Origin of the sequence: Ruegeria sp. ANG-S4 (assembly GCF_000814005.1) — a bacterium.
Taxonomy (GTDB): Bacteria; Pseudomonadota; Alphaproteobacteria; order Rhodobacterales; family Rhodobacteraceae; genus Ruegeria.
In genome coordinates this window covers 172617-230287 of the sequence record NZ_JWLK01000006.1, presented here as the reverse complement: position 1 = coordinate 230287, position 57671 = coordinate 172617, and the positions used below count along the sequence as shown (strand labels likewise).

Below are 57671 nucleotides of genomic sequence, written 5' to 3'. Positions count from 1 at the left end.
TGGGCGCCTTGACCAAAAGACGGATACGGTGTCGCCCCCTGATCCGGGCGATCGGAGCAGGGGCAGGCCCAAACACCTGCGCGCCCACATCGCGCAGGGGTGCATCGTTGCGAGCCATCGCATTGCCGATGTCAAAAACCGGACCAACGTCCGGCCCGGACAGCACGATACCCGCCATGCGCCCATAGGGCGGCACGCCGGCGGCCTGCCGACCGGCTGCTTCAGTCTTCCAGAATTCTTCTTCATCGCCGGACAAAATCGCCCGGATCACCGGGTGTTCCGGCTGAAATGTCTGTAACAGGGCTTGGCCGGGTTTGTCCGCGCGACCTGCCCGCCCTGCAACTTGCCGCATCAGTTGAAACGTTCGTTCCGCCGCGCGCAAATCAGCGCCGTGCAATGACAGGTCCGCATCAATAACACCAACTAATGTAAGCTTGGGAAAATTGTGCCCCTTTGCAACCAGCTGCGTTCCGATGACGATATCCGCATCGCCTTCTGCGATCTCTTCGATCTTGGCCTTCAGCGCCCGTGCCGAACCGAACAGATCGGAACTGAGCATGGCGATCTTGGCTTCGGGAAAGGTCGCTTCGGCCTCTTCGGCCAAGCGTTCGATGCCTGGCCCGACCGGGGCCAGCTTGCCTTCGACACCGCAGGATGGGCAGGCGTCTGGCATCGGTTTGGTTTCGCCGCATTGGTGGCACATCAAGCGTTTCAGGAACCTGTGTTCGACCATTCTGGCATCGCAATGGTCGCATGCGATCTGGTGGCCACAGGCCCGGCACAGAGTCACCGGCGCGTAGCCCCGGCGGTTGATGAACAGCAGCGACTGTTCTCCCTTCTCGATCCGCTGCCGCACCGCTTGCCGCAAAGACGGAGAAATCCAGGTGCCCGGCTGCATCTGTTCGGCCCGCATGTCGATGGACCTCATCTCGGGCAGAATGGCCGCGCCGAAGCGGGCGGTCAGGTCCAGCCGCTCGTATTTCCCGGCCTCGGCATTGGCCCAGCTTTCCAGTGACGGTGTTGCACTTGCCAAAATCACCCGCGCGCCACAGATGGCCGAGCGTAGAACGGCCATATCCCGTGCGCTGTAGTGCACGCCGTCCTCCTGCTTGTACGACGTGTCGTGTTCCTCATCGACCACAACCAATCCCAGATCGCGGAAGGGCAGGAACAACGCCGACCGTGCACCCACCACCAATTGTGCATCTCCCTGCCCGACCATCCGCCAGACCCGGCGGCGTTCGGTCATGGTCGCGCCCGAATGCCACTCTGCCGGACGTGCGCCAAAACGTTCCTCAACCCGGGTCAGAAACTCAGCGGTCAGTGCGATCTCGGGCAACAAGACCAGCGCCTGCCGCCCCATGCGCAAGGTTTCGGCGACGGCTTCCAAATAGACCTCGGTTTTGCCCGAACCGGTGACGCCCTTCAGCAGCGTGGTGCCGTAATCTCCGGTCCGCTGTCCAGCCTGCAACCGCTTGACAGCGGTCGCCTGATCTTCCGTCAGGGTCTTTCCAGGCAAATCGGGGTCAAGATGCGGGTATGGCAGATCCCGTGGGCTGTCCTCTTCCCGCACGGCACCCAACTTGACCAAGCCCTTGACGACCGATGAGGTCACTCCCGCTTGCTCTGCCAGCTCTTTTAAGGTGAAGGCCAGACCGCCATAGTCCCGCAACACCTCCAGTACGCGTGTCCGAGCGTCCGTCATCCGATCGGGTTGCGTGCCCCCCAGCCGATAGATCTTGCGCATCGATGGCGGATCGCCCAAACCCGGCGCGCGCGTTGCCAATCGCAACATCGCCGGCATGGGCGTCAGGGTATAGTCGGCAACTTTGCTCAGAAACAAGGACATCTCTTCGCGCATTGGCGCGACCTCGAGCACCCGTATCACCGAGCGTGCCTTGCTCAGATCAAAGCCGCCTTGCCCCGCCCCCCAAACCACGCCCAATACCTTACGCGGCCCCAATGGTACCTCGACAAAAGCCCCCTGAAAGCATCCGCCTTCGGGCGCTTTGTAGTCCAACGTCCGGTCCAGCGGCTGGGTTGTGAGCACCGCAACCAGCTCTCCTTGGTCGAAAAAAACGTTAGCGCTCACAGCATATCCTTGGCAGGGGGTTTCAGCATGGGTCTCTTTGAGGTAAAGCCATCAGCGACCAAGGCCAACCCATCAAAGGACTGCCCCCATGAAATTCTTCGTAGACACTGCCGAGATCGACGCCATCGCCGAACTGAATGATCTGGGCATGGTGGACGGCGTGACCACCAACCCTTCGCTGATCCTGAAATCAGGCCGCGACATTCTGGAAGTCACCAAAGAGATCTGCGATCTGGTTGATGGCCCCGTCTCTGCCGAAGTTGTCGCCACCGAAGCCGATGACATGATCGCCGAAGGCCGCAAGCTTGCCAAGATCGCCCCTAACATCGCAGTCAAAGTGCCACTGACCTGGGCGGGTTTGAAGACCTGCAAAACGCTTTCTGACGAAGGCCAGATGGTTAATGTGACGCTTTGCTTCTCGACCAATCAGGCGATTTTGGCAGCCAAAGCCGGCGCAACCTTTATCTCACCCTTCATCGGACGTCTGGACGACATCAATATGGATGGCATGGACCTGATCGCTGACATTCGACAGGTCTATGACAATTATGGGTTCGAGACTGAGATCCTTGCGGCCTCTATCCGCACCGTGAACCACGTGACCGACAGCGCCCGCATCGGTGCCGACGTGATCACTGCGCCTCCGGGCGTGATCAAGAAACTGGCAGATCATCCGTTGACCGACAAAGGCCTCGACGCCTTCCTGTCCGATTGGGCAAAAACGGGTCAGAAAATCCTCTGATCCCGGCGCCTTCGCGCGGTGCCGCAAGGTACCGCGCCCTGCCCAACTGCCACGCTTGATCTGTGATCGGGCTGTTGCAGGCGGGCGCCTCTTGGCCACAACGCAAATCAAATCCACCTTTGCGTGCATTTTTCCCAAGGCAATTTCGGCGAGGCATGCTATACAGCGCCAAAATAAAAATGACCGGACGGGATATGAGCAGTAATCCGAAACTCAAGGACAATCTCCGCGCCGCGATTCTGGCTGAACCAGACGCCGTGCTGGACGACAAGGATCTGATGCAGGCGCTTGTCGCCGCTAATGAACAGGCACGCGGCGACAACGTTATCGACCTGCGCGGCATCGCCATGCAGCGGCTCGAAGCCCGGCTGGACCGGTTGGAAGATACACACCGCTCGGTCATCGCGGCTGCGTACGAAAACCTGGCGGGCACCAATCAGGTTCACCGCGCCATCCTGCGCCTGTTGGAACCAGTCGAGTTCGAGGATTTTCTGCGCGCTCTGGGAAACGACGTCGCCGAGATTCTGCGTGTCGATCACATAACGCTGGTTCTCGAGTCGACCGTTACCCAAGACGATCCCTCGGTTAACGACCTTGGCGGGGTGCTGACGATTGCCGTGCCCGGATTTGTCGACGACTATTTCACACGTGACCGAAACGCCTCTTCCCGCGAGGTTATTCTGCGCGAGATCAAACAACCCTGCCCTAAGATCTATGGCAGGAAAGCCGCTCAACTCCGGTCCGAGGCGTGTTTGAAACTGGATCTGGGCGAAGGCCGTTTGCCCGGAATGATCGTAATGGCCGCAAGCGATCCGCGGCACTTCACGCCACAATTGGGGACGGATCTTCTGACGTTCTTTGCAGGGGTGTTCGAACGCTCGATGCGCCACTGGCTGTCGTGAGCCTGATATCCCCGGCCTGCCGCGATGCCTTACAGCATTGGCTGGACGGTCTGGGGGCTTTGGCCGGGCGGTCCGAGAACACCCAATCTGCCTATCGCGGCGATGTGACCGAATTTCTTTCGTTCATGACCCTGCATCACAGCGCCTGTCAGGGTCTGGCCGCGCTGGAACGTATATCGGTATCTGACATGCGGGCCTGGATGGCGGATCAGCGTGGCAGCGGTGTTGGCGCCAGATCGCTGGCGCGCAAACTGTCAGCGGTCAAAAGCTTCTATCGGTGGCTGGCGGAACGCGAGGGATTCGAACCTACCGCTGTCCTGTCCACGCGCGCGCCCAAGTTCACAAAGAAATTGCCGCGCCCTTTGGCCGAAGACGCTGCACGCGCAATGATTGAAACGGTCGAAATTCAATCGACCTCAGACTGGGTTTCTGCGCGTGACGTGGCAGTTGTGACATTACTTTATGGGTGCGGGCTTCGCATTTCCGAGGCGTTATCGCTGACCGGCGCGGATGCGCCGTTGCCGGATACGCTGCGTATTCTTGGCAAAGGCGGGAAGGAGCGCGTCGTTCCGGTGATCCCAGCCGCCCGCAGCGCAGTTAACCGCTATGTCAGCCTGTGTCCGCACCCGCAGTCCCCGGCCGCGCCGCTGTTTCGTGGGGTGCGTGGCGGCGCATTGAACCCCAGCGCCATTCAGGGCGTCATGGCCAAAGCGCGCATGCAACTCGGCCTGCCATCAACGGCAACGCCGCATGCAATGCGGCACAGCTTTGCCACGCATCTGCTGTCTGCAGGCGGCGACCTGAGGGCGATTCAGGAGTTGCTTGGCCACGCGTCGCTTTCCACGACACAGACATACACCGCAGTCGATACTGCCCGTCTGATGGAGGTCTACAACCGCGCCCATCCCAAAGCCTGAGCACGCAACAGATGCTGAATTTTTGTCAGCAGCTTTTTGCTTTGCATCTTCGGTCGCGTTCGTACATGACACCCGTATGACACTCAGATTCAAAGCTCTTCTCGTTCATCTCTTTACCGCAACCGGTGCCGTTTTTGCCATGTTGGCCATGCTGGCCGCCGTCGAAGAGAAGTGGAGCCTGATGTATCTGTGGCTGGTGGTTTCCTTTATCGTTGACGGGATAGACGGCCCTCTGGCCCGGCATTATCACGTCAAGAAGAACGCACCCGAGTTTGACGGTGTTTTGCTGGACCTGATCATCGACTATTTGACCTATGTGTTCATTCCGGCCTTTGCGCTGTTCAAGTCCGGCCTGATGGATGGATGGACCGGCTGGTTCGCGATCATCGTGATCACCTTCGCCAGTGCCATGTATTTCGCCGATACCCGAATGAAGACCAAGGACAACTCGTTTTCCGGGTTTCCCGGGTGTTGGAATATGTTTGTGATCGTGATCTTCGCGCTGGAACCGAATTTCTGGGTGATCCTGCTGCTTGTCACCTTGCTGTCCATCGCCATGTTCCTGCCCCTGAAATTCATCCATCCGGTCAGGACCGAACGCTGGCGCTCGGTGTCTTTGCCGATGGCGTTTGCCTGGACGTTTTTTGCAGGATGGGCAGCCTGGGTCGATTTTCATCCCGAAAGCTGGGCACATTGGGGCTTGGTCGTGACAAGCCTTTACCTGACCTTTGCCGGCATTGCGCAACAGGCCATACCGGCGCGCGCGGCCCGCGCCCGGCTTTGAGGCTCAAAGAACCTCCTGAACCTCGAATTCGGTCCCGTTATGGGTGAACACATCACCTTCTTGCAGCCCTGCCATAGCCAAGTAAATCGGGCTTTGCGTTGAAATACCCATATAGGTTTTACCTTCAACCTCGAACCTTGTGGTCGAAACGCAGACCACAAAGCGCCGGTTGTTGAACTTGATTACGGCCCCCGGGCGAACGGTGTCGGTCAAGCTGAAATCAGTGTTCTCGATGACGTCGATCTTGGCGTGGTGCGCGTGAACCGGCGCGTCAAAGGCTGCCGCAAGATCAGCATTCTCGCGTGATGCTGCTATGTCATCCTTGTCATGACCTTCACGGTCATCCAACTGAGAATCCTTCAGAAACGCGTCGTAATGGGCCTGTGCGGTCGCCAGTTCCTGTTCTTCAAGCGACATCAGGCGGTCGACGATGTCCTTCTTCCGAGCAGCGAGATCGGTCATGCGTTGCGTCCTTCAAATTCGATGTTCCATATAGGTTGGGGTCGGATTCATGGGATTGCAACCGGTAAGTTCGCATCAGATCAAAAGGCTGGCGGCACCTTCATGCCGCAACAGTGCGACCTTTGTCTCGATTCCCCCATCCCCCGAAAATCCACCCAAGCCCGTGGCGGACAGAACGCGGTGGCAGGGGATGATCACTGGAATAGGATTGGCACCGCACGCTTGCCCAACAGGTTGGGCCGGCTGTCCCAGTTCCTTGGCGATGTCCCCATAAGTGCGGGTATCGCCAAATGGGATCGCGAACATCAGATCACAGACACGTTGCTGAAATTCTGAACCGGAAACGCGATAGGGCAGATCAAACCGCTCTAACCGCCCCTGATCATAAGCTTCCAACTGAGCGGCAGCTTCTTTCAGCAACGGCGTTTCGTGACCAGAATCCGGCCCGTTCCAAACAAGTCGGGTTATGGCGCCGTCGGTTTCTTCGACCCCAAGGCGGCCAAATTGAGTATCAACGCTGATCATAGGCATGCGCGCACCGTTTCAGATCGCTTGGGACGGGGCAAGCATAGAAAGAAACACCCCGGCGTTTGACCGAGGTGTTCAAAACGATTAGCCCAGCGCCTCGTTACAGCGGCCGCAAACGCCCGGATGTGCATGAAGGCCGACATCGGGCAGGATCTTCCAGCAGCGCTGGCATTTCGCACCCTGGGCCTTTTCGAACACGACGCCCACGCCGTCGATTTCAGGCACGCGGAAGGCTTCGGCCGGGGCCGGGTCGCCAGTTACATTCAGGCCCGATGTGATGCACATGTCATCCACGTCGAAGGTCGCCAGCAGGTCGCGGGTCTCCCCATCGTCAACATGCACGGTCGGCGCAGCTTCGAGGCTGGAGCCGATCACCTTATCCTGACGCTGCACTTCAAGTGCCGCAGTCACGACACGGCGGACGCGGCGAACCTTGGCCATGTTGGCCTCCAGTTCGGCATCGCGCCAGTCGGCTGGCGTGTCTGGGAAGTCCACCAGATGCACCGAACTGTCATCGCCCGGGAAGCGTTCCAGCCAGACCTCCTCCATGGTGAACACCAAAATCGGGGCCAGCCAAGTTGTCAGACGATGGAACAGGATATCCAGCACCGTGCGCGCCGAGCGACGACGCAATGTGTCGCCATCGCAATACAGCGCATCTTTGCGGACGTCGAAATAGAAAGACGATAGATCAACGGTTGCGAAGGTAAAGACCGCGCTGAATACGCCCTGAAAATCGAAGGCGGCATAGCCGTTGCGCACCTGTTCATCCAGATCGGCCAGTCGGCTCAGCACCCAACGCTCCAGCCTTGGCATATCCTCGGGCGCGACGCGATCGGCTTCGGTGAAATCCGCCAGCGAGCCCAGCATGAACCGCATCGTGTTGCGCAAGCGGCGATAGCTGTCTGCAGTGCCTTTCAGGATTTCCGGCCCGATCCGCTGGTCGGCGGTATAATCAGTCTGCGCCACCCACAGCCGCAGGATATCGGCGCCGTATTGTTTGACGACCTCCTCGGGCACGATGGTGTTGCCCAGCGATTTGGACATCTTGTTGCCCTTGGCGTCCAGCGTGAAGCCGTGTGTCACTACGTTGCGATACGGCGCACGACCCTTGGTACCGCAGGCCTGCAGCATTGACGAGTGGAACCAACCGCGGTGCTGGTCGGTGCCCTCCATATACACATCGGCGATGCCGTCCTCGGTCCCATCCTCACGATCGCGCAAAACAAAGGCGTGGGTCGAGCCCGAGTCGAACCACACGTCCAACACGTCAAAGACCTGATCGTAGTCATCCGGGTTGGCGATGCCGTCCAGCACCTGTTCCTTGAACCCGTCGGTGTACCAGATATCCGCGCCGTCCTTTTCGAACGCCGCTTTGATCCGCGCATTCACCTCTTCATCGCGCAGCAGGTAATCTGCGTCGGGTGGCAGAGCGCCCTTCTTGGTGAAGCAGGTCAGAGGCACGCCCCAGGCGCGCTGGCGCGACAGAACCCAGTCCGGGCGGGCCTCGATCATCGAATACAGGCGGTTGCGACCGGTCTGCGGCGTCCACTTCACCAGTTCGTCGATGGAGCGCAGGGCACGTTCGCGGATGGTGTCCCCCATCTCACCCATGCCGTCCTCCAGCTTGCGATCCACGGATGCAAACCACTGCGGCGTGTTGCGGTAGATGATCGGCGCTTTCGAACGCCACGAATGCGGATAGCTGTGCTTGATCTTGCCCCGCGCCAGCAACCCGCCAACTTCGGCCAGCTTGTCGATGATCGCCTTGTTGGCATCCCCTTCGCCCCCTTTGCGGGACAGGATGTATTTGCCGCCAAAGAACGGCAGATCGGCGCGGAACGAACCGTCATCCATCACGTTATAGGTGATGACTTGCTCCAACATGCCCAGATCGCGGTAAAGCTCGAATTCTTCCATCCCGTGCGACGGCGCACAATGGACGAAGCCTGTGCCCTCGGTATCGGTTACGAAATCGGCGGCGCGGAAATCGCGGATATCGTCCCATTCGCCATTGCCGCCCTCGGCACCAGCCAGCGGGTGGAGTAGACCTATGCCAGCTAGATCAGGTGTGGGAACATCGGCGAGCCGTTTCCAGTTATCATCAATGAGTCTCGCCTTACCAAATACATCTCCAGCAAGATTGTCTGCAACAATGAATTTGTCGCCGACCTTTGCCCAGCATTCCTCTGGCGTTCCTGTAACTTCGTACAGACCGTAGGAAATGTCTTTTCCAAACACCACAGCCTTGTTGGATGGCATGGTCCAAGGCGTCGTAGTCCAGATGAGAATATTGGCGCCCAACAAGTCTTCTCTGACTGGTTGAGGTGTCCATGAGTAATGCCGACCCGAAGCCCCCTCTTGTGGGAAAAGACTGCTGTTTTCGCTTTGCTTAGCTTGGACCACCCTAAACTTCACCCAGATGGTGAAGCTTTCCTTGTCGTGATACTCGACCTCGGCCTCGGCCAACGCGGTTTTCTCGATGGGTGACCACATCACAGGTTTCGAGCCCTGATAAAGCGTGCCATTCATCAGGAACTTCATGAACTCATCCGCGATCACAGCCTCGGCGTGATAGTCCATGGTGATGTAGGGATCGGCCCAGTTGCCGGTGATGCCCAGACGCTTGAACTCTTCCCGCTGGATGTCGATCCAGCCCTCGGCGAATTTGCGGCATTCCTGACGGAAGTCGACGATATTCACCTCGTCCTTGTTCTTGCCCTTCTTGCGGTACTGCTCTTCGATTTTCCATTCGATCGGCAGGCCGTGGCAATCCCAGCCGGGCACATAGCGCGAGTCGAATCCCATCATCTGATGGGACCGTACGATCATGTCCTTGATGGTCTTGTTCAGCGCGTGGCCGATATGCAGGTGCCCGTTGGCATAGGGCGGGCCGTCATGCAGCGTGAAAGGCTTGCGCCCCTGCTTCTCGCGCAAGCGGTCATAGACGCCGATTTTCTCCCAGCGTTCCAGCCATGCGGGCTCGCGTTTGGGCAATCCGGCGCGCATTGGAAAGTCGGTTTTGGGCAGGTTCAGCGTGTCTTTATAGTCAGGTGTCTGGATCGTATCGGCGCACATTGGGGGCGTCCCTTGGATGATCTGGTCTTACTTGGAGCGAAGCGGTCGGTGCGAAGCCTCAAGCACCTTTGCCCGGCGTCTCACGAGGGTCAGAGCGCCGGGGATATAATTCGAATAATGATGGCCAAGCGGGCAAACATGGGCGCGCTTATAGGACGCCCGCGCCTAATGGTCCAGAGGTTCCGCCGCTTGCGGCGAATGGCGCAGCTTGGCCCAGCGGTTCAACCACGCCAGACCGGCCAGCGCGAGCCCCAAAGCCAACAGCGAGAACACCCGGATCAGGCCGCCCAGCCCGGCGATGTCGATCAGAAAAACCTTCGCCACCGCCAAGCCGATCACGGCCAGCCCCACCTTGCGCATCAAATCGGAGCTACGCGCCAGCGATTGATAGAACAGCGCTGCGCCGATCAACAGCAGTGTCAGGGTATAGGTATAAAGCTCGGGCTGCGTTACGCCGTTGCTTTCGTACATACCCGCAGCGCCCTGCCAGACATGCCGGATCGCCAATCCCAGCCAGACCGCAGACAAAATCCCCGCAAGCCCGAAGCTCAATTGCTTCAGACGTGCGGGCATGGAATGGATGCGCCAGGCCGAGAACGCCATCGCAATCGCCGGGAACAGGTATGCAACAGCAAGGGTATTCAAGACAGGCGGGCCCAAAACCGGGTCTGCATTTGCAACAAACAAAGGATTCGCGTCGCTCAGAGCCTGCGCCAACCGAAAAGTAGCGTGACCGGCAAAGAAAAGCGCCAGAAGATAGCGCGCGTAGGTCAACTTGCCGCCCAGTTCAAACCTCTGAACCTGCGCGTAGGCCAGCAGCAGCCAGATGACCGAAAGCAGGCCGAGGCCCCAATGGCTGTCCTCTGCTCCGCCCTCGCCAAATCCCTCAAGCCAGCGCAGCAAAAGCAGCGATAGCAGAATTCCGACCGTGGCCCACGCGGCGCTCTCCAATAGCAATGATGCCACAGGCCGTTCGAGCGGTTTCAACAACACCCAGGCGACTATGAACCCGATCGCCGACCCGCCATAGGCCAGTATCACCTCGGCAATGGGGGCGGTATCAGCCCATTCAAGACCAGGGTTCAGGACAAGACGAACAGTAACCGAGAATACGCCGACCCAGATAAACCAACTCATCGGCGGCAAAGTGAACTTACGATCCAGCGCCGCTGCGACCACGACCGCCGCCACCAGCGCAATCGTCAGAGCAGCCGAACTCAGGACAATGACACAGGCAAACGTCAGGCAAGACAGTGCCGATAGCGTGGCCAAAGCAGGCCGCAGCCGGTCTTCCCCATCTATGCGGGCAAAACGCTGGGCCAAACCGACCATCAGAACGGCCAGGGCCCCGGCGTGCAGGGCCCACGGGTAGGCCCCGATCACGTCAGCGGGGCGCCAACCGATCTCGATTGCGATGGCAAGAACAGGGGCAAAAACCGCGGCTGCAGCGGCCCACACCACGCCGAGACGACCGCCAGAAAACGCCCTGTAGGCAGAACAAACCGTTATCAAAGCAGCCAAACCAACGAGCAGTGTGATTACCCATGGATAGTCGGCCTCGGGAGTCTCAGAGTATGTGTCGGCAAATCTGCGGAACGCTGCGCCGTCATCTAACCCATGCGCAAGCACGAACCAGATCAACCCAATTGCCGGCAGCAACGTGGCGTCCTGCAACGCTTCCGCCTTCTGCGCCCAAAGAATCAACGCCAGTGTCAGCCCCGAAAGCAAGACAACGCCCAGCCAAAACTCACCTACGGAATCCGCCCAGTGCAGCGATACGATCCCGGATGTGACAGCGACCGAGCCGAAACCCAAGAAAACGGGAAAGCTCGGCCATGGGGTTCCGGCGTTACGGCGGACCACCTCGATAACCATTGGACCCGAGTGATCCGGCCAAAGTCGACGCACCGGGATAGCAATTGCGATCAACGCCAGCGCGGTGACAAAGGTCAGGTAAGCCGGTTCCGTCATTGAGGACGATAAAACCAGCAGCAACGCTGCCACGTAGCCGCCAACTAGGGTCAAAACGGACACCCATGCCCATCGCCGCACGGTATCTACACCAAACCCCAGCACCGCCAAGACGAAGAAGTAACCAAACAGCCAAGTTGGGTCATCCGACGATCCTCCGACCAAAAACGGGGCGGCGTACGCGCCGATAAGGCTGACAGCCGCCAGCAGGGGCCCGTGGAACCAACCCAATACCAACCCCAGCAACGCGACAAAAATCATGCCTGCCAGCGCGCCCTCCGGGCCGATCAGGTCATACAGCTGGCGTGCTGCAAGAATGGCACCAAACAGAGTCACGAGCCCGGCACCGGATAACACCGACGGAATGTACGCGGTGGCCGTTGCTTCGTCATCTCCAAAGCGGCGACGGACGACTTCACCTGCAAAGATCAGAAGCCCGCCGAAAACCAACGCGGCAATGACCCGTGCAGAGGGCGGCAGCAAACCGTTTTCAACCCCGTATTGAACCAGAAAAATCCCGGCCAGAGCCAACGACACAGCCGAAACCGCGTAGAACCAGTTCTCGCGCAGCCACGCGCTGAACACAGCAATCCAGTCGCTTTTGATCTTTTGTTCGCTTTGCGAAACAGGCGGTTGCGGGACGTCACTCGGCTCGACTTGCGCCGGTTTCTCTGCTTGTTTCTTTGCCGCCCATGGCCCGGGCTTGGCTGGTCGGGCTTGTTTGGCTTCGGGGCTCTCAGGCGGTGCGGTTTCGGCACCATGCAGTTCGACCAAGCGCTGTTCCAGTTGCTCAATGCGGCGACGCATTCGCGAGAAACCGATGAACAAGACAACAATCGAAATCGGAATGGCCAGAACGATCAGGCCCACAAGGGCAAACAACGTTTCCAAGCGGCACCTCCGATCTGTTCGTGGCAAGTCTATCCCCGCACTGCCGTGGCGAACAGTCTGGAATTTCAGATGATTTGACGACGCGACGAACACCGTCCCGTCAAAGCAGCGCTATTTCCGGGCGGGCAAGCATCAGCCAGAGGATCGCAAGAACGGCACCAAAGGCAGGAATGCCGCACACGAACCAAATTCTGAATAGCCGGTCATATTCCGGTGGCAACGCGGTGCCGCTTTGGGCCGCCCGCTTCGCGAGGTCGCGCAGCTTGATCTGGATCCAGACAACGGGCAACCAGAACAACCCCGTCAGAGCATAAAGAAGCAGCGACAGAACGATCCAGCCTTCGCTGATGTCCCAACCTAAGTTACGGACCAGCATCACTCCGGTGATTGGTTGCGCGACAACAGCCGTTGCCGTGAACAGAAGATCGGCCACAACCACGATCCCTGCAGTATGTGCAACAAGTTTCGCATCGCCAGTGCGATGAGCCATCAACATGAAAAACGCAATCCCGGCGCCGGTGCCCAGCAAGACGCACGCACCAATGACATGCAACCAGCGCAGGATCAGGTCCGGATCCATCACCGGCTGTCCAACATGGCGCGGGCTGTCAGCGACAACATCAGAACCGGGATGATCTTTACCAACGGCCCCAACGGGTCAGCCCAAAGCGCAGGTGTTACGATCGTGGCGGAAAGAAGGTAGAACACGGCAACCGCGACTTGCGCCAGACAGGCGTGCGCCACCCAAGGCCGCCATAGAACAGCCAAACCCAAAGCTATGTCGACGAACGACCAGAAAACAACGCTAAGCTTTGCGATCCAGACAGACCAGCCAACCCGCGTCAGAACGTCCGCAGCCAAAGCGAGATTGAGCAAGCCCAACACGCCCGACACCACCCAAAACAGACTGAGTGACGCAATCACGATCGGCATCAGAAGGCCGATACGAGCGGTCATTCGATTCTCGCGCGCGCAGACCAGATTTTCGTAGATTGCGTTCAGTGGCGCCAATGATCGCCCGCTCACCTTCCGGTACCGAGCAGGGTCACCGACAACGCCCTGCGCCATCACGGACATCGCCGTGGTGCGCAGCGGCGACCGCCAGCCGAGATGGCCCAACAGGTCCGCCCCGGCTGCAACTGCCTTGATCAGCCATGAAGGAGCGGCAATCACGGCGCGTGCGGCAGGAAACCCAAGCCAATGGCGCGTGGCTGAAACAACTTGTTCCAGTTGATGCGGTGTATCCTCAACCAGATCGTAACTCCCGTGGGGAAGTTCGTCGCGAACGGCATCTTTGATGGCGCGGCAGACATCATCCAAACCAACGCATTGGACCGGCGCTGTCGGGTAGGCCAGCGGTTGGATCAGAGGCACCGCCGCCAACATCCGCAGCAACGCCGTGCCACCATAATCGCTTTGCCCAATCACAAGCCCCGGTTTGATTATCCACAAACGGGCATTATTGGTCTGCAAGGCTGCATCGCCAGCCGCCTTTGTTCGCATGAATGCAGTGGATGCGTTGGCGACGGCGCCGATGGCCGAAATCTGAACGATCGACACATCCAGCTGGGCTGCCGCTTGGGCCAATGCCGCGATTGACCGGTGGTGGACGGCCTCAAGATCGTCCTCCGGCCCGTCTTGCAAAGCACCTGCGCAATTCACCACGACGTCGACCGACGCCAAAATCTCTGTCCAGTCCTCGGCACTGCACATGTGGCGCAAATCCCCTTGGATCAGACCGATTCCGGGCAGAACCCTTTGGCCGGTGCGGAGATCGCGAACCATGCCCGTCACCTTGTAATTTTCGTCGCGCAATGAGCGGACGACAGCGGCACCGATAAAGCCATAAGCGCCTAAAACCAGAATGTTTTTCGCTGGTTCTTTGGATTTTTCCATGCCCCGGCACTCCTGTTTCTGCCAGCCTAGCGGGTCAGGCAACTGATGCCAGCGACGCACGGCTCAGTGCGACAACAAGACCGTCTATTCAGGATTTGGAAAACAATCCGCTGAGCGCGCGCTTGATCATGCCTCTGGTCGAGGGCCTGTGGCGATCCGAGAAGGGCAAGGGCCGGCAAACTTCCATCGCGGCGACGCCCACACGGGCGCTCAGCGCACCGTTCACCAGCCCCTCGCCAAAGCGCCGGGATAGCTTGCTGAGAACTGATCCGCCCAAAACCGGCTCTAACAGGTCATCCCCGACGGCGACCGCTCCGGTCGCCAACAGATGGACAAAAACCGCGCGGGTCAAACGCCAGCTGCCCAGAAACCCTGCGCGGCCACCATAGATCTCTGCGACCCTACGGATCATGCGAAGCGAGGCTGCCAAGGCGGTGACCACATCAGCAAGAGCCAGCGGCACCAGCGCCGTGACCATCGCAACCTGCCGTGCGGCGGCCTCAACTTCGCGGCTGGCTGCTGCATCCAGCGGTGCCAGAATCTCATCCTCGGCCAAGGTCAGTAGCGTGGCGGCGTCGAATTGGTCGTCGATCCGCTCTCGCGTGCGCTCCCGTCCCCAGCGCGTTTCCTCGCGCCCCTTGTAGAACGTGATCAGCCGGTTCGCTACAGACCGCGCCTGCGCTAAATCATCCTCAGTCAGGGCTGTATCAGCGGCCCGGCGCAATCCATCTACGCGAGAAAGCCGCGCGATGGCCGCCAATTCCCTTACAGCTATAATCAACGCGACCAGAACCAGAGCCGCAAAAAGACCCGTGACAACCCACCCCAAAACCGGCGCGCGGGCGACCAATGACGTCGCAAAATCCCAGGCCGCAACCGAAACGACCGCTCCGATCGCAGCGAGGGCCAATCCCCAAAACCATCGCGAAAGCGCCGAAGGCTTTCGGGCAGCGAATTGCGCGGCGGCCTGCATCGCCTGCCCCTGCGGCTGCGAGATGTCAGGCACGGGCGGAGCTTCGGCCACGTCTGCCACTGGCTCATCTGCATCAAGGTCTATCAGAACCGGGCCTTTAGCCATACTATGCCCCTTTGCTTTGCCATGTGTATTTGACGTCCGGCAGTTTTTCATCGTTTTCGGCCCCGTCGCTGCGGGCGGCCTCGGTAAAACCGTTGCGTTCATAAAATGCGCAGGCACGCGTGTTGGCTTGAAACGTGAACAACGACAGTTCGGATTGCGACGATTTCGCGTTGTCCAGCAAGCATTTACCGATACCCTGCCCGCGCGACCTCGCGTCAAGGTACAGCGAGTGAATCTCGGCCCCGTTCCGCGCCAGAAACCCCACAACGCCAGCCTCTGTCTCGGCTACGGTCACCCAGTTTCTGTCGATCATTTGCCCGCAAAACGCGATGGTTTCCGCGCGGGAATACAATTCGGGCATCCAATCATTCTCACGAGCAAAGCCGTGCAGGATTTCCCCGGTCGATCCGGCATCAGTGCTGCGTGCGGGGCGAAGCATAACGGTCAAAGGCGATCTCCGATCAGGAACTGCGTGGCGCGGTCCAGCCTGATATGAGGTGGCCCATCACCGGGCCGTAAGGACAGTTGGGATGGCGCAAAGCTCATGAAGCCATAGTCCGCATCCAACCAGATTTTTGCGCCGTCCCGCGCCGGTCCCAGCACATGCGAGGGATCTTCAGGCAATTCGCCCGGATAGAATGCCGCTTTCTTACCACCGTCCAGCAACGTACCGCGAACACAGGGCAATTCCGAACCGTTGTGACTGCGCATTTCTTCGGTTGTAGCCCGCAATGATGCCAGAGACAAAGCAGCGGTTTCGGCACCGGCGAAATTCGCACGATCACGTGCATCACGCGTCAGGGCCTCCATAATTGCGGTCAGCCGCGGGTGTTGCAGGTGGTGAAGATGGTCGGCTTTGGTGGCCGCAAACAGAATGCGCTCAACCCGTTTGCCCAATAGCAACCGGCTGAGCCAGGCATTCCGACCGGGTCTGAAGGCCGACAAAATATCCGCCATGGCACGGCGCATATCCTCGACCGCTTGCGGGCCTTTGTGGATCGCACCCAATGCATCGACCAATACGACTTGTCGGTCGATGCGGGCAAAGTGATCACGAAAGAACGGTTTCACGACTTGCGTTTTGTATGCTTCGAACCGCCGTTCCATTTCGCGCTGTAACGATCGCCTGCGCGAGGGACCAACAATGGGCAGCGGCGCGAAGGTCAAGACAGGCGACCCGGCCAGATCGCCCGGCAGCAGGAACCGCCCCGGCGCGCAATCATAAAAACCGGCGTCCCGCGCATCCGTCAGGTACGCGGTGAACTTTCGCGCCAAATCCTGCGCGATGGGTTCCTCATGATTTGCGCCAGGATCGGCTGACTTGGCTGCATCCAGAAAAGCCGATGCTTCGGCACGGTTTGCGATGCGGGACAGAGTTTCCAGAGACCAGTCTTCGTATGACTTTTCCAGCAATGCCAAATCCAGAAGCCATTCGCCGGGGTAGTCCACAATATCCAGATGTATTTTTTTCGGCCCCTGCAACCCTGACAGCAACCCCGCCGGTTGGACCTTGAGCGACAAACGCAATTCGGACACCGCGCGCGTGCTGTCCGGCCAATGAGGCGATGCGCCGGTCAAATCGGAAAGATGGGATTCGTAGTCGAACCGGGGCACGGTATCGTCTGGCTGCGGTTGCAGGTAGGCGGCGGTGATCCGCCCCTCTTGCTGGGCGGCAAGACCTGTCATGCGGCCCCGGTCCAACAGGTTCGCCACCAGCGACGTGATGAACACAGTCTTGCCCGACCGCGCCAGCCCGGTAACGCCCAGGCGAATGACCGGCTCGAAAAACGTCTCGGACACGCTGTCACCGATGGATTCGACACCGCGCACCAGACTGTCTGCCACAGAAGAGATGACCAATCCGTCGCCCCGCTTTTATCGTTTCGCTCAAGATAGGTAGCGGTTCGCAGACATGCCAGATCAATTTACCCCCCTTGCCCGTTCGGACACCGCACGATACCAGCGGGCCCATGCCCAGATACGCCTTGAAAGTCGAATACCAGGGAGAACCGTTTGCCGGATGGCAGCGGCAGAAAGACCTGCCGTCGGTTCAGGGTGCGATTGAAGAGGCCCTGTCGCAAGTCCAACCCGGGCAGCATACGATTGCCGCCGCCGGACGCACGGATGCGGGTGTGCACGCGCTGGGTCAGGTCGCCCATTGCGACATGGAGCGCGAATGGGATCCGTTCCGGCTGTCCGAAGCGTTGAACTATCATCTCAAACCTCGGCCTGTCGCCATATTGCAGGCCGCGCGGGTTGAGGATGACTGGCACGCGCGGTTCTCGGCGATTGAGCGGCAATATCTGTTTCGCATTCTCATGCGGCGCGCGCCGGCGACCCATGATCAGGGGCAAGTCTGGCGCATCAATCACCAACTGGATGTGGATGCCATGCAGACCGGGGCGAACATGTTGATCGGGCGGCATGATTTCACAACGTTCCGTTCGTCCATCTGTCAGGCGGCAAGCCCTGTGAAAACGCTGGACGAGCTGCGGATCGAACAGGTTCAGGGCTTCTCAGGCCCCGAAGTGCATTTTCATGTGCGTGCCCGATCCTTCCTGCACAATCAGGTGCGCAGCTTTGTCGGCACATTGGAACGCGTTGGTGCCGGTGCGTGGGAACCCGAAGATGTGCGAACTGCGCTAGAAGCGATGGACCGATCAGCGTGTGGCCCCGTTTGCCCGCCGCAAGGGTTGTATCTGGCGCGCGTTGGCTATCCTGATCCGGTCTTTTGACCGGATCAGAGAGTGCGCAACAAAAGACCGCTGGCAACCACAGCGATCAGCAGCCCGGCAATCAACTCGATCGTCGGTGCCAAGATGGCGGCGAACCGCGTAGCTGATGTCGAAGCAAGCAAACCGCCGCGTAACCCAAATGACGTCCATCCGACCAAAGTCGTCACGGTTGCCGTACCCAACGCCATCGCAAAGGCCCCGGCAATACCAATCATCGCGATGCCCATCTGCCACGTCAGGATCACGACAAACAGCGCACCGGTGCAGGGTCTGGCTGCAATGCCCGCAATCAGGATCAGGGCCTCGCGCAAGCTGCCGACGTTGGCGACTTCTTCCGCGGTTGGGCCATGCTTATGGCCGCATTCTGAACATGTGCCGTCGTCGTGTTTGTGGCTGTGGCCATGTCCGGCATGATCGTGGTGTTCGTGTGTATGGTCATGATCCGCTGCTTGGGAACGGCTGCGCCGGGCAAAGCCGCGGACAGCCCGAAAGACCAGCCACAAACCAATCGCTGCAATCGCGCCATAACTGACCGGTGCCATGACCTGCTCGGTCGCGCCGACCAGGCTTTGTCGCGACATCTGGAACACGAAGATACCGGTGTAGACTAAAACGACGGCCGTCACAGCCTGACCGAGACTGGACAGAACGCTGATTGCCGACAGACGCAGAAAGGCCACCTGCCGACCCAGCCCGTACCCACCAATCAGAACCTTTCCGTGACCTGGTCCAATGGCATGAAAAAAGCCATAAGCGAAACATACGGTTAGCAAAGTCGCAACCGCCTGAGGCTGCTCTGCTCGGGTTGCTCGCAACGCCCTTGCGATCTGGTTCTGGAATTCTCTCTGCTCACCCGCTGCCCAAGCTGCGAGATGGTCGAACCCGCCACTGCCCCATAGCCAAAGCAACAAACCAAAGGCCAGAGCGACCGGAACAATCAGGTACCGGGACATGAAACAAGAATCTCAGTTGCAAAACTCTCACCGACCAAAGGAATATCGTTTTCCTCAAGGTCGTAATTTGCATCCAGTGTCAGCAAAAACGCCCGCATCTGTGCCAACTGCCCGTCTATGTCCGGGTCGATGCGTTCGACCGCGCAAATGGCCGGTCCAGACACGGTAACGGGCCGGGTCACTTCGTAGGCCGTATAATAGGTCTCGTCATACGCCTTGGCGGACAAAGCGGTGGCCGAAACAGGCCCGCCTTCGACCTCACGCAGATGAGTCGTCACGATGCGCCCATCCTCGGTCAGGGCCGTTGCTTGCATCGGCCCGGACAAGGGAACGGGTTTTCCGCCAGAATGGACAACAAGATCCCCATTGTAGCCTTCCATCCATTGCGCATCAAAGCCGGCCAGATGTGTCTGCTCGGCCTTGGTCAAGACGCCATCCCCATCCTGATCCAGGTTCATGTCTTCGAGTTGGAACAGCGAATAAAGCTCGTCATAGGCCCAAGTGACGCGCACGTGGGTCAGGTTGCCGGTCTCATCCACGATGAATTCGAGCCCCGTATCGATAAAGACATGAGGGTGCGTCAGTCCCGGGATCGGCAGACAGCAAGTCAGAAATGTCAGCAACCAGCGCATGATGCGAAGATAGGTCGCCTGCCAATCAACAGCAACGACATTCCGTTCACAGGCGCAGGAACCGGCCCATCCGGTCATTTCGGCGGAAATAGAACCAGTGTTTGCAACGCGGTTCCAACCGGCCCTTCAGTGTCGTAGAGAACGGATTGTGACATTCCGATTCCGTTTGGCTGCCAGTGCGAGATCGAATTCGATGCGAACCAACCCGGCAGGGGCTCACGGTGGATTTGTACGGTGAGGTCGGTGTTCATAAACCCCATCTCGGTCGTGGGCGCGTTCCAAGAAATACCGTTGCCGCAATCGGCCAATGGACACAGCGCCTGGATTGGGGAAGGCGTCTCTCCGTCCAGAATGTCAGGTGTGTTCATCCAGACGATCTTGGGGCCTGCCCCCTGGTTTCCGCCTTCGGGGTATTTCACATCCGCATAATGGGCAAAACCGGGAAGGCCGTGGCGAATCTCTCCGATCGGGAATGGGCCGTCGACCACATCTTTGAATTTCACAGGCTCTGTCGGCGCGTCTGGGACAGGCCCAAGGTTCCGGCGAACCATGTGCATCGTCGAGGCTGTGGCGCACAACGTGCCCTCGATGTCATGCACGGTGACGCGGGTTGTCGCCAGGGTCTTGGTGTGCCGCGTGGTTTCCGCCGCAACGCGCAAACCAGCCATTGGCAGCGGTCGCAGCAAGTCTACCGTCAGTCGCGTCAACATTTTGTCTGGTCCGACCTCACCTTCCGCCGCGCGTACGATCAGACCGCTGACGGGGCCGGCATGACAGTGTTCCGCAGACCAAGGACCGCGCGCAGGATCATTCCCGACGAAGGACCCATCTTCGGTCCCATGAAAAAACGCCGGTTTCGTTTCAGTGCTGTGCATAGGGAGTTTTTCAGACCTTTTCCTGCGTGTGTTTTCTAAGTTCGGCCCGTGCAACCTGCCGCCGATGCACCGCATCCGGGCCATCCGCCAATCGAAGCGTCCGAACATGTGTCCAGGCCGAGGCCAGCGGCGTATCCTGGCTGATCCCCTGTGCGCCGAACATCTGCACGGCTTCGTCGATCACTTTCAGAGCGACCCGGGGGGCAACGACCTTGATCTGGCTGATCCAGGGGGCCGCAGCGCGCGCGTCGCCCTGATCCATGTACCAAGCTGCCTTGAGGCACAGCAGGCGCGCCATTTCGATCTCCATCCGGCATTCGGCAATGATGTCGTAATTGGCCCCAAGCTGTGCCAGTTTCTTGCCGAATGCTTCGCGTTGCAGAGATCGCTTGCACATCTGTTCCAACGCGGCCTCAGCTTGCCCTATCGCGCGCATGCAGTGGTGAATGCGACCCGGCCCAAGGCGGCCCTGCGCGATCTCAAAACCGCGCCCTTCACCCAGCAAGATGTTCTCGGCGGGCACGCGCACGTCGGTGAACCTGATATGCATGTGGCCGTGGGGCGCATCGTCATGTCCGTAAACCTCCATGGGGCGCAAGACTTCGATCCCCGGTGTATCCGCCGCAACAACGATCATTGATTGGCGTTGATGCTTTGGCCGATCCTCCCCGGCGGTTTTCACCATTACGATATAGACCTTGCACCGGGGGTCCCCTGCCCCGGATGACCACCACTTTTCGCCATTCAGCACGTATTCCTCGCCATCGCGCACGCAGGACATCGAAATGTTTGTCGCATCAGACGAGGCCACGTCAGGTTCGGTCATCAGATAAGCTGATCGTATCTCGCCGCTGAGCAATGGTTTGAGCCAGGTTTCCTTCATGGCCTCGGTTCCGTAGCGTTCAAAGACCTCCATGTTGCCGGTATCGGGGGCAGAGCAGTTGAACACCTCGGCGCCCAAGGGCGTCTTGCCCATTTCCTCAGCGAAATAGGCGTATTCGACAGTGGTCAAACCAAACCCTTTGTCACTGTCGGTCAACCAGAAATTCCATAACCCCGCGGCCTTGGCCTTGGCCTTCAAGCCTTCGAGTATCTCTGACTGCCGCTGCGTGTATTGCCAGCGGTCGCCCTTGCCGATTTCGGCTTGATATTCCTCTTCCAACGGCATGACGTCATCCCGGATCATTTCGGCGACACGGTTCAAAAGATCGCGGTTTTCGTCGCGCAATCCGAAAGACATGGTCATGATTTCCCTCCTCTGGCCCGGAAACCGGGCTTTACCTCGGGTCCGAGAATGACTTAGCTGCCGACAGGATGTCTACCCGCGTGACGGGACGTCAATCGCAACCAGATCAGAGGTAAGCACATGGCACTTTTGATTGAGACGGGCCTGACGGGCTGGATCAGCGATCTTGAAATCGCACAGGAAATTCGGAAACGCATTCCAGATGCGGATGTTCGCACGCCGGACACCATCGGGGAGGCCTCGGACATCACAATGCTGGCTTTGGTTGGATTGCAGGCCGACCATCCCAGCCGCCTGCCCAACTTGAAACTGGTTCAAAAACTGGGGGCCGGGGTGGAAACCATTGTAGGCAATCCCAACCTGCCCGACCATGTGCGCATCACGCGGCTTAAACCGGATGCCCCTGCGCAGGGAATCGCGGAATGGTTCTTGGCCTATATCCTGCGCCAACATCGCCACATCGGATTCTACGAAGACGCACAAAAGCGGGCAGAATGGTCGCCAAAGGCGCCGGGTAGTACGCCGGATACGGTGGTTGGGGTGCTCGGGCTGGGCCACATTGGCGCCCGAACAGCGAACATGTTGCGCGCCGTGGGGTTTCAGGTGATGGGATGGAGCCGTTCGCCCAAGTCCCTTGACGGGGTGAACTGCGTTCATGGTGACGATGCTCTGCCGGGATTGCTGTCACAATGCGATCATGTCTGTGCAATCCTGCCATCCACCCCGCAAACCGTTGGGCTTTTTGGGGAAAGGGCGTTGTCCATGATGAAACCCGGCAGCCAATTGCTGAATGCCGGCCGTGGAGATTTGATCGACGAGATCGCCCTGATTTCCGCGCTGGATCGGGGCGTTCCAGGTCACGCGGTTCTCGACGTGACCAGTCAAGAGCCACTGCCCGCCTCAAGCCCATTGTGGACCCACCCGAGCGTAACCATTACGCCGCATATTTCGGGCTGGCACCTTGGTGACGCGCTTTCCGACGTCGCCGAGAATTTTCAGCGGCTCAGTAGCGGCGCACCCCTGTTGCACGAAGTTGACCGGGCACGCGGTTACTGAAGTCCAAAGTCAGGAGGCCAGCAACCAGTTGCCTTCAGCGTCGCGGCATCTGCGGGTCCGGGCCTGACGCGTCTGGTCAGCGCCTGCGGGACGGACAAAGTGCTGCAGGTCCACGCAGTTGTCACGAACACCCAGAACCCGGATCGTTCCTTTCGAGCCCGTATTGTCGTTGATCCACTCACGCTCCTGCCCGGCGCTGGGCGTGCCGCTGGCAAACATTGCGTTTGCGGTTGCGTTCAGCACCTCAAAATCCTCGGGCGTCAATCCAAGTTCCGAGATGATCCTCGAAAGCGGCTTAGCCCCGACAACACCGCCATTGGTCAAAGCGGCAACGGTAACCAATGCGGACAAAATCCAAGCCTTCATAGCGGCCTCGCACAGCTGAAATAGATTTGCGTTCAACCCTATACATGCAGGCGGATGACGCCAAGCCCTGCTGGTTTATCTTCAAAATATTCCGAACAATCCTATCGCAACGCCGCTGCTAGGCCAGCGTGCGCGTTCATCACATATTGCCCTGGCAACCAACCCGAGGTTTTTGATGGCAAATCCGAAATACTATGCGCCAACCGGCGGGCACCCGGATCAGGATCAGCTTTTGACCGACCGCGCCATGTTTACTGACGCCTATGCGGTCATTCCCAAGGGAACGATGCGTGACATCGTCACCAGTGCGCTGCCCTTTTGGGACGGCACACGCCTATGGGTGCTGTCCCGCCCGTTGAGCGGATTTGCCGAGACGTTCTCGCAATACATCATGGAAGTTCAGCCCGGTGGCGGCAGCGATCATCCCGAGACGGACGCACAAGCGCAGGCAGTGCTTTTTGTCGTCGAAGGAGAGGTTGCACTGACCTTGGACGGCGATACACACCAGCTTGCGACCGGCGGTTACGCCTATATCCCGCCCGGTTCGGATTGGACATTGCGCAATCGTGGTGAAACAATCGCCCGCTTTCATTGGGTGCGCAAAGCCTACGAGGCCGTACCGGGCCTGTCCGCTCCGGACCCGATCATCACAAACGAACGCGATGTCGCACCCAACGAGATGCCGGGAACACAGGGGCGCTGGTCCACAACCCGGTTTGCCGATCCTGAGGATCTGCGCCACGACATGCATGTCAACATCGTCAATTTCGAACCCGGCGGCGTGATTCCCTTTGCAGAAACCCATGTTATGGAACACGGGCTTTACGTGCTGGAGGGCAAGGCAGTCTATCGACTGAATCAGGATTGGGTCGAGGTCGAGGCCGGAGACTACATGTGGCTGCGCGCCTTTTGTCCTCAGGCGTGTTATGCGGGCGGTCCGGGGCGCTTTCGGTATCTGCTTTATAAGGACGTGAACCGCCATATGCCGCTCAACCTGTCACGTCGGTAAGTTCGTTTGCCGTAGAGGGGTTCACAGAATCGCCGGAATCTGTTGAAATACGAAAGAAATTTCAGCACTGGAGACTTTCGATGTTTTTGCGCGGAACGATTCTGGCCATTGCGGCCGCAGTTGGCCTTACAGCCCTTGACGCAATGCCTGTTGCAGCCAAGGAAGAAACCAGATCGGTATTTGTGATGAGCCGGACGTGGGCGGTGACTCAGGTTTCCGAGGAACCGGTCATTTACCGAGCGACGCGCGACAACAATAATCTCAACCCGTTTGGTCCGCCGCCGCGGTTGCGCACCATTCAGGCGATTGCTGCAATCCAGCAGGCGACCGGGTGCAAGGTAATTGTTCCCAGCATGTATCAGAACATTTCGGGTCAGTTCTTTTCGCAGGTCAGCTGCGGCTGATATTGGTACAATACTTTCATTGAGATCGCCTGATCTGCCTGCCATAGCTTGCGCATGAAACTCGCGATCAACGGATTCGGCCGCATCGGCCGTACGATCTTGCGGCAGGTGCTGAACCAGCCGCAAGATGCAGATATCGAGCTTGTTCTGATCAACGATATCGCGCCGCTTGAGACGTGCGCCTATCTTTTCAAATACGATAGCACATTTGGCCCCTATCCCGGCACTGTCGAGGCTCAGGGCAATGCGCTTTGGGTGGACGGGCAGGAAATCCCTGTAACGCATAGCGAAGATTTGACCAGCGTGGATCTAAGCCGTGTTGACGTTTTGCTGGATTGCACAGGCGTTGCCAGAACGTCCGATGTTGCCAGACGCGGGCTGACTGCCGGCGCCGGCAAGGTGTTGATCTCGGGCCCCTCACCCGCCGCGGAACTCACGGTGGTTCTGGGCGCGAACGAGGATCAACTGGGCACGGCGCGGATCGTTTCCAACGCCTCGTGCACCACCAACGGTTTGGCGCCGCTTGTCCGGTTGCTGGATGACATAGGCGGCATCGTCGCCGGGCACATGACCACGATCCATTGCTATACCAACAGTCAACCGATGGTCGACGCGCCGCGCGGCGATCTTGCGCGGTCGCGCGGCGGCGCGCAGTCGATGGTGCCCACAACCTCTAGCGCGACACACCTGATCGACGTCGTGCTGCCTCATCTGAGCGGCCGCATCTCAGGGGCTGCTGTGCGCGTTCCGACGGCGAGCGTCTCGGCGGTGGATCTGATCGTGACTTTGGAGCGGTCAATGGATCTTGCCGCGCTTGAGAAATCGTTGCGGCGGGCCGTCGGCGAGTCCGCCGTGTTGGGGTGGACCGACATGCCACTGGTGTCTTCGGACCTGAGAGCACGGCCAGAATCCCTGATCATCGCGGGTCCGGAAACCCGCGCGGTCGGCGACCATCAGTTTCGCGTCTTTGGCTGGTACGACAACGAGTGGGGCTTTTCGGCACGCATGTTGGACGTCGCTAGACTGATGGCAAAAAACGCCTATTAACGAAACGCCATTGGCGCTGCGGTTGGCGTTGAAGATCCAAAGGAAGACAGGCTGTTTACGGCGCTAAGCACACGGAAACGCGTCTTTCCTGTCGTTTTCAGCTTTTGGCTTCGACCACTTGATACGGGGCGTCGAACCAGAACTCTTGCAGGTTGCTGCCACTGCCGATCCGATCGACGACGGCAAACAAGCCCGGTGCATGAAGCGGGGTCAGCACACCGTGCCACGTCCCTCGATGATAATTCACGGCCTGTCCGGGCTGGGTGATGAACGCCTTGGGTTCGCCCGGCTGCCCGCCCTCATCCGGAGCGACGACGACCAGAAAGGGCTGGTGCGTCATTGAAATGAATGCCTGGCTGCCATCTGGGTGCCGCTCGACCATATCCAGCCTGTAGGGCAATGATCTCGGATTGGCGCTAAAGATGCTGATCCCGGCGCGGCCATTAGAAAAGTCCAGCAATGCACGGTCGTGGTATCGTCCGCACTGGCCTTGATTGATGATCTTGTCGGGATCACCCGACGCATCGAGAAGGTCGCCGAACGGCGCAAAGGCTGCGGCGGTGATCGGTTTGGCCACGATCTGAATGCTCATGACGGCAGCACATCCCGCAGACGAAACTCGGCAATGCGTTCAACCTGACGGCAGGCTTCTGCAAATTCGGTCGGGCGGTCCTGGTCAATGCGGCGTTGAAACGCCTCGAGGATCGAAGCCTTGTTATGGTCGCGCACGGCAATGATGAACGGAAACCCGAACTTATCCGTGTACTGCGCATTCAAAGTGGTGAACGCGGCCTTCTCCTGATCCGTTAACGCGTCCAGCCCGGCCGACGCCTGTTCCGACGTGCTCTCTTCGGTCAGCCGTTTGGCCTGCGCCAGCTTTCCGGCAAGATCGGGGTGAGCGGTCAGGACACCCATTCGCTCGGCCTCGGTCGCGGACCGGAACATGCGGGAGAGTGCATTGTGCAGGCCGCCAGCAGTGTCATGGGCCGGGCCGAGTTCCAGATCGTACGCACGTTCGGCGATCCAGGCGGAGTGTTCGAAAATACCCCCAAACGCGTCAATAAATGCCGCCTTGTTCATTTGTGATGGTTTCGGAGACAGGCGTGGCGGATGAACTGCCGCCCAATGTCGCGCAATTTGTTGACGTGTTGCAAACCACGCGTCCGAGAAACCCTGCGCATAATCCAGAAACCGCTTCAGTGCCATCACGCGCCCCGGTCGCCCTATCAGACGGCAGTGCAATCCGATCGATAGCATCTTGGGCTGTCCTGCCTCACCTTCCTCGTAGAGCGCGTCGAAGCTGTCTTTGAGGTACGAGAAAAACTGATCGCCCGAATTGAAACCCTGCGGCGTCGCAAAGCGCATGTCGTTGCAGTCCAGTGTATAGGGTATGATCAATTGATCATGCCCATCGACGTTTACCCAGTACGGCAAATCATCGGCATAGGTATCGGCAACATAGTCAAAGCCGCCTTCTTCGGCCACCAGACGCACGGTGTTTTCAGAGCACCGACCAGTGTACCAGCCGACGGGGCGTTCCCCGACAACCTCGGTGTGCAACCGGATCGCCTCGGCTATCTGGGCGCGTTCTTCTTCCTCTGGCATGTCCTTGTGTTCGACCCATTTCAGGCCATGGCTGGCAATCTCCCATCCCGCTGATTTCATGGCCGCAACCTGATCCGGCGACCGGGCCAGCGCTGTCGCAACGCCGTAGACAGTGACCGGCAAGTCCTTCATCAGGCGGTGCAAACGCCAGAACCCGGCGCGTGCACCGTATTCATAAATCGATTCCATGTTCCAATGACGCCGACCGGGCCATTGGGCCGCACCGACGATTTCAGATAAAAACGCCTCGGACGCTTCATCACCGTGTAATACGCAATTCTCACCACCTTCTTCATAGTTCAGCACGATCTGAACCGCGATTCTGGCACCGTCCGGCCATTGCGCGTCCGGAAGGGTCGCGCCGTATCCGATCATGTCGCGTGGGTATCGAGGGGGCTGCATTCTGAGTTCCGCCTGGCTTTATGTCTGATCGCTTTGCTTTATCGCACAATGACCGATTGAATTATCAAATCAATCAAAACGCTGTTTCCGTTTCTTTCGGCATTCCCAAAAGCTCGGGTTTCAAACCAAACTGTGTCAATCACTACCTGTTTGCGCAGGACCGCATGTCGTGGGACGCTGACGACGCGATGAGATTTAGGAGGTTTCGGTGGCTGGATATCTGACGACGCACGTACTGGACACGGCACGTGGCTGCCCGGCCCAAGGGCTGAAGATTGTGCTTTATCGGGTGGCCGACAATTCCCGTCACAAACTGGCCGAAGTGGTCACTAATGCCGATGGCCGCACCGACAGCCCGATCCTGCCGCAAAGCGATTTTAGAACAGGGACTTATGAGTTGGTTTTCTGTGCCGGAGATTATCTGCGCGAAACCAACCAGGCAAACGAGGACCCGCTGTTTCTGGATGAGGTTCCAATCCGCTTTGGCATGTCCGATGCCGAGGCGCATTACCACGTACCACTTCTGCTGTCGCCTTTCGGGTATTCCACCTATCGAGGAAGCTAGCGGCGGCAGGTTTCAGGCGGCTTCCTCGGCGCTGCGAACGACCTTGCCAATTCGTTCAATCATAAAGTCCATGAACAGTCGCGCTTTGGGATCCTGGTGGCGGCGGTGGGTATACAGGCAGGCCATTTGCACCGGCGTCGGCGGGGTCTGCTGCGCGACCGCAACCAAACGCCCCGTTTTCAGGTAATCGGCAACTTCGAACTTAGGCTTCATGGCGATGCCCTGCCCGGAAAGCGCCCAATCCGTCAGCACGTCGCCGTCATCACACTCAAAGCGCCCGGTCACGGCAAACCGCTTTGAGCCTTCCGGCGTCTCAAGCGACCACTGAAACTCGGTTGCTCCGGGGAACCGCAGGTTCAGGCATTCGTGCTTGTCCGCAATCAGGTCGTTGCCCGTTAGCGGCATACCGCGCCGGTCCACGTATTCGGGTGCGGCACACAGGACGCGCTGGCAATCGGCAATCTTTCTGATGCGCAGCGTGCTATCTTCGGGCTGGCCAATGAAGAAAGCCAGATCCAACCCTTCTGTGGTCAGATCAACGGATCGGTCGGTCAACCGCAGCCGTACGTCGATCTCGGGGTATTGCGACAAAAAATCAGGCACATGAGGGGCAAGGAGCCGACGCCCGACCCCAAGAGGCGCCGCCACAAACAGCGAGCCTCGGGGCGCTTCAGTCAAATGTGTGACCTGTGCTTCGGCCTCGTCCACCGCGTCCAAAACCGAAACTGCACCAGGGTAGAAGGCCTTGCCCTGCTCGGTCGGCGACAGGTTACGGGTCGTGCGCTGAAACAGGCGAACACCCAGGTGATCCTCAAGCTGCGATATCCGGGCCGAAGTGACTGCTGGCGAAATGCGCAGGTCCCGCCCTGCAGCGGACATACTGCCCAAATCATAGACACGAACAAAGGTACGGATATTGTCGAGATAGGACATCTTATCGTTTTTTTTGATACAGTTTGACAATATACGGGAATACCGAAGAAAAGCCCGTTTGCCTAGTGTGGCGGCAACTTACCGGAGAGCTTTCGCATGTACGACTTCGCCGTGTTCTGGGATTGGATGGCTTTTGCCGTGCGCTGGCTGCACGTCATCACTGCTATCGCCTGGATCGGTTCATCTTTTTACTTCATCGCATTGGACCTTGGTCTGAACCGCGACATTCCGGGCCCGGCCGATGGCGAGGAATGGCAGGTCCATGGCGGCGGGTTCTACCACATTCAGAAATACCTGGTTGCCCCTGAACGGATGCCGGAACACCTGACCTGGTTCAAATGGGAAAGCTATGCGACCTGGCTGAGTGGGGCGGCGCTGTTGATGATCGTCTATTGGGTCGGCGGAGAACTTTATCTGATCGATGCCCAAAAGGCGGATCTGGCGCTTTGGCAAGGCATTCTGATCTCAGCCGCGTCGCTGACAGTCGGGTGGTTGGTTTACGACTATCTTTGCAAATCGGGGCTGGGCGAACGCCCGACCTTGTTGATGGTGTTGCTGTTTGCACTGCTGGTCGCGATGGGCTGGGGTTACAACCAGATTTTCACGGGCCGTGCGATGATGCTGCATCTGGGGGCCTTCACGGCCACCATAATGACGGCGAACGTGTTTTTCATCATCATGCCGAACCAGCGGATTGTTGTGGACGATCTCAAGAACGGGCGCACTCCGGACCCGAAATACGGCAAAATCGCCAAGCTGCGTTCGACCCACAACAACTATCTGACCTTGCCGGTCGTGTTCCTGATGTTGTCGAACCATTACCCTTTGGCTTTCGCAACCGAATACAACTGGATTATCGCAGCGCTTGTGTTCCTGATGGGCGTTACCATTCGGCACTACTTTAACACGCGACATGCGCGCGCGGGCGATCCGACATGGACATGGCTTGTCACCGCTTTGCTGTTCATTGCGATCATGTGGCTGTCGACCGCGCCGATGTACCAACCAGTCGAAGAGGCCGAGGCCCAACCGCTGACGCCTTACGAACAGCGCTATGCCGCCGCGGACGGCTTTGCCGAGGCGCATGAGATCGTGCTGGGACGCTGCTCGATGTGCCACGCGCGCGAGCCCGTTTGGGAGGGTATTTTGTGGGCCCCTAAAGGTGTGCTTTTGGAAACCGAAGGCGACATCGCCCGCAACGCGCAACAGATTTACCTTCAGTCGGGCGTCTCACATGCGATGCCGCCTGCCAACGTAACTTACATGGAGCCCGAGGATCGCCAAGCGATCATCCGTTGGTTTCAAAACGCAGGTCTTTAGGCTTGGTCTAACCGACCACACCGGGTCGCAAAACAGGGGTAGAATGGATTAAATCCTTCCCCTGATGGCCAACAGATGCTCTAAGATGAATTCAACATGTTGCGATTATCGTTTTTTCGCGGCGATAACGATTTCAGCTTGGGGCAGTTGAGACATATGGTGACACGGGGCAGACCGCAGCGCGTTCTGAGAGGTTGGGCTTTCGCTGCGCTGGCGACCGTCTCCCCCACACTTGCTTCTGCCCTTGAAATCAGCCTGTCCGCCCCTGGCGCACCCGAAGATGTGGTCGAGCGGCTGGAGGAAACCTCTTCCGTCTTTACCGCTGAATCCCGCGGGTTGGACACCCCGCTGGAAGTCCTGTCTGCTGCACTGTCGGATTACAGAACGATTGTGCAGATCATGTATGACGAGGGGTACTTCGCACCCGTCGTCAGCATCAAGCTGGACGGTCAGGAGGCGGCCGATATCAACTCGCTTGAAGCGCCGCCGCAGTTCAAACGCGCCGTTATTCAGGTGAACCCCGGTCCGGTTTATTCTTTCGGAACGGCGATTGTTGAGCCGCTGTCGCCCGGCACCGAATTGCCCGAGGAATACGCAACCGGAAAACGCGCCACAACCGGGGCAATTCAACAAGCAGCCTCTGCCGGTATTCAGGGTTGGCGGGATGCGGGTCATGCCAAGGCGGAAGTCGAGGATCAGAAGGTCATTGCCCGCCACAAACAAGCGCGGCTGGATTCGGAAATTGACCTTGCCCCGGGTCCGCGCCTGACTTTCGGGAAGCTGTTCATTAGCGGTGACACCAAAGTGCGTCGCCGGTCGATTGAGAAAATCGCGGGCTTTCCCACGGGCGAGGTTTACTCGCCAGCGGAAATCCAAAAAGTGGGCACGCGGTTAAGACGGACCGGTACGTTCAGTACCGTGTCGATCAAAGAGCGCGAAAACCCCAACCCCGACGGAACACTTGATTTTGACGCGACTTTCGAGGACTTGCCGCCGCGTCGGATCACCTTCGGGGCCGAAATTGCCTCGCGCGATGGCGTGGACCTGACGGCGACATGGACGCACCGCAATGTGTTCCGGCGGGCCGAGAGGCTGCGGTTTGAACTCGCCCTTCGCAATATCGGCGGGGCCGAAGATCTTGATGGGCGTATTGGGTTACGGCTTGATCAACCAGACCGCCTTGGTCCGGATGACAACACGTTCTGGAGCGCTTTGCTGGAGAGGCGCAACACCGAAAACTACAATGTGACCATCGCTTCGCTGGCCTACGGTGCGCGCCGCACATTCTCGGACAGGCTCTATGCCGAAGCCTCGGCAGGTTTCCAATGGTCTGATGCGGACGATGCCTACGGGGACGGACGAAAGTTCCGCTACTTCATTCTCCCGTTCAGATCAGAATGGGACGAGCGTGACAGCAAGGTAAGCGCCACGCGCGGTTTCTATCTGGATTCGCAGGCCATGCCTTTTGCCGGATTTTCAGGAACCGACTCGGGCCTGCGGGTGTTTGTTGATGGCCGCGCCTATACAAGTCTTGGAACCGGCGGGCGATTGGTTCTGGCCGGTCGTGTCCAGCTAGGGTCGGTTCTTGGCCCATCGCCGTCCGGTGTGACGCCGGACTTTTTGTTCTTTTCCGGTGGCGCAGGAACCGTTCGCGGCCAACCTTTCGAAAGCCTGGGCATTCCCGTCGGTGACGAAGTGGCGGGCGGTCGATCCTTCCTTGGCTTTTCCGGCGAGATACGCGGAAAGGTGACCGAGGCGATATCCCTTGTTGGGTTTTACGACTACGGCGCGGTCGACGAATCCTCGTTTGTAAGTACGAACGCCGAATTTCATTCTGGCGCAGGCATTGGCATCCGGTATGATTTGGGTGGTTTTGGCCCGCTGCGGTTTGACCTTGCCCTGCCGGTTCAGGGTGACACGGGCGACGGATTGCAATTCTATTTGGGGATCGGACAAGCCTTTTGATGCGCCGCGCTGCATATCCTCTTCTTCTTGGCGCGTCGATGCTTGTCGCGTCAGTGCCAGCCTTGGCACAGGATGAAGACGGCGGCAGCATGATCGAACGTTTCCTGCAGGATACGCTGTCCGGCGACGATCAGAACGTGCGCGTCGTCGGTTTGGAAGGTGCGCTCAGCTCGCGTGCGACGATACAGGAAATCACGGTTGCGGATGATGAAGGCGTCTGGTTGACGATCAAGGGGGCCGAGCTGGATTGGAACCGGTTGGGCCTTTTGCGTGGGCGGTTTTCGGTGAACGCCCTTGTCGCGCAAGAGATCGACATTGCCCGCGCACCCGGAACAACGACAAAAGAGGCACCGCCACCCTCGGCCGAAACGCAGCCGTTCCAATTGCCGGAATTGCCGGTGTCCATCGAAATCGGTGAGCTTCGCATTGACGATCTGTCGCTGGGTGAGCCGTTGATCGGCGTCGCGGCCGATCTGACGGTGAAAGGCAACCTGTCCCTCGCAGATGGGACGCTTGATACCACTTTGAACATTGATCGTCTGGACAGAGCCGGAGACACGATTGATCTGACTGCGGGCTTCCAGAACTCGAGCCGCGAAATCAATCTGGATCTGACCGTGGCCGAGGCATCTGGCGGGCTCATTTCAACCGCCTTGAAAATCCCGGATAGTCCTCCGATTGGGTTGACGGCCAAAGGGTCCGGGCCGATCACGGATTTCACCGCCGATATTGGCCTGAGCAGCGATGACCAGTTGCGCGTCACAGGTCAGGTTCGGTTGCGTGCCGCCCCGACAGCGGCAGCCAGCGCGGATGATGGCATTGCGTTCACGGCAGATTTGGGCGGCGATTTGACACCGTTCCTTGCCGAAGAAATGGACACCTTCTTTGGCACCGACACAAAGCTCTTCGTCGACGGGCGAACCCATTCGGATGGGGCGTTGGACATCTCGGATATCGAGATCACCTCTCAGGCGTTAATGCTGGAGAGCCAGATCAGCCTTGCGGCAGGCGGTGCGCTGCAACTGGTGGCGGTGCAAGGTCGTATCACACCGCCAGACGGTGACCGGGTCGTTCTGCCCATCAGCGGCGGCGAAACTGCGATTGGGGCGGCCCAGCTGTCGGCCCTGTATGACGTCAAGAACGGCAATCTTTGGGATCTGAGCATCACGGCCAATGACGTTGAAGCTGCTCAGATCGATTTGGAACGGGCGCAGTTCGCCGGGCAAGGAACACTGGATCAAAGCGGCGCATTTACAATCGATGGCGATCTTCAGGCCGCCCTTGACGGCATAGATATGTCGGACCCGGCTCTCAACGCCGCTGTCGGTGACCGCATCACCCTGGACGGCCAATTCGATTATGGCAACGACCAGACTGTGAAGCTGACAGGGTTTGAGATCATTGGCAGCGACTATTCATTTGAGGCCGACGCGGTAATCAGCGGACTGGAAACCGGTTTGCAGGTCGACGGAACAGCGGCGCTGATTGCCGACGACCTGTCGCGATTCTCCGAAGTTGCCAAGCTTGATCTCGGCGGAAACGCATCCATCCGCGTTGAGGGGAGTGGTTCGCCACTGGAGCGCAGCTTTGACGGTAAAGTGATGCTCATCGGGCGGGATCTGGTCACCGGCAGAGACGATATTGACCCCGTGATCGCCGGTGAAACCGATATCGTGCTGGACGGTAAGCGGGACTCGGACGGGATAACCGTGAGGGCGTTTTCGATCTCATCCGCGGCATTGGACGCGCAAGCCGACGGCGTCGTCACCACACCCGGCGGCAATCTGACTATTGACGGGCAAGCCAATGTGAACGCCAGCGATCTTTCAGTTTTCTCCGGTCTCGCCAAACGAGACCTGAGCGGATCGCTACAGGCACAGGTGGATGGCACCGGGACGGTGCAGACGTTGGAATTCGACGGAACGGCCAGCGTGATTGCCAACAACATCCAGACCGGGATGGCTGATATTGACCCGCTTTTGACAGGGCGAACAACGGTTGAGTTCGACGGCGCACGTTCCGGCGATCAGATCGTCGTTCGCGAGGCCACCGTGAACGGTACGGCGCTGACCGCCGAGGTCGCGGCCACGGTCGATGACCCGACCGGCGATCTTGCGGTCGATGGACAAGCAAAGCTGAATGTGCCCGACCTGTCTTTGTTCTCGGGCCTCGCCAATCGCGATCTTACTGGCTCGGTCCGCGCCGAGGTCGAAGGCAGCGGGCAGCAGGCAGATCGGACTTTCGATGTTCAGGGCCTGGTCACTGCCAATGACATCTCGACCGGGATCGCGATCGTTGACGAGTTGATACAAGGCCGAACGACACTGAACGTGGATGCGGTGAACAATGATCAGGGGCTGGACATCCGCACATTCAGCCTGAACGGAACCGCGCTAACGGCCGACGCCTCCGGCAAACTGGACCGTACGCAAGGGGGCCTGAATTTCTCGGCCGCTCTGGACGATGTCGGGCGCTTGTCCCAGACTCTCAGCGGTCCGTTGACATTGGATGGAAACGTTGCACCGACGGGGTCCGGCCTTGAAGGCGATGTCAGGCTGCAAGGACCAGACAGCTCTTACGCGAACCTGAGCGGCACGGTGACAACCGATGGCGCCGCGGACGTGGATTTCGAGGCGCGTCTCAACAAGGTGGAACGGTTTGCCCCCGAGTTTCCCGGCACCATCGCGGCCAATGGCAAGGCCAGTCGGAACAATGGCGTCTGGACGATTGATGCCAAGGCCGAGGGGCCTGCCCAACTGAACACCAATGTCGCGGGAACATTCGACGAAGCCAGCGGAAACGCCGATCTGACCATGAAGGGCGGCATCAACATCGGCATCGCGAACAGATTCATTTCTCCCAATACCATCGAAGGGACCGCCCAATACGATCTTGCCCTGAAGGGTGCGCCTTCGCTGGGTGCGCTCAGCGGGACAATCACAACCTCCGGCACCGCAATGGCATTGCCATCCGTAGGGCAAACGATCACAGGTATCGGCGGGACAATCACCCTGGCCCAAAGCCGTGCAACGATTGCAATGCAAGGCGGCGTGCGCGCTGGCGGCGGTTTTACCGTGAATGGCCCTGTCGGCCTGACACCGCCCTTCAATGCGCAAATCACGACATCGATCAACAATCTGGTGCTGACCGATGACCTGCTTTACGAAACCATTCTGAACGGCCAGATCGCCATGAGCGGTGCGCTGGCCGGCAACAGTTCGATCGCCGGTCAGATCAACTTTGGCGAAACCAACATCAACCTTGCCGCAGCCGCCGGAGCGGTTGGTGCAGCACCAATCCCACCGATCACGCATGTGAACGAAAGCAACGCCAGCTTTGTCACCCGCGAGCGTGCTCAGTTGGTGGAAAAGGAAGAGGGCACAAAAAGCAACTCGCGCATCGCCCTCGATATCGGTTTGTTGGCTCCGAAGGCGGTCTTTGTTCGGGGACGCGGTGTGAATGCGGAATTGGGCGGACGCATCCAGATCGGTGGCACAACAACCGCCGTCGTCCCATCCGGCCAGATCGAGTTGATCCGGGGTCACATCGACATTCTGGGCCGTCGCCTTGCGCTGACCAAAGGCCTCGTGACGCTGCAAGGTGACCTGACGCCATATATCGAGTTCGAATCCTCCAGCAGCACATCGGACGGAACTGCCACGATTGAAATCGCCGGGCCCTTGGATTCGCCGCAGGTCGACGTGTTCTCGGACCCCGAGCGCCCCACTGAAGAGGCGTTGGCGATGCTGCTGTTCGGCAACCGTTTCTCGGAGCTTTCGCCCTTCGTCATCGCGCAGATGGCAGCCTCGCTGGCGCAACTCAGCGGTGCGGGTGGAGACGCGACCAAGGGCGTGCGGGATGCCACCGGTGTGGATACGATTGACATTGGCGCAACGGAAGGCGGCGCTGGCCGTTTGGGTGCCGGCGCGTATCTGAGCGATAATCTCTATACCGACTTCACCGTTAATACCGAGGGCGATACCGAGGTGAACCTGAACCTCGACGTCACCGACAGTTTCACCGTTCGGGGCACGGTAGACGGGCGTGGAGAAACAGGGTTGGGTATCTTTTTCGAACGCGACTACTAGCGCCTTACTTCCGCCGAATACCGATTTGCTGCCCCACCTGAGGCGCAGGCTCCAGCACGGCGTGATCCCGAACCATCTGTGCCAGCCGCGCTGTTGCCCAATCGGGATAGGGTTCTGCCCGCCCCGTCGTATGGCTGACATTCATGAACAGCGCTTCCTGCGTGGCGCAGAGTTGATGATCCGATGCTGATTTCATCTGCGCAAAATAGTGGCCTCGTTTCTGATCGGCATCCAACATGCGAAAATGGAAACAGAAGGTATCGTCTGCCTTCACCTCGCGCAGGAAATTCAGATGTGATTGCAGGATGTAAGGCCCCTGCCCCAGTGCCTGAACCTGTAGCTCGCCCAGGCCCAGTTGATCCACCAGCACGCGCTCGAACGCGAGATCGAATGCGACGCCATAATAGCCCACGTTCATATGGCCGTTGTAATCGATCCATTCTGGCAAAACCCGGATTCCGTCAACTTCAATCGGGGCTGCATAAGGTCCGTCATGACCGCCAAGAGGAGAAGACTGCATTATGCCGCGCCCCTATCATCGAAAATCGCAACAGCCCGGACGAACCCCGCGGATGCGCCTTTGATCTTGAACGGGAAGCACGAAATCTCGAACCCTGTCGGGGGCAGGTCTTCGAGATTGGTCAGCTTCTCGATATGGCAATACCCAACCTCCATCGAGGCACGGTGGCCTTCCCAGATGATCGTCGGATCCTGTTTGCGGGCGTATTCCTGCGCCGTCAGCGGGAAAGGCGCATCCCAACTCCAGGCATCTGTGCCGGTCACGCGCACGCCCCTTTCGGTCAGATACAAGGTCGCCTCGCGCCCGACCCCGCACCCCTTGAGCAGATAATCTGGCTGGCCGTAACGCGTTCCGGCAGAGGTATTCACGACCACGATATCCAACGGTTGCAGGTCATGACCGATCCGGGCCAACTCGGCCTCGATATCTGCGGCTGTTGCGACGTATCCATCGTCAAAATGCCGAAAATCCAGCTTTACGCCGGGATTCATGCACCATTCCAGCGGCACTTCATCGATGGTAATCGCGCGCTCGCCGTTGTTCATCGTCGAATGGTGGTGATACGGCGCGTCGAGATGGGTGCCGTTATGGGTCGCGATCTGCAATCGCTCGATGGCCCAGCCTTCACCGCCGGGCAGGTCTTCTTTCTTCAGCCCCGGAAAGAAGGCCATAACCTGTTCGGCCGTCTGGTCATGGGTCATGTACTCGATCTCGGGCAACATGATCGGCGGGTCCGATACGATACCGGCTTCGAGCGGAACAGACAGATCGACAAAACGGCGCGGCATAAACCTCTCCCGGATTGGTTGCCGCGTCAGGGTTGGCCGCAGGCGACCCACTGTCAAGAGATGAAAAAGGCGGCCAGTGGGGCCGCCTTTGTGGGTTTACTCCGCCGCGATAGCGTCTTCGATCTTTTCGACGCGTATGGCCGAGAACTTGAACTCGGGGATTTTGCCATAGGGGTCGATGGCCGAATTGGTCAGGATGTTCGCCGCAGCCTCGACGTAGGCAAACGGGATGAAGACCATATCCTCGGCAATCGCCCGATCGGCGCGCACCATGATGTCGATCGAGCCGCGACGGGTGGTCAGACGGATCGTCTCGCCCGGCTCAATTCCCATGAGTTTAAGCGTACGCGGGTTCATGGAACAGTTCGCCTCTGGCTCTACCGCGTCCAGAACCTTGGCGCGGCGGGTCATTGATCCGGTGTGCCAGTGCTCCAACTGACGGCCCGTGGTGGCAATCATCGGATATTCTTCATCCGGGGCTTCATCCGGCGGGATAATGCTGGCTGGCGTGAACCGCGCCCGACCATCCGTGCGCGGGAAGCCATCCCCGAACACGATGGATTGACCGGGATCTGTTTCACTGAGCGATGGGTAGGTTATCGACTCGGTTTCAAGCCGATCCCAAGTGATGTTGTCCAGCGACTCCATGGTCAACTTCATCTCGGCAAAGACCTGAGACACGTCGGTGTATTCCCAGTTCAGCCCGATGCGCTGCGCCAGATCGACCGTGATCGCCCAATCTTCACGCGCCTCGCCCGGAGGGGTCACAGCAGGACGCACACGCTGAACCTGACGGTTGGTGTTCGACACCGTGCCGTTCTTTTCGTACAGCGCCGAGGCGGGCAGGATGATGTCGGCATAGTTCGCCGTTTCGGTCAGGAAAATGTCCTGCACGATCATCAGGTCCAGCTTGGCCAGCGCCTCGCGCGCGTGGCCCACATCCGGGTCCGACATGGCCGGGTTTTCACCCAGAATATACATCCCTTTGATATTACGCGCATAAATCTGATCGATGATTTCGGTAACGGTCAGGCCTTTCTCGTTCGAGAAGTCGTCGGACCCCCAAACCTCGGTGAACTGCGCCCGGATATTGTCATCCGTAACCGTCTTGTAGTCCGGCAGGAACATCGGGATCAGGCCCGCATCGGATGCACCCTGAACGTTGTTCTGGCCGCGCAGCGGGTGCAGACCTGCGCCCGGTTTACCGACATTGCCAGTCATCAGGGCCAGCGAGATCAGGCAGCGTGAGTTGTCGGTGCCGTGGATGTGCTGGCTGATACCCATGCCCCAGAAAATCAGACCGGCCTCGGCCCGCGCAAAGATGCGGGCCACGCGACGCAATTGATCTGGCTCGATGCCGCAGATCGGGGCCATCGCCTCGGGCGTGAACTGACGCAAATGCTCTTTCTCGGCCTCCCAGTTCTCGGTCCAGCGGTGGATGTATTGGCTGTCATAGAGTTCTTCCTCGACGATCACGTTCATGATCGCGTTGAGCATCGAGACATCGGCACCCGGACGGAATTGCAGCATCTCGGTTGCGAACTTGCGCATCCCGACACCGCGCGGGTCCATGACGATCAGCTTGCCGCCGCGTTTGGTAAACTGCTTGAAATAGGTCGCCGCGACCGGATGGTTTTCAATCGGGTTCGCCCCGATGATGATCGCCACATCCGCGTTTTCGATCTCGTTGAAGGTCGCAGTCACAGCGCCCGAACCGACATTCTCGATCAACGCGGCCACCGACGACGCGTGGCACAGACGGGTGCAGTGATCGACGTTGTTGTGGCGGAAGCCCTGACGGATGAACTTCTGGAACAGGTAGGCTTCTTCGTTGGTACACTTGGCCGAGCCAAAGCCCGCCACGCTGCGCGGGTCTTCGTCGCGCAAGGCCATTAGCTTGGTGGCGGCCAGATCCATCGCCTCGTCCCAGCTCGCTTCGCGGAAATGGGTCGACAGGTTGCCCGGATCGACGTTCAGGCCCTTCTCAGGCGCATCTTCGCGCCGGATGAGGGGCTTGGTCAGGCGGTGCGGGTGGTGGATGTAGTCGAAACCAAAGCGGCCTTTGACGCACAGGCGGCCTTCATTGGCGGGGCCATTGATGCCTTCGACATACTTAACCTTGCCGTCCTTGACCTTCAGCGAGACCTTGCAGCCCACGCCGCAGAACGGGCAGACGCTTTCGGTCTCGGAATCGTAGTCCTTGCTGTCACCCACCTGCTGATCATCCAGCACGGTGGCGGGCATCAGCGCGCCAGTCGGGCAGGCCTGAACGCATTCGCCACAAGCCACACAGGTCGAATCCCCCATCGGGTCATTTTGGTCGAACACCACTTGAGCCGTATTACCACGGCCCGCCATGCCGATCACATCATTGACCTGCACGTCTCGGCAGGCCCGAACGCAGAGGTTGCAGTTGATGCAGGCATCCAGATTGACCCGCATCGCGATGTGGCTGTCATCCAGCAGAGGAATTTTCTCGGGCTCTTTCGCCGGGAAGCGGCTTTCGCTGACTTCGTTCAGCTTGGCCATGTCCCAAAAGTGGCTCGAGGCATCATGCGGCTGCTCGGGCTGGTCGGCCACCAGCAGTTCCATGACCATCGCACGCGATTTCTCGGCGCGGCCGGTGTCTGTTTTGACAACCATCCCCTCGGCTGCTGGACGGATGCACGAGGCGACCAGAGTGCGTTCGCCTTCCACCTCGACCATACAGGCGCGGCAGTTGCCGTCGGGTTTGTAGCCGGGCGCCGGTTTGTGGCACAGGTGCGGGATCACCAGTCCACGGCCATTGGCCGCTTCCCAGATCGTGGTGCCCTCGGGCACGGTGACGTCATCGCCGTTCAGGTTGAAGGTGACGGTCTTGGTTGGGCTTGCGTCAAGCATGGCTCAGTCTCCCTCAGATTTCGTCAGCGAAGTGTTTGATGACCAGGCGGATCGGGTTCGGGGCCGCCTGCCCCAGACCGCAGATCGAGGCGTCGCCCATGACCTGACACAGATCTTCCAGTAGATCGGTGTCCCACTTGTCGGCTTGCATCAGTTTCACTGCCTTTTCGCAGCCTGCGCGGCAGGGCGTACACTGGCCGCAGCTTTCGTCTTCGAAGAAGCGCAGCATGTTCAGCGCCGCGTCGCGGGCGGTGTCCTGATCGGACAGAACCACCACGGCGGCAGAGCCGATAAAGGTGCCATGTGGTTGCAGCGTGTCGAAATCCAGCGGGATATCGTCCATCGACGCAGGCAGCAGACCCGAGGACGGCCCACCCGGCTGATACGCCTTGAAGGTCTGCCCTTCGACCATACCACCGGCAGCTTCGATCACGTCCAGAATGGTCGAACCCGCAGGCAGCAGGTAAACACCCGGCTTCGCTACGCGACCCGAGACCGAATAGCTGCGCAGGCCCTTGCGACCGTTCTTTTCGGTGCTGTTGAGGCACTCGGGCCCTTCGCGGCAGACTTTCGCAACCCAATAGAGGGTTTCGACATTGTGCACCAAGGTCGGACGGTTAAAGACCCCAACCTGCGCCACGAACGGAGGACGGTGGCGCGGCAAGCCCTTTTTGCCCTCAATCGACTCGATCATCGCGGATTCTTCACCGCAAATGTAAGCGCCAGCACCCCGGCGCAGATCAATATAGCCCTTCTCGACAATTCCGGCCTGTTCCAGCGCGGCAATCTCGCGGCGCAGGATTTCCAGCACCGCCGGATATTCGTCACGCATGTAGATAAAGCAGGTCTCTGCCTCGACCGCCCATGCGGCGATCAACATGCCTTCGAGGAAAACATGCGGCGTGCGTTCCAGATAGTAGCGATCCTTGAACGTCCCCGGCTCGCCTTCGTCCCCGTTCACGGCCAGATAGCGCGGGCCTTCGTTCATGCGAACAAAGCCCCATTTCTTGCCGGACGGGAAGCCAGCGCCGCCCAGACCGCGCAGGCCCGAGGACAGGACATCTTCCTGCACCTTTTCCCAATCGCCGCCCTCACGCAGCTCTTTCAGCTTGGCGTAACCGCCGTTCGCTTCGTATGTGGCGAAGGTCTCGTAATCAGGCAGATGCGCGTGGGTGTCATTCGCCTCGATTGCGGCCTGCACCTTTTCTGGTGTCGCATGGTCGATGTGGTTGTGACCGATCTCCAGCACCGGGGCGGTGTCACAGCGGCCCATACAAGGCGCTCGCACAACACGAACTTCGGATGCATCCAGACCGTCTTCCAACGCCTTTTTCAGCAGCTGGGCACCAGCCATCTCACAGGACAGGGAATCGCAGACACGGATGGTCAGCGCGGGCGGGGGCGTTTCGTCCTCTTTCACCACGTCGAAATGAGCATAGAAAGTCGCGGTCTCGTAAATCTCGGCCTGACCAACCCGCATCTCAACCGCCAAGGCGGCGATATGGTCGGCGCTGATATGGCCGTGTTCATCCTGAATCAGGTGCAGAAATTCGATCAGCAGGTCGCGGCGGCGTGGGCGATCGCCCAGCAGGCGTGCGATTTCGGCCTGCGCCTCATCCGTGAATTGACGGCCTTTGGGCGTGTGCCGCCCCTTGCCTTTACCTGACTTCCAGACGCCCTTGGGTGCGCCTGATGGCTTGGTATCTAATGGTGCCATGATGCCCTCCGATTGAGGCCCCGTGTCTCATCAGACTAGCATATCGTCAAATCGCATATCGAAATGGCACGATAACGACAGCTTATCACCGCAAAGACGTCACCACAGCCCGCAAAGCCTCGACGGTTGGCAATTCGGGATCCCGTGTCAAAGTCGCCAGACAAATCGGTTTGCTGACAACCGGATCGACCAAGGGCAGGACCTTTGTCCCCTTCAGATCTCCCAAGGCGCGAACCAAAACGCGGGGGACGACGGTCGCCGCCAATCCTTCGCGTGCCATGACCATCGAGGCCGTAAAACCGCTGGTTTCCGCGACAATATCCGGGTGCAGACCCTGTTCCGCGAAAATGCGATCCAGAATGCGCCGGTTCTGCATCTGCGGCTCCAGCAGGCTCAACGGGAATTCAGCCACGCGCGCCCAAGGGATCGGGCCGGTTTCGTCGACCATGTGAGACGGCACCAAAAGCACATAGGTTTCTTCGTACAGGGCCTGAACCCGTCGAAGATCGGTGCCGATGCTGTCACCATAGGTGATGCCCGCGTCCAGGCTTCCTTCGTCCAGACGGTGCTGAATCGCTGTGGCGGACATGGTTTCGATGCGCGTTACGATCCGGGGATGCGCCGCGCGCAGTCGTTTGGTCAGACGCCCGGTGAAAGCAATCGCGGTCGGGATCACGCCGAGGATCAGCGTGCCCGTGATCTCACCCTTTGAGGCAAGCACCTGTTGTTCCAGCGCCTTGGTTTCATCAAGAATGCGCCGCGCCCGCTGGACGATCAACTCACCTTCGTCGGTCAGACCCTGAAACCGGTTGGCCCGGCGGACGATGGACACGCCCAGCCGATCTTCAAGGTTGCGGATGCGCATCGAAAACGCGGGCTGAGATATCCCGCACTCTTCCGCCGCCTTGGCGAAGTGGCGATGCCGCGCCAACGCGCTGAGCAATTGCAGGTCGCGGATTTCGATCATTCGAGGTTTTCTCTGATGGCAGGTCGAACGCTACACTAGCGGTTTTTAGGGGTCTTGGGAAAGTGGGCACTGGCGAATGGATTCAGCCCATTATGGCCAGTTAACACATATCGACGGGCAAGCACGACCCAAGGTCCTCCCCCCTTCTTGCTCTGCGGCTTCATCTGATACACTCTTGTGCAAGGATGGGGGATACCAGTTTCACTGCTGGGTGTGTTGGTAATCAAACCAAGGATGCGCCGAGTTCTGAGAGGAGGCTGTCATGACATCCAAAACCGCAGGTTCCAAATCGCCGGACAACCTGACGCCGCGACAACCGATGCCAGAGATCAGGACGGTGACCGCCGATGATATCACGGCCTCGCTAAAGGCCGGCTTTTCCGATTTTTTGGCACGCCCTTTCATGAGCGGTTTCTTCGGCCTGTTCTATGCGCTTTTTGGGATTCTTATGGTCTGGGTCCTGGTCTGGCTGGGCAAGATCTGGATGATCATTCCCGCAATTGTCGGCTTTCCACTGGTTGCGCCGTTTGCCGCTGCCGGGCTTTATGAAATGTCCCGGCGATTGCAAAACGGTGAACCGTTCGGATGGTCCGAGATCCTTACCGTGATGGCAAATCAACGTAAGCGCGAGATGGGTTGGATGGCGTTCGTCACCCTGTTCATTTTCTGGGTTTGGATTTATCAGGTACGTCTGTGGCTGGCGATTATCTTGCAAAACGCCTCGTTTTCGGACTTCGACGGTTTTTTGCACACGGTATTCTTTACGCCGCAAGGCTGGACATTCCTCGCTGTTGGCACCTGTGTGGGTGCGTTCCTGTCGATTGTCCTGTTTTCGGTCACGGTCGTTGCCATGCCGATGCTGCTCGACCGGGAAACCGATTTTGTTTCCGCGATGCTGACGTCTGTTCGTGTTGTTACGGAAAACCCGGTGGTCATGCTGACTTGGGCGATGATCATATCGGCAACCATGCTGTTGTCGCTGGTTCCGGCCTTTTTAGGTCTGATCTTTACCTTGCCGATCCTCGGTCACACCACATGGCACCTGTATCAGCGCGCTGTATCGCCAGCCGAGGCGGACGTGTCCTCGGGGCTATCGAACTGAGCCACCGTCGCAGGCAGAAGAGTACCTGACAGGCACGCTGAGACGCCGTCCTGTGATCAGGTATTGAACAGGAAGTGCATCACGTCACCGTCTTTGACGATGTAGCCCTTGCCCTCGGCCCGCATCTTGCCCGCCTCTTTCGCGCTCTGCTCGCCGTTGGCGGCGATGTAGTCGTCATAGGCGATGGTTTCGGCACGGATGAAGCCCTTTTCAAAGTCCCCGTGGATCACGCCCGCGGCCTGAGGCGCAGCGGTTCCGGTGCGGATCGTCCAGGCGCGGGCTTCTTTTGGGCCGACGGTGAAATAGGTTTCCAGCTTCAGCAGGTCATAACCTGCGCGGATCAAACGGTCGAGGCCGGGTTCTTCGAGGCCCATTTCCTCGAGAAACATCTGCGCCTCGTCGTCTTCAAGCAGGCTGATCTCTTCCTCGATCTTGGCACTGATGATGACATGCGCATTGCCCTGCGCCGCGGCCATTTCAGCGACTTTGGCAGAATAATCGTTGCCCTCGGCGGCTTCTTCCTCGGAGACATTGCAGACATAAAGCACCGGCTTGGTGGTCAGCAGTTGCAGCATCTTCCACGCTTTGGAGTCTTCGTCCGAGACCTCAACCAGACGGGCGGGTTTGCCGTTTTCCAGCATCTCTTGCGCAGCGGCCAGCAGACGGTCCTGCTGCTGCGCCTCCTTGTCGTTGCCCTTCAGCTTGCGCACCAGATTGGCGCGGCGCTTTTCGATGCTTTCCAGATCGGCCAGCATCAGTTCTGTCTCGATCGTGTCAGCATCGGCGACCGGATCGACGCGGCCGTCCACATGGGTCACGTCGCCATCTTCGAAACAGCGCAGGACATGCGCAATCGCATCGGTTTCGCGAATGTTGGCCAGAAACTGGTTACCCAAGCCCTCGCCCTTTGACGCCCCCTTCACCAGCCCGGCGATATCTACGAAGGTCATGCGGGTCGGAATGATCTGCTTGGACGATGCTATCGCGGCCAGCTTATCGAGGCGATCATCCGGAACGGCCACATCCCCGACATTCGGCTCAATCGTGCAGAACGGGAAATTTGCCGCCTGCGCGGCTGCGGTTTTGGTCAGCGCATTGAACAGGGTCGACTTGCCCACATTCGGCAGACCCACAATTCCCATTCTAAAGCCCATGACGGCCTCCTGCATAGCATTTGCGGGCCGCTTCTATGCAGGTCCGATGGGATGCGCAAGCCGGAGCGTCAAAAGGCAGGGCAGTCAGATTTGCAACAGCGCCTCGCCGTACGGCGGCAACGTTCTTGCCTGGCGCGATTCCCATGCATTAAGATTCTCAGCTAGAACGTTGCAAATAAACACATAGTAAATAGTGGATATGAAGTACCTTTCAGCCCTTCTGGCGCTTTTTGTGACCTGTCACCCGGCACATGCACAATCGCTGATTTTCGGCGCAGGATTTTCCGACTTTTCAGACCCGTTTGCCGATGACGAGGCTGTTGTTTCTTTTGAGTACCACCACCGCCCGTTCTATCAGACCGAACGCCTTTCTGCGGCGTGGGGCGGTGCCCTGACTGTTGACGCCGCGGCGGATGTCCATATCGGAATTGGCCTGATCGGCGTCTATTCCTTTTCGGATCGGTGGTTCGTTGAAGGAAGCATCATGCCCGGATATTTCTCCGAAGGCGATCAATTGAACGACCTTGGCGGTGATTTTCAAATCCGCAGCCTCTTGGGCGTCGGGTACAAGCTGAACAACGGAAACAAATTGTCACTGGCAATTACGCACAAATCCAACGCCAGCACGCAGAACTTCAACCCCGGTGTGAACTCGGGTTTGATCAGGTACCACTTGGCCTTCTGACGCGGTCCCGCCGAACCGGGATTGATTTTCCGCAAAACTTTCTGCACATCAGGTCGAAACCTGAACGCAAGGACCGCAGATGACCCGTATCGACGCCAAATTCGCCGACCTCAAAGCTCAGGGCAAGAAGGCCTTCGTTGCCTATATCATGGCCGGAGACCCTGACTATGAGACGTCGCTTGAGGTGGTCAAAGGATTACCGGGTGCCGGCGTCGACGTGATTGAACTGGGGTTACCCTTTACTGATCCCATGGCGGATGGACCTACCATTCAGGCGGCGGGGCAACGGGCGCTGGATGGCGGAATGACCTTGCAGCGCACCCTCGATTTGGCGCGTGCATTCCGAGAAACCGACGATACCACGCCGATTGTCCTGATGGGATATTACAACCCGATTTACAGCCGAGGCGTAGACGCCTTTCTGAAGGATGCAAAAGAGGCCGGCATCGACGGGTTGATCGTTGTGGACCTGCCCCCGGAAGAGGATGCCGAACTCTGCCTGCCCGCGCAGGCGGCCGGGTTGAACTTCATCCGACTGGCGACGCCCACCACCGACGATACACGATTGCCGCGCGTGCTGCAGAACACGTCGGGTTTCGTTTACTACGTTTCGATCACGGGGATCACTGGTGCTGCCGAAGCACAAGCCACCGATGTCGGACCCGAAGTGTCGCGCATCAAGGCCGCCACCGAGCTGCCGGTCATTGTCGGATTTGGCATCAACACACCGGAAAAGTCGCGCGCCATCGCAAGCGTTGCGGACGGGGCCGTTGTCGGCTCGGCCATTGTCAGCCAAATCGCAGCTGGCAAGCCGGTTTCCGACGTCCTGGACTTTGTTCGAACGCTTTCGGACGGCGCCCATAGCGTCTAACCTCTGGTCCAACACGGCAGCAGCTTTCGCGCAGCGGCGAAAGCGCGCACTGGTTTCCAGCAAGCTTTGCGCCCCGCGCGAAACGTTGCGGGTTGTGATCGGAATTGATAAGAAAAACAAACAGTTCTCGCAGAGGTCTCCGTCATGCCCGTCATAACCAATATCGAAGACCTCAAGCGGATATACGAGCGTCGTGTCCCCCGCATGTTCTTCGATTATACGGAAAGCGGCAGTTGGACCGAACAGACTTTTCGGGACAACTCCCGAGACTTCGAAGACATCCGCCTGCGCCAGCGCGTTGCGGTTGACATGGCCGGGCGCTCGACCGCGTCGCAAATGATCGGCCATGACGTTGCGATGCCCGTCGCATTGGCCCCGGTTGGCCTGACCGGCATGCAGCATGCGGATGGAGAGATCAAGGCCGCCAAGGCCGCAGAAGCGTTTGGCGTGCCATTCACGCTTTCGACCATGTCCATCAACTCGATCGAAGACGTGGCCGAGGCGACGACCCGCCCATTCTGGTTTCAGCTTTATACGATGAAAGACGAAGACTATGTGTCCCGTTTGATCCAACGGGCAAAGGATGCAGGATGTTCGGCGCTGGTCATCACGTTGGACCTGCAGATCCTTGGACAGCGCCACAAAGACCTCAAGAACGGACTGTCCGCGCCGCCAAAGCTGACCCCGAAGACGATTGCCAACCTTATGACCAAATGGGCCTGGGGCATCGAAATGCTGGGCGCGAAACGCCGCGAATTTGGCAATATCGTCGGTCACGTCAACGCGATAACCGATACAAGATCGCTGGGCACCTGGACCGCGGAACAGTTCGACCCCAGCCTTGATTGGACGAAAGTCGAAAAACTGATGGAGCAATGGGGCGGCAAGGTAATCCTGAAAGGAATTCTCGACGCGGAAGATGCCAAAATGGCTGCCAAACTCGGTGCAGACGCCATTGTGGTTTCGAACCATGGCGGTCGGCAACTGGACGGCGCGCTGAGTTCCATTCGGGTATTGCCCGAGATCATGGATGCGGTCGGCAGCGACATCGAGGTCCATCTGGATAGCGGTATCCGCTCTGGTCAGGACGTGTTGAAGGCGCTTGCTCTGGGTGCAAAGGGGACGTTTGTTGGCCGTGCCTATATCTACGGGTTGGGGGCCATGGGCCAAAGCGGCGTGACGAAAGCCCTCGAGGTCATTCAAAAGGAACTCGACACCACAATGGCATTGTGCGGCGAGCGACACGTAAACGACCTGGGGCACCACAACCTCTTGATACCTCAAGACTTTGGCGGTCGCTGGCAGCCTTGACACCGTCTGATGGGGGCTCTGCCCCCGTCGCCGCAAGCGGCGCCTCCCCCGGGATATTTGAGGCCAGATGAAGAGCGGATCCCCAGCTTCATCTGGCTGGAAATATCCCGGAGCGCGAGGCAGAGCCTCGCATAATGCAAAACGGGCCAAAAACCCCTTTCCAAACGCAATGAATCAAGCTAAGGACGCGGCTTCACGCGGGTATACAGCCTTGGAGGATACCCGCCCTAACATTGGAGATATATCATGGCTGGTGAGATTCCTGATCTCGTAGCTCTGGAACGGACGGGGACAGGCAAGGGCGCCGCTCGTCAGGCACGCCGCGACGGCATGGTTCCGGGCATTGTATTTGGTGGCGACAAAGATCCGTTGCCGATCCAGATCCCGTTCAACGTTTTGTTCAAGCGTCTGAAAGCAGGCCGGTTCAAGTCGACCCTGTGGAACCTGAAGGTTGAAGGCCACGAAGACGTCCGCGTCATCTGCCGCGACGTTCAGCGTGATGTCGTCAAAGACCTGCCGACCCACTTGGACCTGATGCGCCTGCGCAGGACAACCAAAATCGCGCTGTTCATCCCGGTCGAATTCGTCAACGAAGACGAAGCCCCCGGCATCAAGAAGGGCGGCGTTCTGACCGTAGTGCGCCCCGAAGTTGAGTTGATGTGCACCGCAGGCGAAATCCCCGAGAAGATCACCGTCGATCTGACCGGAATGGAGATCAACGACGTTGCCACGATCTCGGCAGTTGATCTGCCCGCCGGGACCAAGCCGACCATCGACCGCGATTTCGTGATCGCCAACGTTTCGGCACCAACCGGTCTGTCGACCAGCGACGACGAAGAGGGCGAAGAAGAAGTCGCCGCAGACGAAGTCGAAGTGGTCGGCAAAGAAGAAGAAACAGAAGAATAAAGCCAGATCATTTCTGGAGCGTTGAAACGGGCTTCCATTGGAGGCCCGTTTTCTTTTCGGTTGGGTGGGGTGGAATCTGACAACCGATCCATGCCATCAACCAAGGGCAAGGTCTGCGCGAAAACCGAAAGGCACCGAAATGAAGCTGTTTGTCGGATTGGGAAACCCCGGATCAAAATACGCCCGGAACCGGCACAATATCGGGTTCATGGCGCTTGAACGGATTGCGGACGATCATGGCTTTGGCCCTTGGAAATCAAAGTTCCAGGCTGAAGTTTCAGAAGGACGCCTTGGATCGGAAAAGGTGTTGCTGGTGAAACCACAGACCTTCATGAACCGATCCGGGCAATCCGTTGGCGAAGCGATGCGATTCTACAAACTGGAATCGACAGATGTGATCGTGTTCCACGATGAACTCGACCTGGCCCCGGGCAAAGTGCGCGTCAAGGCGGGCGGAGGCCACGCTGGTCACAATGGCCTGCGCTCCGTTCACGAACACATCAGTCCAGCCTACGACCGGGTTCGCTTGGGCATCGGCCATCCGGGACGCAAAGAGATGGTATCGCCCTATGTGTTGAGCGACTTTGCCAAAAGCGACGCGGACTGGCTGGAAGACGTGCTGCGCGGCGTCTCGGACGGGGCGGAATACCTGGCCGCCGATGAGGGTGGTAAATTCATGAACGCCGTCGCGCTTCGCACCGCACCCGCCCGATCATCAAAGTCTGCGAAAGTGGCTGAACCGGAACCAAAAGAAGCCCGCACGCCCGAGCCTGTTCAGGACGACCGCAGCCCCATGCAAAAGCTGTTGGACAAATTCCGCTAGCAGGTTCGGTTTGCCCCCACGTTCAGATTGCGAAATGCGCAGAGTACCGGTTCTATGGTTCCCAAAAGAGGGAGGAGCAGCATGAGAACCACATTCAAATGGCTGTTGCGAATCGTGCTGGCTTTGGCCTTGGCAGCCATTGTCGTCGGGATTTGGAAACGAGAAGAGATTCAGCGCCTTATGGCTGTGAACTCTCTGTTCGCCGAGGACAAGATCGTTCACAATTTCTCGCACATGGACGACGCCTTTTTGTCCGTGAACCTCCCGCGCGGCGCTGGTCCGACCTGGGAATTGCCGTACGGCCCCGGCTTTGACCTGCCGGACGGAACCGACCAGTGGATCGAGGACCGCGCGGTAACGTCGCTGTTGGTCATGCAGAACGGCCAGATCCGGTTCGAGGAATACTATCTGGATACCGGCCCGGATGACCGTCGGATTTCGTGGTCGGTGGCCAAAAGCTATTTGTCCGCCCTGTTCGGCATTTTGATGGATGAGGGCGCAATCGGATCGCTTGACGATCCCGTTACAAAATATGCGCCGGAGCTTTCTGGCAGCGCCTATGACGGGGCATCGATCCGGAACGTGCTGAACATGGCCAGCGGTGTCAGCTTCAACGAGGATTATTTTGACTACAATTCCGATATCAACCGCATGGGCCGCGTTGTTGCGTTGGGCGGGGAATTGGACGCGTTTGCGGCCTCGATAACCGATACGTTCGAGACGCCCGGGAAAAGCTGGCAATACGTATCGATCGATACCCATGTAATCGGAATGGTGATCCGTGGCGCCACTGGCAAGAGTGTCTCTGAGTTATTGACGGAGCGGATCATCCAACCCTTGGGTTTGGAATATGACGGGTACTACATCGCGGACGGGGCTGGTGTTGCGTTCGTTCTGGGCGGGTTGAATTTCACCACGCGGGACTTTGCAAGGTTCGGGCAGATGATCCTGCAAAACGGCGCTGTCGATGGTGCGCAAATCGTGCCCGCCGCGTGGATTGCCGAGTCCACTTGGCCCAGCGCCCCGACCGAGCCGGGGAAAATCGGCTATGGGTATCAATGGTGGATCCCCGTGAATGCGCATGAGGGCGAGTTTCTGGCGCGTGGGGTCTACGGGCAGTATATTTATTTTGATCAGCCGCGCGGTGTTCTGATCGTGACCACAGGCGCGGATCGCAATTTTCGCGATCCGGGCATCAACGACCTGAACATAGAAATGTTCCGCAATATCGCGCAAAGCCTGTAAGGTGGCAGCATGCAGAAACAAGACAGCATCAACGTTCTGGGCGGTGTATTGGCCCCCTGCTCTCGGGACCCGCTAACCGGGTTCTTTCGCGACGGCGCGTGCAATACCTGCCCCGAGGATCAGGGTAGCCATACAGTGTGCGCAGTGATGACGGCCGAGTTTCTGGCGTTTTCCAAATACGTGGGCAATGACCTCAGCACCCCTAGGCCCGAATTCGATTTTCCGGGCCTCAAACCGGGTGACAGTTGGTGTCTGTGTGCCGCGCGGTTCCTTCAGGCGCATGACGAAGGCTGCGCACCCAAGGTGCACCTTGAGGCGACCCATCAGCGGGCGCTGGATGTCGTCTCTCTCGAAGTGCTGAGGACGCATAACGCGGATAGCTGAACCCGTTCAGATCGCGATTGCTTTGTACCCGCGCGACGTCCGTGATGGCGGACCGGCAGGAAAACTGTGCTGAGCCTGAAGCGCCCACCCCGATTTTGCAAGCAGCGTGCCAACTTCTTCCGGCCGATAGGTGCGATGGCGCCATTGGAACCAGATTATCGCGTTGCACCAATGCGGTTTGCTGACAACCAGCCACAATGCCGAACCGGGCGCAGCCAAATCGCGCATGCGCTGCAGCGCAACCAGCGGATCCGGGCAGTGCTCAAGAAAATGAGCTGCCAGAATGCAGTCAAAGGGAGACGCCGCTGCTTCGAAATCCTCCAAACGTGACTGCCTTGCCTCAGCTTCTATCCCACGCCGGGCCAATGCGTTTTGGGCCCGTTGAAGCATTTTGGCTGATGGCTCCAGTAAGGTTACGGCTCCTTCAGATTGCAGCGCCGCCCGGGCCTCGGCAAACGCGCCGGTTCCGGCCCCAACATCAAGGGCATTCTGGCCGTAGTTTGCCGAAGGGTCCGCCGACAGAAACCCGAGATAGGCGTCAAAGTACCCGAGCAGGCGCATTTTATCCGACCAACCGGGCGCGGCTGCATCGTATTTCTGCTCAAGTCGTTCTGATGTGACCAGATGGCTCGGGTTGCGCATAGGGCGCAACCTGACACAATTCGAACTGACCGCCTAGCCCCGGCTCAGTCTGCCGTGCGGCCTTCGGTATCGGACATGTCAAAGCCCAGATATTTGGCAACTGTCTGCACATCCTTGTCACCCCGCCCGCACATGTTCATGCAGATCAGATGATCCTCAGGCAGATCGGGCGCAATCTTCATGACGTGCGCCAAGGCATGGCAGGGCTCGAGCGCGGGGATAATACCTTCGGTCGCGCAGCACAGTTGGAAGGCATCCAACGCCTCTTTGTCGGTGATCGAGACGTATTGCGCACGACCGACATCGTTCAGCCACGAATGCTCGGGGCCGATGCCGGGATAGTCCAGACCGGCAGAGATCGAGTAGCCTTCGAGAATCTGACCGTCATCGTCCTGTAGCAGGTAGGTCCGGTTGCCGTGCAGCACGCCAGGGCGACCGCCGGTCAATGAGGCGCAATGCTCCATCTTCTCGTTCACACCCTTGCCGCCGGCCTCAACACCGATGATGTTGACCTCTTTGTCGTCAAGGAACGGGTAGAACAGGCCCATCGCGTTGGACCCGCCGCCAATGGCGGCAATGATCGTGTCGGGCAAACGGCCCTCGGCCTTGTGCATCTGTTCCTTGGCTTCTTTGCCGATGATCGACTGAAAGTCACGGACCATCGCCGGATACGGGTGCGGACCAGCGACAGTACCAATGCAGTAGAACGTGTCGCGTACATTGGTCACCCAATCGCGCAGCGCATCGTTCATGGCATCTTTCAGCGTGCCACGACCCGAAGTCACCGGAATCACTTCGGCCCCCAACAGGCGCATCCGGAACACGTTCGGCGCTTGCCGCTGTACGTCATGCGCCCCCATGTAGACCACGCATTTCAGCCCGAACTTGGCACATACGGTGGCTGTGGCCACGCCGTGCTGCCCTGCCCCAGTCTCGGCAATAATGCGCGTCTTGCCCATGCGGCGGGCCAGAATAATCTGACCCAGCACATTGTTGATTTTGTGCGCACCGGTATGGTTCAGCTCATCGCGCTTTAGATAGATCTTCGCGCCACCCAAGTGTTCGGTCAAACGTTCCGCATAATACAAGGGCGATGGACGGCCCACATAGTTCGCCCAAAGATCGTCCATCTCGGCCCAGAATGTCGGATCGTCTTTCGCCTTCTCGTATTCCTCTTCCAGCGACAGGATCAAAGGCATCAGCGTTTCGCTGACGAACCGTCCGCCAAAGATGCCGAAGCGGCCCTGTTCATCCGGGCCGGACATGAAGGAATTGAAAAGATCGTTGGCCATGGGTGTCTCCCTCATCGTACCTGTTGTTCATATGTGGTGGTGGCGGGATTTGCCATGGCAAAACGCACTAATTCGATGACTGGTATTGTTGCTTCCACACGCGCAGAGCCTGATCCTGACTCGGCACCGCAATGCAGGGAAAGTGGTGAAACTCATGCGAAATCGCAAGCCGGTCCGAGACCTCCAACACCCGCCGATGCGGGCCGGATTGGGCAAATGTCAACATTGCCTCAATGTCCTGCCAGACGCTGAGCGAAAAGTAGATACCGTTGTGCGGAAAGACCCCTGCATACAGGCACAATGGATCACCCTGAGCTTGTTTGAGCGCCTGTCCCGCACGCCAAAAGAACTCGGGTGCGTTGTACCAGTGCCTTAGTGAAACCCCGCCGATTGCTGCCAGCATGTTTCGTCCCTCCCACACGCGTATACGGGAGAGGAACGGATTCAGATCAATGAGCGGCCTGAATGAAGTCCCGGATTTTTTGCGCGTCCTTTTTGCCTGGTGCGCTTTCGACGCCAGACGCCACGTCGACCTGATTGGCACCGGTCATCTTGATCGCCTCGGCAACGTTTTCCGGGTTCAGGCCGCCGGACAGCATCCAAGGCGTGCGCCAGTATTTTCGCTCCGCCAATAGGCGCCAGTCGAACGGCAGACCATTTCCGCCCGGAAGTTCCGAGTTTTTGGGCGGCTTTGCATCGATCAACAACTGGTCAGCGGCGTCGGCGTATAGATCGATTGCGGCGAGGTCCTCGGCATCGGCAATGCCAATCGCCTTGATAACCGGCAATCCGTATCTCTGCTTGACCTCCAGCACACGTTCAGGCGTTTCCGCCCCGTGAAGCTGAAGCATATCCAAGGGTGCGCCCGCAACGATGTCATCAATCTGGGCATCTGTGAAATTCACGGTCAACGCAACTTTGGCCACACCCGCAGGGACGTCCTGCGCCAGAGCGGCGGCTTTTTCAATCGATGCAAAACGCGGTGATTTCGGAAAGAAGTTAAAGCCGAGATAGCGCGCACCCGCGTCAACTGCAGCGCGCACATGCTCAGGCGCGGTCAAACCGCAGATTTTGACAGAGATATCAGACATGAGGTTGGCTCAGCTTGCCTCGTCCAGAATGGCGAGAACATCGTCCTGCCCCTCGTTCTGCTTTTTCTTGAGCTTTTTGACTTCGCGTTCAAGCTTGCGCACTTCGCTTGTCTTGGCCGTTGCGTCGCGACGGTGCTTGTGTTCGCGCAACCATTCCCACAGGAAACCGATGATCAGGCCAGCCACAACGCCACCAAGGACAACGACGAACAAGGGCAGCGAGGTGGAAAAGTTGAATCCCAGCAGCTCGGACAGGGTATCGGGCACCAGCTTCAGTTCAACGATCTCACGATTCGCAAGCGAGATAGAAACCAGCACGATCCCAAGGATCGCAAGAAAGGCATAGCGAATGTAGCGCATCATGAAGTCAGGCTTTACCGTTCAAACGGTCCCTTAGCAACTTGCCCGTTTTGAAAAACGGAACGCATTTTTCTTCAACCTGTACAGTTTCTCCGGTTCTGGGATTGCGGCCAACGCGTGCATCGCGTTTCTTAACCGAAAATGCGCCAAAACCCCGCAGTTCGACCCGGTCACCACGCGACATCGCGTCAGTCACTTCCTCGAACACGGTGTTTACGATCCGTTCGACGTCACGCTGGTAGAGATGCGGGTTTTCGTCGGCGATTTTCTGAATCAATTCTGAACGGATCATGCGTGTTACCCTCCCAGGCGACTGGTTTACCATGTCTATTGTTCTGGACAGTATAAGAAAAAACCGGGTTCGGGGGAACGTAAACTCTGTGCGTTGTTTCCTTATTTTCCGGTAATCTCACGCGATTTTTTGCCTGCGGGTCCGATTTTCACACGTATTGAGCGAACCAGAGCCAAATTAACCCGGAAAATCGGAAGATGTTGATTCGCAACAAAAACAGCCCCGCGCGATCGCGCGGGGCTGAAAAACTTGCTTAGGCCGTTGTCCTGCGCTTAGTCGCCGGATTTCAGCGCTGCACCCAGGATGTCGCCCAACGATGCGCCCGAGTCGGAAGAACCGTACTGTTCCACGGCCTCTTTCTCTTCAGCGATCTCGCGTGCCTTGATCGACAGGCCCAGACGGCGGGTCTTGCTGTCGACGTTGGTAACGCGAACGTCGACCTTGTCACCGACCGAGAAACGCTCGGGGCGCTGTTCGGCACGGTCACGGCTCAGGTCCGAACGACGGATGAACGACTTCATGCCTTCGTATTCAACCTCGATGCCGCCATCTTCGATCGCGGTCACTTCGACGGTGATGACCGAGCCTCGCTTCACGCCGCCCACGGCTTCGGCGAACTTGTCACCGCCCAGGGCTTTGATCGACAGCGAGATACGCTCTTTCTCGACGTCCACTTCCGAGACAACGGCCGAAACCATGTCGCCTTTGCGGTAGTTCTGGATCGCATCCTCGCCACGCTCGTCCCACGACAGGTCCGACAGGTGAACCATGCCGTCGATGTCGCCTTCGAGGCCAATGAACAGACCGAATTCGGTGATGTTCTTGACTTCGCCTTCGACCTCGGTGCCCTCGGGGTGCGTTTCTGCGAACACTTCCCATGGGTTGCGCTGAGTCTGCTTCAGGCCCAGAGACACGCGACGCTTGGCGCCGTCGATTTCCAGAACCATGACGTCGACTTCCTGGCTGGTCGAAACGATCTTGCCGGGGTGGACGTTTTTCTTGGTCCAGGACATCTCGGACACGTGCACCAGACCTTCGACACCGGCTTCCAGCTCGACGAACGCGCCGTAGTCGGTGATGTTGGTGACGCGACCCTGATGGACCGAGCCCAGCGGGTATTTCGCAGCAACCAGATCCCACGGATCTTCCTGCAGCTGCTTCATGCCCAGGCTGATGCGGTGGGTCTCTTTGTTGATCTTGATGACCTGAACCTTGATGGTTTCGCCGATCGTCAGGATCTCGGACGGGTGGTTCACCCGGCGCCATGCCATGTCGGTCACATGCAGCAGGCCGTCAACGCCGCCCAGGTCAACAAATGCACCGTATTCGGTGATGTTCTTGACGACACCCTCGACGGTCTGACCTTCGGACAGGTTGCCGATGACTTCGGCACGCTGTTCGGCACGCGATTCTTCCAGGATTGCGCGACGCGACACAACGATGTTGCCACGGCGACGGTCCATTTTCAGAATCTGGAACGGCTGCTTCAGACCCATCAGCGGACCAGCGTCGCGCACGGGGCGGACGTCAACCTGAGAGCCGGGCAGGAACGCAACTGCGCCGCCCAGATCGACGGTGAAGCCACCTTTGACACGACCAAAGATTGCACCTTCGACGCGCTGGTCGTCGGCGTATGCTTTTTCCAGACGGTCCCATGCCTCTTCACGGCGGGCCATCTCGCGCGAGATGACGGCTTCGCCACGGGCGTTTTCTGCGGCGCGCAGGTAAACTTCGACCTCGTCGCCAACAGCGATTTCAGGGGCTTCGCCAGGATTTGCGAATTCTTTCAGATCAACGCGGCCTTCCATCTTGTAGCCGACGTCGATGATGGCTTGGCCGGCTTCGATCGCCAGAACCTTGCCTTTGACAACAGAACCCTCTTCGGGTGTGTCCATTTCGAAGCTTTCATTCAGGAGGGCTTCGAATTCCTCCATGGATGCGTTAGCCATGTGGCGTTGTTTTCCTTTACATAACGTTTTTACTGGCCGAGCGGTTGTCTCCGCCGGTCTTGTTTCATGATGTCGTCTGGCGTAACCCGGTGCGCATCTGACTACACAAACACAAAGGGCCGAGGTGACCCGGCCCTGCTCAGATACGTC

The 57671-nt window shown here is 58.7% G+C and carries 52 protein-coding genes (1 of these 52 only partly in view); 21 read left to right on the top strand and 31 right to left on the bottom strand.

The features are described from left to right. Positions 1–2092: the 5' portion of a primosomal protein N' gene (locus tag RA28_RS18940; protein ID WP_039532194.1), read on the bottom strand. Its footprint begins 104 nt before the window's first position; only the first 2092 of its 2196 coding nucleotides appear in the window; the start codon lies at positions 2090–2092; its stop codon lies off the left edge, out of view. Between the two features lie 88 nt (positions 2093–2180). Here RA28_RS18940 and fsa point away from each other — a divergent pair, with 88 nt between their 5' ends. The 4 genes from fsa to RA28_RS18920 all read left to right on the top strand — a co-directional run bounded on the left by fsa (position 2181) and on the right by RA28_RS18920 (position 5437). Then, positions 2181–2834, top strand: coding sequence for a fructose-6-phosphate aldolase (gene fsa, locus RA28_RS18935; protein ID WP_039532193.1), 654 nt, complete (start codon positions 2181–2183; stop codon positions 2832–2834). Positions 2835–3028: 194 nt separating this feature from the next. Beyond that, entirely contained in the window at positions 3029–3736 is a 708-nt protein-coding gene (locus tag RA28_RS18930; RefSeq protein ID WP_039532598.1) for a DUF484 family protein, read from the top strand. Continuing rightward, a complete protein-coding gene (locus RA28_RS18925) occupies positions 3733–4653 on the top strand; it encodes a tyrosine recombinase XerC (RefSeq protein WP_039532191.1) in 921 nt (306 codons plus the stop codon). Before RA28_RS18930 ends, RA28_RS18925 begins: the two co-directional genes overlap by 4 nt. Positions 4654–4729: 76 nt before the next feature. Beyond that, entirely contained in the window at positions 4730–5437 is a 708-nt protein-coding gene (locus RA28_RS18920) for a CDP-alcohol phosphatidyltransferase family protein (protein ID WP_039532190.1), read from the top strand. A 3-nt stretch (positions 5438–5440) separates the two neighbouring features. Here the strand turns inward: RA28_RS18920 and RA28_RS18915 are convergent, their stop codons facing one another. The 9 genes from RA28_RS18915 to RA28_RS18875 all read right to left on the bottom strand — a co-directional run bounded on the left by RA28_RS18915 (position 5441) and on the right by RA28_RS18875 (position 17201). Beyond that, complete coding sequence (locus RA28_RS18915) at positions 5441–5899, bottom strand: hypothetical protein (protein ID WP_039532188.1); 459 nt, start codon at positions 5897–5899, stop codon at positions 5441–5443. 75 nt (positions 5900–5974) lie between these two features. Then, positions 5975–6430: a methylated-DNA--[protein]-cysteine S-methyltransferase gene (locus tag RA28_RS18910; protein WP_039532186.1), complete on the bottom strand. Its 456-nt coding sequence runs from the start codon at positions 6428–6430 to the stop codon at positions 5975–5977. Positions 6431–6511: 81 nt separating this feature from the next. Next, a complete protein-coding gene (gene ileS / locus RA28_RS18905; RefSeq protein WP_039532184.1) occupies positions 6512–9505 on the bottom strand; it encodes an isoleucine--tRNA ligase in 2994 nt (997 codons plus the stop codon). Positions 9506–9670: 165 nt separating this feature from the next. Beyond that, positions 9671–12367, bottom strand: a complete 2697-nt coding sequence (locus RA28_RS18900) for a DUF2339 domain-containing protein (RefSeq protein WP_039532183.1) — start codon at positions 12365–12367, stop codon at positions 9671–9673. Between the two features lie 100 nt (positions 12368–12467). Continuing rightward, complete coding sequence (locus RA28_RS18895; protein WP_039532181.1) at positions 12468–12947, bottom strand: DUF2269 family protein; 480 nt, start codon at positions 12945–12947, stop codon at positions 12468–12470. Continuing rightward, positions 12947–14263, bottom strand: coding sequence for an SDR family oxidoreductase (locus RA28_RS18890; RefSeq protein WP_039532180.1), 1317 nt, complete (start codon positions 14261–14263; stop codon positions 12947–12949). The genes RA28_RS18895 and RA28_RS18890 overlap by 1 nt, the downstream gene beginning before the upstream one ends. Positions 14264–14351: 88 nt before the next feature. Then, on the bottom strand, positions 14352–15341 hold the full coding sequence (locus RA28_RS18885; protein WP_039532177.1) for a YcjF family protein: 990 nt from the start codon (positions 15339–15341) through the stop codon (positions 14352–14354). Between the two features lies 1 nt (position 15342). Next, positions 15343–15780: an N-acetyltransferase family protein gene (locus tag RA28_RS18880; RefSeq protein WP_446737320.1), complete on the bottom strand. Its 438-nt coding sequence runs from the start codon at positions 15778–15780 to the stop codon at positions 15343–15345. 5 nt (positions 15781–15785) lie between these two features. Beyond that, positions 15786–17201, bottom strand: a complete 1416-nt coding sequence (locus tag RA28_RS18875; RefSeq protein WP_039532174.1) for a YcjX family protein — start codon at positions 17199–17201, stop codon at positions 15786–15788. 110 nt (positions 17202–17311) lie between these two features. Here RA28_RS18875 and truA point away from each other — a divergent pair, with 110 nt between their 5' ends. Continuing rightward, positions 17312–18076, top strand: coding sequence for a tRNA pseudouridine(38-40) synthase TruA (gene truA, locus RA28_RS18870; RefSeq protein ID WP_039532173.1), 765 nt, complete (start codon positions 17312–17314; stop codon positions 18074–18076). Between the two features lie 5 nt (positions 18077–18081). Here the strand turns inward: truA and RA28_RS18865 are convergent, their stop codons facing one another. The 4 genes from RA28_RS18865 to RA28_RS18850 are packed head-to-tail and all read right to left on the bottom strand — an operon-like array spanning position 18082 to position 21782. After that, positions 18082–19029, bottom strand: a complete 948-nt coding sequence (locus tag RA28_RS18865; protein WP_039532171.1) for a nickel/cobalt transporter — start codon at positions 19027–19029, stop codon at positions 18082–18084. Beyond that, positions 19014–19739 (bottom strand): DUF1007 family protein, encoded by a 726-nt coding sequence (locus RA28_RS18860; protein ID WP_241481167.1) that lies wholly within the window; start codon positions 19737–19739, stop codon positions 19014–19016. Before RA28_RS18860 ends, RA28_RS18865 begins: the two co-directional genes overlap by 16 nt. Next, positions 19736–20536, bottom strand: coding sequence for a thioesterase family protein (locus tag RA28_RS18855; protein ID WP_039532170.1), 801 nt, complete (start codon positions 20534–20536; stop codon positions 19736–19738). The genes RA28_RS18860 and RA28_RS18855 overlap by 4 nt, the downstream gene beginning before the upstream one ends. A 10-nt stretch (positions 20537–20546) precedes the next feature. Then, the gene (locus RA28_RS18850; RefSeq protein ID WP_039532168.1) at positions 20547–21782 is read right to left on the bottom strand and encodes an acyl-CoA dehydrogenase family protein; all 1236 of its coding nucleotides are present in this window, start codon (positions 21780–21782) and stop codon (positions 20547–20549) included. 120 nt (positions 21783–21902) lie between these two features. On the opposite strand from RA28_RS18850, the gene RA28_RS18845 reads away from it, so the two are divergent. Then, the gene (locus RA28_RS18845) at positions 21903–22838 is read left to right on the top strand and encodes a 2-hydroxyacid dehydrogenase (protein ID WP_039532167.1); all 936 of its coding nucleotides are present in this window, start codon (positions 21903–21905) and stop codon (positions 22836–22838) included. 9 nt (positions 22839–22847) lie between these two features. Here RA28_RS18845 and RA28_RS18840 read toward each other — a convergent pair whose 3' ends face one another. Then, entirely contained in the window at positions 22848–23204 is a 357-nt protein-coding gene (locus RA28_RS18840; RefSeq protein ID WP_039532165.1) for a hypothetical protein, read from the bottom strand. A gap of 175 nt (positions 23205–23379) precedes the next feature. On the opposite strand from RA28_RS18840, the gene RA28_RS18835 reads away from it, so the two are divergent. The 3 genes from RA28_RS18835 to RA28_RS18825 all read left to right on the top strand — a co-directional run bounded on the left by RA28_RS18835 (position 23380) and on the right by RA28_RS18825 (position 25664). After that, positions 23380–24213, top strand: coding sequence for a bifunctional allantoicase/(S)-ureidoglycine aminohydrolase (locus RA28_RS18835; RefSeq protein ID WP_039532163.1), 834 nt, complete (start codon positions 23380–23382; stop codon positions 24211–24213). Positions 24214–24293: 80 nt separating this feature from the next. Next, complete coding sequence (locus tag RA28_RS18830; RefSeq protein ID WP_039532161.1) at positions 24294–24617, top strand: hypothetical protein; 324 nt, start codon at positions 24294–24296, stop codon at positions 24615–24617. Between the two features lie 54 nt (positions 24618–24671). Next, a complete protein-coding gene (locus RA28_RS18825) occupies positions 24672–25664 on the top strand; it encodes a type I glyceraldehyde-3-phosphate dehydrogenase (RefSeq protein WP_039532160.1) in 993 nt (330 codons plus the stop codon). A gap of 97 nt (positions 25665–25761) precedes the next feature. On the opposite strand, the gene RA28_RS18820 is transcribed toward RA28_RS18825, so the two are convergent. Together RA28_RS18820 and puuE are read right to left on the bottom strand one after the other, a co-directional pair. Continuing rightward, positions 25762–26256 carry an ureidoglycolate lyase gene (locus RA28_RS18820; protein ID WP_039532158.1) on the bottom strand — a complete coding sequence of 165 codons (495 nt, stop codon included), beginning with the start codon at positions 26254–26256 and terminating at the stop codon, positions 25762–25764. After that, positions 26253–27671, bottom strand: a complete 1419-nt coding sequence (gene puuE / locus RA28_RS18815; protein ID WP_039532157.1) for an allantoinase PuuE — start codon at positions 27669–27671, stop codon at positions 26253–26255. The genes RA28_RS18820 and puuE overlap by 4 nt, the downstream gene beginning before the upstream one ends. A 208-nt stretch (positions 27672–27879) precedes the next feature. On the opposite strand from puuE, the gene uraH reads away from it, so the two are divergent. Further along, entirely contained in the window at positions 27880–28236 is a 357-nt protein-coding gene (gene uraH, locus RA28_RS18805) for a hydroxyisourate hydrolase (protein WP_039532153.1), read from the top strand. 12 nt (positions 28237–28248) lie between these two features. Here the strand turns inward: uraH and RA28_RS18800 are convergent, their stop codons facing one another. Continuing rightward, positions 28249–29169: a LysR family transcriptional regulator gene (locus RA28_RS18800; RefSeq protein WP_039532150.1), complete on the bottom strand. Its 921-nt coding sequence runs from the start codon at positions 29167–29169 to the stop codon at positions 28249–28251. Positions 29170–29265: 96 nt separating this feature from the next. Here RA28_RS18800 and RA28_RS18795 point away from each other — a divergent pair, with 96 nt between their 5' ends. The 3 genes from RA28_RS18795 (at position 29266) to RA28_RS18785 (ending at position 36542) form a co-directional block, all read left to right on the top strand. Then, positions 29266–30489, top strand: a complete 1224-nt coding sequence (locus RA28_RS18795; protein WP_039532148.1) for a urate hydroxylase PuuD — start codon at positions 29266–29268, stop codon at positions 30487–30489. 96 nt (positions 30490–30585) lie between these two features. Beyond that, positions 30586–32454, top strand: a complete 1869-nt coding sequence (locus RA28_RS18790) for an autotransporter assembly complex protein TamA (RefSeq protein ID WP_241481166.1) — start codon at positions 30586–30588, stop codon at positions 32452–32454. Next, on the top strand, positions 32454–36542 hold the full coding sequence (locus RA28_RS18785) for a translocation/assembly module TamB domain-containing protein (RefSeq protein ID WP_039532146.1): 4089 nt from the start codon (positions 32454–32456) through the stop codon (positions 36540–36542). Before RA28_RS18790 ends, RA28_RS18785 begins: the two co-directional genes overlap by 1 nt. Before the next feature lie 4 nt (positions 36543–36546). Here RA28_RS18785 and RA28_RS18780 read toward each other — a convergent pair whose 3' ends face one another. The 5 genes from RA28_RS18780 to RA28_RS18760 form a co-directional block, all read right to left on the bottom strand. After that, positions 36547–37062: a thioesterase family protein gene (locus RA28_RS18780; protein WP_039532144.1), complete on the bottom strand. Its 516-nt coding sequence runs from the start codon at positions 37060–37062 to the stop codon at positions 36547–36549. After that, the gene (locus RA28_RS18775) at positions 37062–37850 is read right to left on the bottom strand and encodes a cyclase family protein (protein ID WP_039532141.1); all 789 of its coding nucleotides are present in this window, start codon (positions 37848–37850) and stop codon (positions 37062–37064) included. Before RA28_RS18775 ends, RA28_RS18780 begins: the two co-directional genes overlap by 1 nt. Before the next feature lie 96 nt (positions 37851–37946). Then, positions 37947–40730 carry a formate dehydrogenase subunit alpha gene (gene fdhF, locus RA28_RS18770; RefSeq protein WP_039532139.1) on the bottom strand — a complete coding sequence of 928 codons (2784 nt, stop codon included), beginning with the start codon at positions 40728–40730 and terminating at the stop codon, positions 37947–37949. A gap of 13 nt (positions 40731–40743) precedes the next feature. Beyond that, positions 40744–42447, bottom strand: coding sequence for an NAD(P)H-dependent oxidoreductase subunit E (locus tag RA28_RS18765; RefSeq protein WP_039532137.1), 1704 nt, complete (start codon positions 42445–42447; stop codon positions 40744–40746). Positions 42448–42532: 85 nt separating this feature from the next. Beyond that, the gene (locus tag RA28_RS18760; protein WP_039532135.1) at positions 42533–43414 is read right to left on the bottom strand and encodes a LysR family transcriptional regulator; all 882 of its coding nucleotides are present in this window, start codon (positions 43412–43414) and stop codon (positions 42533–42535) included. 262 nt (positions 43415–43676) lie between these two features. On the opposite strand from RA28_RS18760, the gene RA28_RS18755 reads away from it, so the two are divergent. Continuing rightward, entirely contained in the window at positions 43677–44516 is an 840-nt protein-coding gene (locus RA28_RS18755) for a DUF2189 domain-containing protein (RefSeq protein WP_039532133.1), read from the top strand. Between the two features lie 56 nt (positions 44517–44572). Here RA28_RS18755 and ychF read toward each other — a convergent pair whose 3' ends face one another. After that, positions 44573–45670 carry a redox-regulated ATPase YchF gene (ychF, locus tag RA28_RS18750; RefSeq protein ID WP_039532591.1) on the bottom strand — a complete coding sequence of 366 codons (1098 nt, stop codon included), beginning with the start codon at positions 45668–45670 and terminating at the stop codon, positions 44573–44575. 199 nt (positions 45671–45869) lie between these two features. Here ychF and RA28_RS18745 point away from each other — a divergent pair, with 199 nt between their 5' ends. The 7 genes from RA28_RS18745 to RA28_RS18715 all read left to right on the top strand — a co-directional run bounded on the left by RA28_RS18745 (position 45870) and on the right by RA28_RS18715 (position 51895). Further along, positions 45870–46355 carry an acyloxyacyl hydrolase gene (locus RA28_RS18745; RefSeq protein ID WP_039532131.1) on the top strand — a complete coding sequence of 162 codons (486 nt, stop codon included), beginning with the start codon at positions 45870–45872 and terminating at the stop codon, positions 46353–46355. A 79-nt stretch (positions 46356–46434) separates the two neighbouring features. Continuing rightward, entirely contained in the window at positions 46435–47226 is a 792-nt protein-coding gene (trpA, locus tag RA28_RS18740) for a tryptophan synthase subunit alpha (RefSeq protein WP_039532129.1), read from the top strand. Between the two features lie 144 nt (positions 47227–47370). Then, positions 47371–48537, top strand: coding sequence for an alpha-hydroxy acid oxidase (locus tag RA28_RS18735; protein ID WP_039532127.1), 1167 nt, complete (start codon positions 47371–47373; stop codon positions 48535–48537). Between the two features lie 246 nt (positions 48538–48783). Then, positions 48784–49443 carry a 50S ribosomal protein L25/general stress protein Ctc gene (locus RA28_RS18730; RefSeq protein WP_039532125.1) on the top strand — a complete coding sequence of 220 codons (660 nt, stop codon included), beginning with the start codon at positions 48784–48786 and terminating at the stop codon, positions 49441–49443. A gap of 139 nt (positions 49444–49582) precedes the next feature. Beyond that, positions 49583–50266, top strand: coding sequence for an aminoacyl-tRNA hydrolase (gene pth / locus RA28_RS18725; protein WP_039532589.1), 684 nt, complete (start codon positions 49583–49585; stop codon positions 50264–50266). Positions 50267–50347: 81 nt separating this feature from the next. After that, the gene (locus RA28_RS18720) at positions 50348–51511 is read left to right on the top strand and encodes a serine hydrolase domain-containing protein (RefSeq protein WP_039532123.1); all 1164 of its coding nucleotides are present in this window, start codon (positions 50348–50350) and stop codon (positions 51509–51511) included. 9 nt (positions 51512–51520) lie between these two features. After that, positions 51521–51895 (top strand): DUF2237 family protein, encoded by a 375-nt coding sequence (locus tag RA28_RS18715; RefSeq protein ID WP_039532121.1) that lies wholly within the window; start codon positions 51521–51523, stop codon positions 51893–51895. Positions 51896–51901: 6 nt separating this feature from the next. Here RA28_RS18715 and RA28_RS18710 read toward each other — a convergent pair whose 3' ends face one another. The 7 genes from RA28_RS18710 to rpsA form a co-directional block, all read right to left on the bottom strand. Then, on the bottom strand, positions 51902–52537 hold the full coding sequence (locus RA28_RS18710; protein WP_039532119.1) for a class I SAM-dependent methyltransferase: 636 nt from the start codon (positions 52535–52537) through the stop codon (positions 51902–51904). 44 nt (positions 52538–52581) lie between these two features. After that, entirely contained in the window at positions 52582–53829 is a 1248-nt protein-coding gene (gene trpB, locus RA28_RS18705; protein WP_039532117.1) for a tryptophan synthase subunit beta, read from the bottom strand. Positions 53830–53896: 67 nt separating this feature from the next. After that, positions 53897–54232, bottom strand: coding sequence for a hypothetical protein (locus tag RA28_RS18700; protein WP_039532115.1), 336 nt, complete (start codon positions 54230–54232; stop codon positions 53897–53899). Between the two features lie 46 nt (positions 54233–54278). After that, entirely contained in the window at positions 54279–54920 is a 642-nt protein-coding gene (locus tag RA28_RS18695) for a phosphoribosylanthranilate isomerase (protein ID WP_039532113.1), read from the bottom strand. A 9-nt stretch (positions 54921–54929) separates the two neighbouring features. Then, positions 54930–55280, bottom strand: a complete 351-nt coding sequence (locus RA28_RS18690; protein ID WP_039532587.1) for a lipopolysaccharide assembly protein LapA domain-containing protein — start codon at positions 55278–55280, stop codon at positions 54930–54932. A 7-nt stretch (positions 55281–55287) separates the two neighbouring features. After that, complete coding sequence (gene ihfB, locus RA28_RS18685; protein WP_008758048.1) at positions 55288–55572, bottom strand: integration host factor subunit beta; 285 nt, start codon at positions 55570–55572, stop codon at positions 55288–55290. 272 nt (positions 55573–55844) lie between these two features. Then, on the bottom strand, positions 55845–57521 hold the full coding sequence (gene rpsA, locus RA28_RS18680) for a 30S ribosomal protein S1 (RefSeq protein WP_039532111.1): 1677 nt from the start codon (positions 57519–57521) through the stop codon (positions 55845–55847). Between the last annotated feature and the right edge of the window lie 150 nt (positions 57522–57671).

Coding starts and splice junctions, on each gene's coding strand:
- RA28_RS18850 (WP_039532168.1), bottom strand. CDS start 21,782: ATGACCATGTCTTTCGGATTGCGCGACGAAAACCGCGATCTTTTGAAC.
- RA28_RS18865 (WP_039532171.1), bottom strand. CDS start 19,029: ATGTCCCGGTACCTGATTGTTCCGGTCGCTCTGGCCTTTGGTTTGTTG.
- fdhF (WP_039532139.1), bottom strand. CDS start 40,730: ATGCTTGACGCAAGCCCAACCAAGACCGTCACCTTCAACCTGAACGGC.
- RA28_RS18735 (WP_039532127.1), top strand. CDS start 47,371: ATGCCCGTCATAACCAATATCGAAGACCTCAAGCGGATATACGAGCGT.
- RA28_RS18715 (WP_039532121.1), top strand. CDS start 51,521: ATGCAGAAACAAGACAGCATCAACGTTCTGGGCGGTGTATTGGCCCCC.
- RA28_RS18785 (WP_039532146.1), top strand. CDS start 32,454: ATGCGCCGCGCTGCATATCCTCTTCTTCTTGGCGCGTCGATGCTTGTC.
- RA28_RS18690 (WP_039532587.1), bottom strand. CDS start 55,280: ATGCGCTACATTCGCTATGCCTTTCTTGCGATCCTTGGGATCGTGCTG.
- RA28_RS18915 (WP_039532188.1), bottom strand. CDS start 5,899: ATGACCGATCTCGCTGCTCGGAAGAAGGACATCGTCGACCGCCTGATG.
- trpA (WP_039532129.1), top strand. CDS start 46,435: ATGACCCGTATCGACGCCAAATTCGCCGACCTCAAAGCTCAGGGCAAG.
- RA28_RS18855 (WP_039532170.1), bottom strand. CDS start 20,536: ATGCACAGCACTGAAACGAAACCGGCGTTTTTTCATGGGACCGAAGAT.
- fsa (WP_039532193.1), top strand. CDS start 2,181: ATGAAATTCTTCGTAGACACTGCCGAGATCGACGCCATCGCCGAACTG.
- RA28_RS18755 (WP_039532133.1), top strand. CDS start 43,677: ATGACATCCAAAACCGCAGGTTCCAAATCGCCGGACAACCTGACGCCG.
- RA28_RS18895 (WP_039532181.1), bottom strand. CDS start 12,947: ATGGATCCGGACCTGATCCTGCGCTGGTTGCATGTCATTGGTGCGTGC.
- RA28_RS18765 (WP_039532137.1), bottom strand. CDS start 42,447: ATGGCACCATTAGATACCAAGCCATCAGGCGCACCCAAGGGCGTCTGG.
- RA28_RS18835 (WP_039532163.1), top strand. CDS start 23,380: ATGGCAAATCCGAAATACTATGCGCCAACCGGCGGGCACCCGGATCAG.
- RA28_RS18700 (WP_039532115.1), bottom strand. CDS start 54,232: ATGCTGGCAGCAATCGGCGGGGTTTCACTAAGGCACTGGTACAACGCA.
- RA28_RS18845 (WP_039532167.1), top strand. CDS start 21,903: ATGGCACTTTTGATTGAGACGGGCCTGACGGGCTGGATCAGCGATCTT.
- RA28_RS18800 (WP_039532150.1), bottom strand. CDS start 29,169: ATGTCCTATCTCGACAATATCCGTACCTTTGTTCGTGTCTATGATTTG.
- RA28_RS18840 (WP_039532165.1), bottom strand. CDS start 23,204: ATGAAGGCTTGGATTTTGTCCGCATTGGTTACCGTTGCCGCTTTGACC.
- RA28_RS18910 (WP_039532186.1), bottom strand. CDS start 6,430: ATGCCTATGATCAGCGTTGATACTCAATTTGGCCGCCTTGGGGTCGAA.
- RA28_RS18745 (WP_039532131.1), top strand. CDS start 45,870: ATGAAGTACCTTTCAGCCCTTCTGGCGCTTTTTGTGACCTGTCACCCG.
- RA28_RS18825 (WP_039532160.1), top strand. CDS start 24,672: ATGAAACTCGCGATCAACGGATTCGGCCGCATCGGCCGTACGATCTTG.
- RA28_RS18790 (WP_241481166.1), top strand. CDS start 30,586: ATGTTGCGATTATCGTTTTTTCGCGGCGATAACGATTTCAGCTTGGGG.
- RA28_RS18780 (WP_039532144.1), bottom strand. CDS start 37,062: ATGCAGTCTTCTCCTCTTGGCGGTCATGACGGACCTTATGCAGCCCCG.
- RA28_RS18730 (WP_039532125.1), top strand. CDS start 48,784: ATGGCTGGTGAGATTCCTGATCTCGTAGCTCTGGAACGGACGGGGACA.
- RA28_RS18775 (WP_039532141.1), bottom strand. CDS start 37,850: ATGCCGCGCCGTTTTGTCGATCTGTCTGTTCCGCTCGAAGCCGGTATC.
- puuE (WP_039532157.1), bottom strand. CDS start 27,671: ATGCAGCCCCCTCGATACCCACGCGACATGATCGGATACGGCGCGACC.
- pth (WP_039532589.1), top strand. CDS start 49,583: ATGAAGCTGTTTGTCGGATTGGGAAACCCCGGATCAAAATACGCCCGG.
- ileS (WP_039532184.1), bottom strand. CDS start 9,505: ATGTGCGCCGATACGATCCAGACACCTGACTATAAAGACACGCTGAAC.
- RA28_RS18890 (WP_039532180.1), bottom strand. CDS start 14,263: ATGGAAAAATCCAAAGAACCAGCGAAAAACATTCTGGTTTTAGGCGCT.
- rpsA (WP_039532111.1), bottom strand. CDS start 57,521: ATGGCTAACGCATCCATGGAGGAATTCGAAGCCCTCCTGAATGAAAGC.
- RA28_RS18885 (WP_039532177.1), bottom strand. CDS start 15,341: ATGGCTAAAGGCCCGGTTCTGATAGACCTTGATGCAGATGAGCCAGTG.
- RA28_RS18880 (WP_446737320.1), bottom strand. CDS start 15,780: ATGCTTCGCCCCGCACGCAGCACTGATGCCGGATCGACCGGGGAAATC.
- RA28_RS18920 (WP_039532190.1), top strand. CDS start 4,730: ATGACACTCAGATTCAAAGCTCTTCTCGTTCATCTCTTTACCGCAACC.
- trpB (WP_039532117.1), bottom strand. CDS start 53,829: ATGGCCAACGATCTTTTCAATTCCTTCATGTCCGGCCCGGATGAACAG.
- ychF (WP_039532591.1), bottom strand. CDS start 45,670: ATGGGCTTTAGAATGGGAATTGTGGGTCTGCCGAATGTGGGCAAGTCG.
- RA28_RS18720 (WP_039532123.1), top strand. CDS start 50,348: ATGAGAACCACATTCAAATGGCTGTTGCGAATCGTGCTGGCTTTGGCC.
- ihfB (WP_008758048.1), bottom strand. CDS start 55,572: ATGATCCGTTCAGAATTGATTCAGAAAATCGCCGACGAAAACCCGCAT.
- RA28_RS18830 (WP_039532161.1), top strand. CDS start 24,294: ATGTTTTTGCGCGGAACGATTCTGGCCATTGCGGCCGCAGTTGGCCTT.
- RA28_RS18820 (WP_039532158.1), bottom strand. CDS start 26,256: ATGAGCATTCAGATCGTGGCCAAACCGATCACCGCCGCAGCCTTTGCG.
- RA28_RS18860 (WP_241481167.1), bottom strand. CDS start 19,739: ATGACCGGATGGGCCGGTTCCTGCGCCTGTGAACGGAATGTCGTTGCT.
- RA28_RS18695 (WP_039532113.1), bottom strand. CDS start 54,920: ATGTCTGATATCTCTGTCAAAATCTGCGGTTTGACCGCGCCTGAGCAT.
- RA28_RS18710 (WP_039532119.1), bottom strand. CDS start 52,537: ATGCGCAACCCGAGCCATCTGGTCACATCAGAACGACTTGAGCAGAAA.
- RA28_RS18795 (WP_039532148.1), top strand. CDS start 29,266: ATGTACGACTTCGCCGTGTTCTGGGATTGGATGGCTTTTGCCGTGCGC.
- RA28_RS18760 (WP_039532135.1), bottom strand. CDS start 43,414: ATGATCGAAATCCGCGACCTGCAATTGCTCAGCGCGTTGGCGCGGCAT.
- truA (WP_039532173.1), top strand. CDS start 17,312: ATGCCCAGATACGCCTTGAAAGTCGAATACCAGGGAGAACCGTTTGCC.
- RA28_RS18930 (WP_039532598.1), top strand. CDS start 3,029: ATGAGCAGTAATCCGAAACTCAAGGACAATCTCCGCGCCGCGATTCTG.